This is a genomic window from Thermoactinospora rubra, assembly GCF_002093975.1.
Taxonomy (GTDB): domain Bacteria; phylum Actinomycetota; class Actinomycetes; order Streptosporangiales; family Streptosporangiaceae; genus Nonomuraea; species Nonomuraea rubra_A.
Genome location: NZ_MSZZ01000065.1, coordinates 1 through 46,892, shown reverse-complemented (window position 1 = coordinate 46,892; position 46,892 = coordinate 1). Strand labels below are relative to the sequence as shown.

At 73.1% G+C, this 46,892-nt stretch carries 52 protein-coding genes and 2 pseudogenes; 34 read left to right on the top strand and 20 right to left on the bottom strand.

The genetic code is table 11. From position 1 onward, the window contains the following. Positions 1-97 precede the first annotated feature (97 nt). The 4 genes and pseudogenes from BSB02_RS35290 to BSB02_RS35280 form a co-directional block, all read left to right on the top strand. Positions 98-637 (top strand): annotated as a pseudogene (locus tag BSB02_RS35290) (RNA-guided endonuclease InsQ/TnpB family protein); the annotation flags it as partial. 237 nt (positions 638-874) lie between these two features. Then, positions 875-1,618, top strand: a complete 744-nt coding sequence (locus tag BSB02_RS35285) for an IS110 family transposase (RefSeq protein WP_206185056.1) — start codon at positions 875-877, stop codon at positions 1,616-1,618. Further along, positions 1,594-1,977, top strand: a complete 384-nt coding sequence (locus tag BSB02_RS41720) for a transposase (protein ID WP_206185055.1) — start codon at positions 1,594-1,596, stop codon at positions 1,975-1,977. Before BSB02_RS35285 ends, BSB02_RS41720 begins: the two co-directional genes overlap by 25 nt. Before the next feature lie 133 nt (positions 1,978-2,110). Continuing rightward, entirely contained in the window at positions 2,111-2,401 is a 291-nt protein-coding gene (locus BSB02_RS35280) for a zinc ribbon domain-containing protein (RefSeq protein ID WP_420855907.1), read from the top strand. 42 nt (positions 2,402-2,443) lie between these two features. On the opposite strand, the gene vanY-N is transcribed toward BSB02_RS35280, so the two are convergent. After that, a complete protein-coding gene (gene vanY-N, locus BSB02_RS35275) occupies positions 2,444-3,016 on the bottom strand; it encodes a D,D-peptidase/D,D-carboxypeptidase VanY-N (protein ID WP_084965343.1) in 573 nt (190 codons plus the stop codon). A 191-nt stretch (positions 3,017-3,207) separates the two neighbouring features. Here vanY-N and BSB02_RS35270 point away from each other — a divergent pair, with 191 nt between their 5' ends. The 7 genes from BSB02_RS35270 (at position 3,208) to BSB02_RS35240 (ending at position 11,482) form a co-directional block, all read left to right on the top strand. Further along, positions 3,208-3,882, top strand: coding sequence for a response regulator transcription factor (locus tag BSB02_RS35270; protein ID WP_158088827.1), 675 nt, complete (start codon positions 3,208-3,210; stop codon positions 3,880-3,882). Positions 3,883-3,890: 8 nt separating this feature from the next. Then, complete coding sequence (locus BSB02_RS35265) at positions 3,891-5,381, top strand: sensor histidine kinase (RefSeq protein WP_206185054.1); 1,491 nt, start codon at positions 3,891-3,893, stop codon at positions 5,379-5,381. Continuing rightward, complete coding sequence (locus tag BSB02_RS35260; protein WP_084965340.1) at positions 5,378-5,878, top strand: GerMN domain-containing protein; 501 nt, start codon at positions 5,378-5,380, stop codon at positions 5,876-5,878. Before BSB02_RS35265 ends, BSB02_RS35260 begins: the two co-directional genes overlap by 4 nt. Positions 5,879-6,088: 210 nt before the next feature. Then, the gene (locus tag BSB02_RS35255) at positions 6,089-7,540 is read left to right on the top strand and encodes a DHA2 family efflux MFS transporter permease subunit (RefSeq protein WP_084965352.1); all 1,452 of its coding nucleotides are present in this window, start codon (positions 6,089-6,091) and stop codon (positions 7,538-7,540) included. 41 nt (positions 7,541-7,581) lie between these two features. After that, positions 7,582-8,004, top strand: coding sequence for a cupin domain-containing protein (locus tag BSB02_RS35250; RefSeq protein WP_084965339.1), 423 nt, complete (start codon positions 7,582-7,584; stop codon positions 8,002-8,004). After that, positions 8,001-9,779, top strand: a complete 1,779-nt coding sequence (locus tag BSB02_RS35245) for an ABC transporter ATP-binding protein (RefSeq protein WP_084965338.1) — start codon at positions 8,001-8,003, stop codon at positions 9,777-9,779. The genes BSB02_RS35250 and BSB02_RS35245 overlap by 4 nt, the downstream gene beginning before the upstream one ends. Beyond that, positions 9,776-11,482, top strand: a complete 1,707-nt coding sequence (locus BSB02_RS35240; RefSeq protein WP_084965337.1) for an ABC transporter ATP-binding protein — start codon at positions 9,776-9,778, stop codon at positions 11,480-11,482. Before BSB02_RS35245 ends, BSB02_RS35240 begins: the two co-directional genes overlap by 4 nt. Before the next feature lie 60 nt (positions 11,483-11,542). On the opposite strand, the gene BSB02_RS35235 is transcribed toward BSB02_RS35240, so the two are convergent. Beyond that, entirely contained in the window at positions 11,543-12,103 is a 561-nt protein-coding gene (locus BSB02_RS35235) for a TetR/AcrR family transcriptional regulator (protein WP_084965351.1), read from the bottom strand. A gap of 93 nt (positions 12,104-12,196) precedes the next feature. On the opposite strand from BSB02_RS35235, the gene BSB02_RS35230 reads away from it, so the two are divergent. After that, positions 12,197-12,628: a DUF6463 family protein gene (locus BSB02_RS35230; RefSeq protein ID WP_143591574.1), complete on the top strand. Its 432-nt coding sequence runs from the start codon at positions 12,197-12,199 to the stop codon at positions 12,626-12,628. Positions 12,629-12,636: 8 nt separating this feature from the next. Here BSB02_RS35230 and BSB02_RS35225 read toward each other — a convergent pair whose 3' ends face one another. Together BSB02_RS35225 and BSB02_RS35220 are read right to left on the bottom strand one after the other, a co-directional pair. Continuing rightward, a complete protein-coding gene (locus tag BSB02_RS35225; RefSeq protein ID WP_206185053.1) occupies positions 12,637-13,869 on the bottom strand; it encodes an amidohydrolase family protein in 1,233 nt (410 codons plus the stop codon). Between the two features lie 10 nt (positions 13,870-13,879). Then, the gene (locus tag BSB02_RS35220) at positions 13,880-15,316 is read right to left on the bottom strand and encodes an MFS transporter (RefSeq protein WP_084965334.1); all 1,437 of its coding nucleotides are present in this window, start codon (positions 15,314-15,316) and stop codon (positions 13,880-13,882) included. Positions 15,317-15,461: 145 nt separating this feature from the next. On the opposite strand from BSB02_RS35220, the gene BSB02_RS35215 reads away from it, so the two are divergent. From BSB02_RS35215 to BSB02_RS35200, 4 genes are all read left to right on the top strand, one after another. After that, positions 15,462-16,034: a helix-turn-helix transcriptional regulator gene (locus tag BSB02_RS35215; protein WP_084965333.1), complete on the top strand. Its 573-nt coding sequence runs from the start codon at positions 15,462-15,464 to the stop codon at positions 16,032-16,034. Between the two features lie 17 nt (positions 16,035-16,051). After that, positions 16,052-16,510, top strand: a complete 459-nt coding sequence (locus BSB02_RS35210; RefSeq protein ID WP_206185052.1) for a helix-turn-helix transcriptional regulator — start codon at positions 16,052-16,054, stop codon at positions 16,508-16,510. Positions 16,511-16,515: 5 nt separating this feature from the next. Then, positions 16,516-16,926: a VOC family protein gene (locus tag BSB02_RS35205; protein WP_084965350.1), complete on the top strand. Its 411-nt coding sequence runs from the start codon at positions 16,516-16,518 to the stop codon at positions 16,924-16,926. A gap of 84 nt (positions 16,927-17,010) precedes the next feature. Next, entirely contained in the window at positions 17,011-19,404 is a 2,394-nt protein-coding gene (locus BSB02_RS35200; protein ID WP_084965331.1) for an ATP-binding cassette domain-containing protein, read from the top strand. Here the strand turns inward: BSB02_RS35200 and BSB02_RS35195 are convergent. Then, complete coding sequence (locus tag BSB02_RS35195) at positions 19,389-20,063, bottom strand: TetR/AcrR family transcriptional regulator C-terminal domain-containing protein (RefSeq protein WP_084965330.1); 675 nt, start codon at positions 20,061-20,063, stop codon at positions 19,389-19,391. The two genes, BSB02_RS35200 and BSB02_RS35195, sit on opposite strands and share 16 nt — an antisense overlap. Before the next feature lie 71 nt (positions 20,064-20,134). Here BSB02_RS35195 and BSB02_RS35190 point away from each other — a divergent pair, with 71 nt between their 5' ends. Then, positions 20,135-20,983, top strand: a complete 849-nt coding sequence (locus BSB02_RS35190) for an alpha/beta fold hydrolase (protein WP_206185051.1) — start codon at positions 20,135-20,137, stop codon at positions 20,981-20,983. Positions 20,984-21,057: 74 nt separating this feature from the next. Here BSB02_RS35190 and BSB02_RS35185 read toward each other — a convergent pair whose 3' ends face one another. Next, positions 21,058-21,729 carry a TetR/AcrR family transcriptional regulator gene (locus tag BSB02_RS35185; RefSeq protein WP_084965329.1) on the bottom strand — a complete coding sequence of 224 codons (672 nt, stop codon included), beginning with the start codon at positions 21,727-21,729 and terminating at the stop codon, positions 21,058-21,060. A gap of 87 nt (positions 21,730-21,816) precedes the next feature. On the opposite strand from BSB02_RS35185, the gene BSB02_RS35180 reads away from it, so the two are divergent. After that, positions 21,817-22,767: a zinc-binding dehydrogenase gene (locus BSB02_RS35180; RefSeq protein ID WP_084965328.1), complete on the top strand. Its 951-nt coding sequence runs from the start codon at positions 21,817-21,819 to the stop codon at positions 22,765-22,767. A 68-nt stretch (positions 22,768-22,835) separates the two neighbouring features. On the opposite strand, the gene BSB02_RS35175 is transcribed toward BSB02_RS35180, so the two are convergent. Then, positions 22,836-23,612 carry an SGNH/GDSL hydrolase family protein gene (locus BSB02_RS35175; protein WP_084965327.1) on the bottom strand — a complete coding sequence of 259 codons (777 nt, stop codon included), beginning with the start codon at positions 23,610-23,612 and terminating at the stop codon, positions 22,836-22,838. Further along, positions 23,609-24,196 (bottom strand): PadR family transcriptional regulator, encoded by a 588-nt coding sequence (locus BSB02_RS35170; protein ID WP_084965326.1) that lies wholly within the window; start codon positions 24,194-24,196, stop codon positions 23,609-23,611. Before BSB02_RS35170 ends, BSB02_RS35175 begins: the two co-directional genes overlap by 4 nt. A 207-nt stretch (positions 24,197-24,403) precedes the next feature. Here BSB02_RS35170 and BSB02_RS42715 point away from each other — a divergent pair. Beyond that, positions 24,404-24,616, top strand: a pseudogene (locus tag BSB02_RS42715) (ATP-dependent Clp protease ATP-binding subunit ClpX); the annotation flags it as partial. A gap of 73 nt (positions 24,617-24,689) precedes the next feature. Here the strand turns inward: BSB02_RS42715 and BSB02_RS35160 are convergent. Further along, positions 24,690-25,193, bottom strand: coding sequence for a winged helix-turn-helix transcriptional regulator (locus tag BSB02_RS35160; RefSeq protein WP_084965325.1), 504 nt, complete (start codon positions 25,191-25,193; stop codon positions 24,690-24,692). A gap of 73 nt (positions 25,194-25,266) precedes the next feature. Between BSB02_RS35160 and BSB02_RS35155 the strand changes: the two genes are divergently transcribed. Both BSB02_RS35155 and BSB02_RS35150 read left to right on the top strand, forming a co-directional pair. Then, a complete protein-coding gene (locus tag BSB02_RS35155) occupies positions 25,267-25,863 on the top strand; it encodes a dihydrofolate reductase family protein (protein WP_084965348.1) in 597 nt (198 codons plus the stop codon). Continuing rightward, entirely contained in the window at positions 25,857-26,714 is an 858-nt protein-coding gene (locus tag BSB02_RS35150; RefSeq protein ID WP_084965324.1) for an MBL fold metallo-hydrolase, read from the top strand. Before BSB02_RS35155 ends, BSB02_RS35150 begins: the two co-directional genes overlap by 7 nt. Positions 26,715-26,924: 210 nt before the next feature. Here the strand turns inward: BSB02_RS35150 and BSB02_RS35145 are convergent, their stop codons facing one another. Genes BSB02_RS35145 through BSB02_RS35120 form a run of 7 tightly spaced genes read right to left on the bottom strand, consistent with a single transcriptional unit; the run spans position 26,925 to position 31,807 of the window. Beyond that, positions 26,925-28,121 carry an RNA polymerase sigma factor gene (locus tag BSB02_RS35145; protein ID WP_206185050.1) on the bottom strand — a complete coding sequence of 399 codons (1,197 nt, stop codon included), beginning with the start codon at positions 28,119-28,121 and terminating at the stop codon, positions 26,925-26,927. Between the two features lie 10 nt (positions 28,122-28,131). Beyond that, a complete protein-coding gene (locus tag BSB02_RS35140) occupies positions 28,132-28,500 on the bottom strand; it encodes a YciI family protein (protein ID WP_084965322.1) in 369 nt (122 codons plus the stop codon). Further along, positions 28,482-29,291, bottom strand: a complete 810-nt coding sequence (locus BSB02_RS35135; protein WP_084965321.1) for a putative protein N(5)-glutamine methyltransferase — start codon at positions 29,289-29,291, stop codon at positions 28,482-28,484. Before BSB02_RS35135 ends, BSB02_RS35140 begins: the two co-directional genes overlap by 19 nt. Next, positions 29,288-29,446, bottom strand: a complete 159-nt coding sequence (locus tag BSB02_RS40870) for a hypothetical protein (RefSeq protein WP_158088826.1) — start codon at positions 29,444-29,446, stop codon at positions 29,288-29,290. The genes BSB02_RS35135 and BSB02_RS40870 overlap by 4 nt, the downstream gene beginning before the upstream one ends. A gap of 56 nt (positions 29,447-29,502) precedes the next feature. Beyond that, positions 29,503-30,459: an adenosine deaminase gene (add, locus tag BSB02_RS35130; protein ID WP_084965320.1), complete on the bottom strand. Its 957-nt coding sequence runs from the start codon at positions 30,457-30,459 to the stop codon at positions 29,503-29,505. Continuing rightward, positions 30,456-30,776: a hypothetical protein gene (locus BSB02_RS35125; RefSeq protein ID WP_084965319.1), complete on the bottom strand. Its 321-nt coding sequence runs from the start codon at positions 30,774-30,776 to the stop codon at positions 30,456-30,458. The genes add and BSB02_RS35125 overlap by 4 nt, the downstream gene beginning before the upstream one ends. Then, positions 30,713-31,807 carry a winged helix DNA-binding domain-containing protein gene (locus BSB02_RS35120; RefSeq protein ID WP_240506941.1) on the bottom strand — a complete coding sequence of 365 codons (1,095 nt, stop codon included), beginning with the start codon at positions 31,805-31,807 and terminating at the stop codon, positions 30,713-30,715. Before BSB02_RS35120 ends, BSB02_RS35125 begins: the two co-directional genes overlap by 64 nt. Positions 31,808-31,905: 98 nt before the next feature. Between BSB02_RS35120 and BSB02_RS35115 the strand changes: the two genes are divergently transcribed. From BSB02_RS35115 to BSB02_RS35085, 8 genes are all read left to right on the top strand, one after another. Next, complete coding sequence (locus BSB02_RS35115; protein WP_084965317.1) at positions 31,906-32,844, top strand: tyrosine-type recombinase/integrase; 939 nt, start codon at positions 31,906-31,908, stop codon at positions 32,842-32,844. A 33-nt stretch (positions 32,845-32,877) separates the two neighbouring features. Further along, positions 32,878-33,645, top strand: coding sequence for a MerR family transcriptional regulator (locus tag BSB02_RS35110; protein WP_084965316.1), 768 nt, complete (start codon positions 32,878-32,880; stop codon positions 33,643-33,645). Continuing rightward, positions 33,642-34,514, top strand: coding sequence for a hypothetical protein (locus BSB02_RS35105; RefSeq protein WP_084965315.1), 873 nt, complete (start codon positions 33,642-33,644; stop codon positions 34,512-34,514). The genes BSB02_RS35110 and BSB02_RS35105 overlap by 4 nt, the downstream gene beginning before the upstream one ends. Further along, the gene (locus tag BSB02_RS35100) at positions 34,511-35,224 is read left to right on the top strand and encodes a YciI family protein (protein ID WP_084965314.1); all 714 of its coding nucleotides are present in this window, start codon (positions 34,511-34,513) and stop codon (positions 35,222-35,224) included. The genes BSB02_RS35105 and BSB02_RS35100 overlap by 4 nt, the downstream gene beginning before the upstream one ends. Next, on the top strand, positions 35,221-35,376 hold the full coding sequence (locus BSB02_RS40865; protein WP_158088825.1) for a hypothetical protein: 156 nt from the start codon (positions 35,221-35,223) through the stop codon (positions 35,374-35,376). Before BSB02_RS35100 ends, BSB02_RS40865 begins: the two co-directional genes overlap by 4 nt. Further along, positions 35,373-36,599: an RNA polymerase sigma factor gene (locus BSB02_RS35095; protein WP_084965313.1), complete on the top strand. Its 1,227-nt coding sequence runs from the start codon at positions 35,373-35,375 to the stop codon at positions 36,597-36,599. The genes BSB02_RS40865 and BSB02_RS35095 overlap by 4 nt, the downstream gene beginning before the upstream one ends. Before the next feature lie 319 nt (positions 36,600-36,918). Beyond that, positions 36,919-37,569 carry a lysophospholipid acyltransferase family protein gene (locus BSB02_RS35090; RefSeq protein WP_084965347.1) on the top strand — a complete coding sequence of 217 codons (651 nt, stop codon included), beginning with the start codon at positions 36,919-36,921 and terminating at the stop codon, positions 37,567-37,569. 44 nt (positions 37,570-37,613) lie between these two features. Then, a complete protein-coding gene (locus BSB02_RS35085; RefSeq protein ID WP_084965312.1) occupies positions 37,614-39,221 on the top strand; it encodes a penicillin-binding transpeptidase domain-containing protein in 1,608 nt (535 codons plus the stop codon). A gap of 24 nt (positions 39,222-39,245) precedes the next feature. On the opposite strand, the gene BSB02_RS35080 is transcribed toward BSB02_RS35085, so the two are convergent. Both BSB02_RS35080 and BSB02_RS35075 read right to left on the bottom strand, forming a co-directional pair. After that, entirely contained in the window at positions 39,246-39,560 is a 315-nt protein-coding gene (locus tag BSB02_RS35080) for a DUF3040 domain-containing protein (protein ID WP_084965311.1), read from the bottom strand. Between the two features lie 138 nt (positions 39,561-39,698). Beyond that, positions 39,699-40,874, bottom strand: coding sequence for an aminotransferase class V-fold PLP-dependent enzyme (locus BSB02_RS35075; protein WP_338064371.1), 1,176 nt, complete (start codon positions 40,872-40,874; stop codon positions 39,699-39,701). Between the two features lie 56 nt (positions 40,875-40,930). Between BSB02_RS35075 and BSB02_RS43210 the strand changes: the two genes are divergently transcribed. Both BSB02_RS43210 and BSB02_RS35070 read left to right on the top strand, forming a co-directional pair. Beyond that, positions 40,931-41,065, top strand: a complete 135-nt coding sequence (locus BSB02_RS43210; protein WP_276206384.1) for a hypothetical protein — start codon at positions 40,931-40,933, stop codon at positions 41,063-41,065. A gap of 223 nt (positions 41,066-41,288) precedes the next feature. Next, positions 41,289-42,593 (top strand): glycosyltransferase family 4 protein, encoded by a 1,305-nt coding sequence (locus BSB02_RS35070; RefSeq protein ID WP_169729469.1) that lies wholly within the window; start codon positions 41,289-41,291, stop codon positions 42,591-42,593. Here BSB02_RS35070 and BSB02_RS35065 read toward each other — a convergent pair. Next, positions 42,584-43,513, bottom strand: coding sequence for a S1C family serine protease (locus BSB02_RS35065; RefSeq protein ID WP_206185049.1), 930 nt, complete (start codon positions 43,511-43,513; stop codon positions 42,584-42,586). The genes BSB02_RS35070 and BSB02_RS35065 overlap by 10 nt on opposite strands. Positions 43,514-43,624: 111 nt before the next feature. Between BSB02_RS35065 and BSB02_RS35060 the strand changes: the two genes are divergently transcribed. The 3 genes from BSB02_RS35060 (at position 43,625) to BSB02_RS40210 (ending at position 46,135) form a co-directional block, all read left to right on the top strand. Then, on the top strand, positions 43,625-44,329 hold the full coding sequence (locus BSB02_RS35060; protein WP_206185048.1) for an HNH endonuclease family protein: 705 nt from the start codon (positions 43,625-43,627) through the stop codon (positions 44,327-44,329). A gap of 257 nt (positions 44,330-44,586) precedes the next feature. Next, a complete protein-coding gene (locus BSB02_RS35055; protein WP_158088824.1) occupies positions 44,587-45,810 on the top strand; it encodes a DUF4158 domain-containing protein in 1,224 nt (407 codons plus the stop codon). After that, positions 45,722-46,135: a hypothetical protein gene (locus BSB02_RS40210; protein WP_143591572.1), complete on the top strand. Its 414-nt coding sequence runs from the start codon at positions 45,722-45,724 to the stop codon at positions 46,133-46,135. The genes BSB02_RS35055 and BSB02_RS40210 overlap by 89 nt, the downstream gene beginning before the upstream one ends. A gap of 126 nt (positions 46,136-46,261) precedes the next feature. Here the strand turns inward: BSB02_RS40210 and BSB02_RS35050 are convergent, their stop codons facing one another. Then, on the bottom strand, positions 46,262-46,702 hold the full coding sequence (locus tag BSB02_RS35050; protein ID WP_084965308.1) for a hypothetical protein: 441 nt from the start codon (positions 46,700-46,702) through the stop codon (positions 46,262-46,264). Between the last annotated feature and the right edge of the window lie 190 nt (positions 46,703-46,892).

The window sequence follows — 46,892 nt, the reverse complement described above, 5'->3', positions numbered from 1 at the left end:
CCGTCCTGCAGAACTACGAGGTCGCGAGAGGATGAAAAAGGCTCAGGGACTCTGACCAGCCCTATTAGCCCTTTCTGGCTTACTTGGTCTGTCCCCCTTCTTCGCCTCGATCACCGGCACGCGCAAGGGGCCGAAGGTCGAATCGCCGAGGTTGCGGTCCCGCAAGGATCGGCGGCAGGCGCTCCGGTTCACCAAGAACGCCCGGTTCGCCATCACCGAGGGCGGGAAGCCACGCCCGCCCAAGATCGGCGACGTTGCGGTGCGCTGGTCGTGGGAGCTGCCGTCCGATCCATCGTCCGTGACGGTGATCAAGGACGCGGCCGGGCGGTACTTCGCGTCGTTCGTCGTCCACACCAGCCAGGACGAGACGTTGCCGCCGGTCGCATCCGAGGTCGGCATCGATGTGGGCCTGAGGCACTTCGCGGTGCTGTCGGACGGCCGGAAGATCGACAACCCTCGGTTCCTGCGCCGCGCCGAACGCCGGTTGAAGAAGGCCCAGCAGGCGCTGTCCCGCACGGCGAAGGGGTCGAACAACAGGAAGAAAGCCGTCGTGAAGGTCGCCCGCGCGCACGCTCGGGTGGCCGATGCGCGCCGGGACTTCACGCACAAGCTCTCCACCCGGATCCTCCGCGAGAACTGTGAGGATGAGGGTGTGCCGCTTCGAGCCTCGGCTTGACTCGCGCGAGAGCAGACCGTGGTGTCCTTGCTTGGATCTGTCGGCCGGGGTTTCGAAGCGGTGCTCGCTGTCACCGGGGCGTCGGAGCGTGTCCCGATAGGGGCCTTGCCGCAACCAAAGCACCGTCACAGTTTTGACCGCTCCTGCCGCCCCGGCGACGGCTGGCCAGCCCCACGTCGAGCAGGAGCCGGAACCTCGATGACCAGCATGCCCCACGCCAGCGCGCCTTTCCACCTCGCCCAGGGCTGGGAGGAGGTGGTCCTGGGCGTCGACACGCCCAAGGACGTCCATGTCGCCGCGGTCCTGACCGGGATGGGTGCCCTGGTGGACAGCCGCGCTTTTCCGACCGGTCCTGACGGCTCTCAACAGCTGCTGGCTTGGGCGCGATCCTTCGGCGTGTTGCGCCGGGCCGGAGTGGAGTGCACCGGCTCCTACGGGGCCGCGCTGGCCCGCGTCCTGGCCGCCGAGGGCGTCGAGGTCTTCGAGGTCTTCGAGGTCAGCCAGCCCGACAAGGCCGCCCGCCGCCGGCGGGGCAAGTCCGATGAGGTGGATGCCGAGGCCGCCGCCCGCGCCGTGCTGTCGGGCCGGGCCACCGCCATCCCCAAGTCCGGCGACGGGCCGGTCGAGATGGCCTGCCTGCTGCGACGCGCCAAGGAATCGGCGGTCAAGGCCAGAACCCAGGCGATCAACCAGCTGCGAGCGGCTCTGGTGGTCGCCGACCCCGCTCTGAGAGCCTCCTTCGACGGCTTGGGACCCAAACCCCTGATCCGCCGCTGCGCCGACCTGGCCGTCGGCCCGGTCGCGGACGTCGACAGCGCCACCCTCTACGTGCTGCGCCTGCTGGCCACCCGCGTCCAGTCGCTGTCGCAGGAGATCGACGCCCTGGAGCAGTTGCTGGAGGAGGTGATCCGCCTCACGTGCCCGCCCTGCTGGAGCGCGTAGGCGTCGGCCCGGACACCGCGGCTGCCCTGCTGGTCACGGCCGGAGACAATCCGCAACGGCCGGCGAAGCAGGGCTCCTTCGCCGCCCTGTGCGGGACCAGCCCGGTGGAGGCATCCTCCGGCAAGTCCCAACGCCGGCGGTTGAACCGAGGCGGCGACCGGCAGGCCAACGCCGCCTTGTACCGCATCGTTCTCACCCGGCTGCGCTGGGACGAGCGCACACGCGAGTACCTGCAACGGCGCACCACCGAGGGCAAGACCCGGCGAGAGGTCATCCGCTGCCTCAAACGCTACGTCGCCCGCGAGGTCCACGCCTTGATCAAAGCAGCGACAGCCGATCATGCCTCTGCCCCAGCATGACCACTTGACGAACATAGGGGCATCCAAGCGGGGGTCGTGGAGGACCTGTCGGTGAAGGGCCTGGCCCGCACGAAACCGGCGAAGTCCGTGCAGGACGCGGGCTGGTCAACGCTCGTGGGGATGGTTCGTGGGGATGCTGGCGTCCAAGGCGGCCCGGTACGGCCGCACCTTCGTGCAGGTGGACCGCTGGTTCCCCTCATCGAAGCTGTGTTCGGCGTGCGGGGCGCTCGCCGAGTCGATGCCGCTTTCCGTCCGGTCGTGGGAGTGCGGCTGCGGGGCGGGCCACGACCGGGACGTCAACGCAGCGATCAACATCCTGGCCGCCGGGCGGGCGGACAGGCTAACCGCCTGTGGAGCGCCGGTGAGACCGGGGCCTGCCCCGGCACGGCGCGAGGAAGCAGGAAGCCGCAGAGGTGCCGCATGACGCGGCACGGGCTGAATCCCCGGCCTCAGGCCGGGGAGCGCGTCAATTGTGGCCCCCGTTCTCGATGACGGAGCCCACGCCGGGGTGGGGCAGCCGCCGCGGTGGCGTGCCGCCGCATTCCGGGCGGTACTCGAAATGCCACCACTCGTTGTCGTAGATGCGGTAGAGGTCGTAGCGGGCGCCGTGTTCCTCCAGCCAGCGCGCGCCTTCGTGGGGGCGCACGTCCAGGGCGATGCCCTTGACGTGGGAGGATTCCGCCGGCGGCAACACGAGCATGCGTGCCGAGGCCGGGGAGCCGGAGCGGCGCACCTCCTCGTCGAACATCCGTTGCTGCAGGAGGGGGTCGCGGTATCCCGAGGTGAGGCCGATGAGCTGGCCGTGGCGCCACAGCGCCTCGGTGCGGGCCGCGGTGAACGCCGCCATGGCGCCGTCGGTGAGCCCGGTGAGGTCCTCGGCGGGGAACCGCATCCGCAACGCCCAGGCGCAGGCCAGTTCGCGGGCCCGGCCGGGATGGCGGAGAAACGCCACGGGCAGCAGGAGCACGGCGAGCACCAGCGTGACCACGGCGTACAGCCGGTCCCGGAGCCGAGGTGGGATGGTGCGTGGTTCGTTCATGACGAACTACGATTGGCGCCGAATATGCGCGCGTTGTCCGCCGCATGTCACCGTTTGTCGACGGCCGGCGCCGTCGGCGCGACCGTGACACAACCATGACATGGCGCGGACGAGGCGGGGATGTGGCCGGCCGACAGTGGACGGGGTGGACCGGCGGGCGAGCTACGGAGCGTGCTGTGACAGTCGGCGGCGTGTCGCGAGTGTTGTTGATCGAGGACGACCCGGCCGTGCGGGAGGGCCTTGAGCTGGCCCTGACCCTGCACGGGCACCGGGTGCGCGCGGTGGAGTCCGGCGAGCAGGGGCTGGAGCGGCTGCGCATGGACCTTCCCGACGTGGTCGTGCTCGATCTGATGTTGCCCGGCATGGACGGGTTCGAGGTCTGCCGCCGCATCAGGGCCGCCGGGGAGGTGCCGATCATCATGCTGACCGCTCGCGGCGACGACATGGACGTGGTGGCCGGGTTGGAGGCGGGCGCCGACGACTACGTGGTCAAGCCGGTGCAGCCCAGGGTGCTCGAGGCACGCATTCGCGCGGTGCTGCGGCGGATCGGCCGGGACCAGGCGGAGCTGGAGCGGCACGGGGACCTGACCATCGACCGGGCCGCCCTGGTGGTCGCCAAGCGCGGCGTGCCGGTCAGCCTCGCCCCGACCGAGCTGCGCCTGCTGCTTGAGCTGTCGGCCGCGCCGGGCCGGGTGCACAGCCGCCAGCAGCTGCTGGAGTCGGTGTGGGAGCACGGGTATTTCGGCGACTCGCGCCTGGTGGACGCATGCGTGCAGCGGTTGCGCGCGAAGATCGAGGACGACTCGGCGGCGCCCGTCTACGTGCAGACGGTGCGTGGGTTCGGGTACCGGTTCGGGCCGGTGTGAGCAGCCGCGTGACACCTCGGCCGAGCCTGGGGCTGCATGCCCGGCTGCTGTTCGCCTTCGCACTGCTGTGCGTGGTCACCGCGACGGCGGTGGCCGGCGGGATGTACGTCCAGGCCCGCAACGACATCCTGCAGCGGGCCCAGGATGCCACGGTGCAGGCGATGAGAAGCCGCCTGGAGGCGCTCTACCCGTTGCGGAGTGCGACGCCGGGCCCGGACGAGCTCGGCGACATCGCCGCCGCCGTGCCCGACCAGAACAACGTGGAGTTCGCGGTCGCCGTCTACCGCGAGACGCGCTCGCCGGTCGCCCCGCCGGGGCGCTGGAGGCCGGGCGGGAAGGTGCTGGCCTTGGATCTGGGGGTGGTTTCACCGGAGTTGCGGCGGGTGGTGGCCGACGGTGAGATCGCGTGGCAGCGCGTGGTGTGGCAGGGCAGGCCCTGGCTGATCGTCGGCGCGCCGTTGCTGGTCGCCGAGCGGGACCGGCCGGCGCGGATGTCCGGCATCGAGGTCTACGCCGCGCGCAGCCTGCTTGCCGAACAGCGCAGCATCGACGGGCTCGCCGCACGCGCCTGGCTCACCGGCGGGGCGGCCCTGGCGTTCGCGGTCGTGCTGGCGTCGCTGGCCACCCGTGGCGTGCTGCGCCCGGTGCGCGAGCTCGGCCGGGCGGCGCGCCTGCTGGGCGAGGGCGAGCTGCGGACCAGGATCGAGGTGCGCGGCTCCGACGAGCTGGCCGAGGTGGCGCGCACGTTCAACGACACCGCCGCGGAGCTGGAACGGCACGTCAAGCAGCTGCGCGAGATGGAGGCGGACGCCCGCCGGTTCGTGGCCGACGTGTCGCATGAGTTGCGCACCCCGCTGGCCGCGCTGGCCGCGGTCGCCGACGTCCTGGATGAGCAGGCGGCCCGGCTGCCCGAGCCCGCCGGCAGGGCCGCCAGGCTGGTCAGCCAGGAGACGCTCAACCTCACCGCTTTGGTGAACGACCTCATCGAGATCAGCAGGTTCGACTCCGGTGTTGCGGCCCTCGCGCTGAACGAGGTCGACGTGGCCGAGCTGGTGCGCGCCACCCTGCGTACCCGGGGCTGGTCGGAGCGGGTGCGCACCGAACTGCCGCCCGCGGTGACGGCACGGCTGGACCCGCGCCGCGTGGACGTCATCCTCGCGAACCTGGTCGGCAACGCCCTGCGGCACGGCGAGCCGCCGGTGTCGGTACGGCTGTCCGCCGACCCGCACTGGATCGCCCTGGAGGTCCGCGACCACGGACCGGGGCTGGACGCGGCGGTGCTGCCGCACGTGTTCGACCGGTTCTACAAGGCCAGCGCGGCCAGGGCCAGGTCCGAGGGCAGCGGCCTGGGCCTGGCCATCGCGCGGGAGAACGCGCGCCTGCACCGAGGCGACATCACCGTCACCAACGCCCCGGACGGCGGCGCCGTCTTCACGCTGCGCCTGCCACGCCGGGCGCACGATCAGGACGGGCAGATCACCACGGGAGGCCCCGCATGAGGACCGGGCTCGCCCGCCGCGTGCTCGCCGCGGGCCTCGTATCGCTGGTCGCCGTGGCCGGCTGCGGCGTGCGCCCCAGCGACGCCATCGGCGCCGGCGCCCCGCCGAGCGGAGGCGTCGCACCACTCGCGCCGACCACCCTCTACCTGGTGAAGAACGGCCGGCTCAGCGCGGTGACGCGGCCCGGCGGCCGGCTGTCCCCCGGTCGTCCGATGTTCCCCGCGGACACGCTCGCGCTGCTGGCGGCCGGGCCCACCGCGGAGGAACGGGCGCGCGGACTGACCACCGACGTCCCGCCCGACGCCGGCCCGTTCTCGGTGACCGCCAATCCGCCCGGCCACGTGGTGGTGACCCTGTCCACTCCGGCCGGCGAGCTGTCCACGCTGGCCGTCGAGCAGATCGTGTGCACGGCCGCCGCCCTGGCGCCGCAAGGCCCCGCCCAGGTCACCGTCGTCGGCGCCGGGCAGAGCGTCGGCCCCCGGACCTGCCGGGGGTAGCGGCGAGCAGCCAGCCTCTGCCTTGGACGGCTTCCTGGTCTCGTCATCTGCCTTTGCCTTGGGCGGCTTCCTGGTCCGGTCATCGCGGGCGCCCGGCGGCGGGACTACTCCCGGCGTCGTAGCCCGGCCGGTCGTTGATCCCGGCGCAGTAGCGCGGATGACTTCGCCCGCGTGACGCCCCAAAGCGGCGGGCGGACGACGATGGCGGTCATGACAAGCGTGGTCGTCAAGCCGTCCGCCCGGCCGGGGCTCACCCTCGCCGCGGTGGCCGTCGTGCAGTTCATGGTGTCGCTGGACCTGTCGGTCGTGAACGTCGGGCTCCCGCGGATCGCCGCCGGCCTCGGCTTCAGCGCGATGGGCCTGACCTGGGTGATCCACGCCTACGCGCTCACCTTCGGCGGGCTGCTCCTGCTGGGCGGCAAGGCCGCCGACCGGTACGGCCGCAGGCGGGTCCTGCTGCTCGGGCTCGGATTGTTCGGCCTGGCCTCGCTCGCCGGCGGCTTCGCCCTGGAACCCGGCCATCTGGTGGCCGCCCGCGCCGCGCAGGGCATCGGGGCCGCCGCGCTCGCTCCGGCCGCGCTGGCGCTGCTGACCACGACGTTCCCGGCGGGCAGGGCCCGCGTCCGGGCCTTCGGAATCTGGAGCGCGACGAACGCCGCCGGTGCCGCGCTCGGCGTCCTGATCGGCGGCCTGCTGACCGAGTACGCCGGGTGGCGCTGGGTGATGTTCGTGAACGTGCCGATGGCCGCGTGCGCGCTGGCCCTGGCCTGGCGGGGCGTCGCCGCCGGTCCTCCCCCGGCGCGCGGCGGCCGCCCGGACGTCCTGGGCGCCGTCCTGGCCACGGCGGGCATGACGCTGCTGGTGTTCGGCGTCGTGCGCACCGACCGGTATGCGTGGACCTCGCCGGTCACCGTGACGACCCTGGCGGTCGCCGCCGCGTTGCTGATCGCGTTCGTCCACGTCGAGCGGACCACGGCCCGCGAACCGCTGATCCGGCTCGGCCTGTTCGCCAACCGCGCGGTCGCCGGCGCGAACGCCTACAACCTGCTGGCCGGCGCGGCCCTGGCCTCGTCGTTCTATTTCCTGGCCCTCTACCTGCAACGAGTGCTCGGGATCGGGCCGGCGCCGGCCGGGGTCGCGTTCCTGCCGCTCGCGCTCGGCGTGATCGCCGGCTCCGTGCTCGCCGTCAAGCTCGGCTACCGGCTCGCGCCGCGGACCCTGCTGGTCATCGGCGGGCTGCTGACCGCGGCCGGGTTCGCCTGGTTCGGCCTGATCAGCCCGGACGGCGCCTTCGTCACCGACGTCCTGGGGCCCTCGGTCGTCGCCGGCGTCGGCTTCGGGCTCTGCCTGGGACCGCTCGTCTCCATCGCCACCGTCGGCGTCGCGCCGCACGAGACCGGCACCGCCTCTGGCCTGCTCAACAGCTCGCGCCAGATCGGCGCCTCGCTCGGGCTGGCCGCCCTCGGCACCGTCGCGCACAGCCGCACCGGCCAGGCCGCCACGCCCGAGGCTCTCACCGAGGGATACGCGCTGGGCCTGACCCTCGGCGCCGTGCTCCTGCTCGCCGCCGTCGTCATCGCCGTCGCCGTCCTGCGCCGGACCAGCCCGCCGTCACGGGCCGAGCAGGTCGCCGACCGCGACGTGATCCACGCCCGGGACTGACCGGGACTCCACCAGCTGAACCGCAGGAAGGTCGTTTCGGCATGACCCTCACCCCGATCGAGCTGTCCGCGTCCGTCATCCGCCTGCAGCAAGGCGGCACGATCCACGCCGGGAGGAGACCGACGGACTGCGGCCAGGACGGCTGGCAGCTGACGGCCTTCCACGCGAAGACCGACGCCGACGTCCACGCCGACCACTGGGAGGTCCACCCCGAGGCCGAGGAGCTCGTGTGCTGCCTCATCGGGAAGATACGCCTCTACCTCGGCCCGGAGCGGCCGGGCCAACAGGTGGAGGAGATCCGGCTGACGGCCGGAACCGCCGCCATCGTCCCGCGCGGGCGATGGCACCGCATCGAGCTGGACATCCCCAGCGACATCATGACCGTCACCCTGCCGCGTGGCAGCCAGCTGGAGAGGCGGGCCGACGGTGAGGCCACGGGCCTGGTCACGACGGGACGGCGATGACCGCCACCGACCTGGCCCAGAGGCGGCGGCCCGCGGCGGGACAGAGCATGTCACGGCTGCTGCGCCCGCATGCCTGGAGTTTCGCCGCCGTCGTCGTCCTGCAGGTGATCGGCGCCGTCGCGGGCCTGGCGCCGCTGCTGGCGGTCGTCGAGCTGGGCCGCGTCCTGCTGTCGCCCGGCCTGCTCGACCAGGGTCACGTCTGGTTCGTCGTGTTCGCGGGCGCGGCCGGCTTGCTGGTGCGGCTGCTGTTCACGGCCGCCTCGTCCGGGCTCGGGCACGTTCTCGACGGCCGGGTGCAGCTGACGTTGCGCAGGCAGCTGGCCGCACGGCTGGGGCGCGTGCCGATCGGCTGGCTGTCGCGGCGCCGTACCGGCGAGCTGGCCAAGGTCGTCGGGGAGGACGTGAGCGCCGTGCACCCGTTCATCGCCCACACCCCCGGCGAGCTGGTCTCCGCGTTCGTGGTGCCGCTGGTGTCGCTGGTCTACCTGTTCGCCGTCGACTGGCGGCTCACGTTGATCACGCTGATCCCGGTGGCGCTGGCCATGGCGCTGGTTCCCCTGCTGATGCTCCCCGCCAGGACGCGCGAGCAGCAGGAGTTCGACGCGGCCATGGGGCGGATCGCCGGTTCCGTCGTGGAGTTCGTGCAGGGCATCGCGGTGGTCAAGGTGTTCGGCGGGTCCGGGCGCGCCCACCGCGCCTTCCTGTCGGCCGTGGACGATTTCGTCGCCGTCTTCTCCCGGTGGGTGCGCGGCATGTCCGTGGTCGCCGCCGGGATGCAGCTGGCGCTGGCGCCGCCGTTCGTGCTGCTGGTCGTGCTGGCCGGCGGTGCGGCGCTGATCACGACCGGTTCGATGGCCGCGGCGGACCTGCTGCCGTTCCTGCTGCTCGGACTGGGGCTGACCGCTCCGGTGGCGGCCCTGGGCCACGGCTTCGACGACGTGCAGGCCGCCCGGCGCGCGATCGGCCGGATCCGGGAGGTGCTCGCGGTGCGGCCGCTGCCGGAACCCGCGCGGCCTGCCGTACCACGGGGGCATCGGGTGGAGCTGCGTGGGGTCCGCTTCGCCTACGAAGACGGCCACGAGGTGCTGCGCGGGATCGACCTGGTGCTGGAGCCGGGCACGGTCACCGCGATCGTCGGGCCGTCGGGAAGCGGGAAGTCCACGCTGGTCCGGTTGCTGCCGCGGTTCTTCGACCCGACCCACGGCTCGGTCGTCCTGGGCGGCGTCGATCTGCGCGAGATCGGCGGCCGGGAGCTGTACCGGATGGTCTCCTTCGTCTTCCAGGACGTCCACCTGCTGCGCGCGTCGGTCGCGGACAACATCGCGCTGGCCGTACCGCATGCCGGCCCCGACGACGTGGTGCGCGCCGCCCGGCTGGCCGGCATCCACGACCGGATCCTGGAGCTGCCGCGCGGCTACGACACGGTGATCGGCGAGGAGGCCGGGCTGTCGGGCGGCGAGGCCCAGCGGATCGCGCTCGCCCGCGCCCTGCTCGCCGACGCGCCCGTCCTGGTGCTGGATGAGGCGACCTCCTTCGCCGACCCGCAGACCGAGCAGGCGGTGCGCCGGGCCCTGGCGCGGCTGGCGGGCGAGCGGACGATCCTGCTCATCGCCCACCGGCTGGAGACGGTCACGGGCGCCGACACCGTCGTGATGCTGGAGAACGGGGAGATCGTCGAGCGCGGCGGGCCCGCCGCGCTGCTGGCACGAGGCGGACGGTTCGCCGCGTTCTGGCAATCCCACCGAACTGTCCTGCGAGGAGGCCGGCCCCGATGATCCCCATGCTGCTGCGCGTGCTGGGACACCGCTACGCCCGGGCCGTGCGCCGCACCGTGGCCCTGATGACGATCACCGCGGTGGCCGAGGGCCTGTCCTACGCCCTGCTGGTCCCGGTGCTGCGAGCCCTGCTCGGACCCACGCCCGCGGACGCCTGGCCGTACCTGGTCGCGTTCGCCGCCGCGGTCGCGGTCTACGCCGTGCTGCGCTACCTCAGCGACCTGTCCGGCATGCGGGTGGGGACGACGATGCTGCGCGGCATGTACCACCGGCTCGGCGAGCACCTGGCCCGCCTGCCCCTCGGCTGGTACGGCGCGGCCCGGGTCGGCGAGGTGTCGGTCATGGCCGGCCGCGGCCTGCTGCAAGCGATGAGCATCATGGCGCACCTGCTGGCGCCGTTCGTCTCCGCGCTGGTGACCCCGTTGACGATCGTCGCGGTGATGCTCGCCTTCACCTGGCAGCTGGGGCTGGCCGCGCTGGCCGCCGCGCCCGTCGTGGCGGCGATCCAGATCTGGACAGCACGCTGGACGGCCGCCGCCGACGCCGAGCGCCACGAACGCGACAAGGAGGCCACCGAGCGGGTCGTCGAGTTCCTCCAGGCCCAGCCGGTGCTGCGGGCCGGCGGCCGGACCGGCGAGCGTTTCACGCTGCTGGACGACTCGCTGCGGGACCTCCAGCGCGCCTCCCGCCGTACCGTGCTGGCGGCGCTGCCCGGCGCGGTGGGCCTGACGCTCACCGTGCAGGCGGTCTTCACGGCGTTGCTGGTCCTGGGCGCCTACCTCGCGCTCGGCGGGACGATCGGCGTGGCGGAAGTGTCGGCGATCCTGGTGCTGGCCGCCCGCTGTGCCGATCCGCTGCTGTCGCTGTCGGACATCGGCGGCAAGCTGCGCGGCGCGCGCTCCGAGCTGGCCAGGCTCGATGCGGTGCTGCGCACCGAGCCGCTGCCGGAGCCCCGCGAACCGCTCCAGCCGACCGGCCATGACCTTGAATTCGGCTCCGTCACCTTCCGGCGCGGCGACCGCACGGTGATCGACGAGGTGTCGCTGGCGGTACCGCAGGGCGGGCGGCTCGCCGTGGTCGGGCCGTCGGGCGCGGGCAAGAGCACCCTGCTGCAGCTGCTCGCGCGCTTCTACGACGTGGACGCGGGCGCCGTGCGCGTGGGCGGCGTGGACGTGCGCGCCATCGGCACGGAGACGCTGATGGCGAAGATCGCCGTCGTCTTCCAGGACGTCTATCTCTTCGACGGCACGATCGAGGAGAACGTACGGCTGGGCCGTCCCGACGCCGGCGAGGCCGAGGTGCGGGCGGCGGCGGCCGCGGCGCGGCTGGATGAGGTGATCGAGCGCCTGCCCGGCGGATGGGCGGCCAAGGTCGGCGAGGGCGGCGCGCTGCTGTCGGGCGGTGAGCGCCAGCGGGTCTCGATCGCGCGGGCGCTGCTGAAGGACGCGCCGATCGTGCTGCTGGACGAGGTGACCTCCGCGCTGGATCCGGTCAACGAGGCGGCCGTCCACGAGGGGATCGAGCGGCTGATGGCGGGCCGGACGGTGGTGATGGTGGCGCACCGGCTGCGGACCGTGCAGCGCGCCGACCGCATCGTCTTCCTGGACGGCGGCCGGATCGTGGAGGAGGGCTCCCACGAGGAGCTGCTGCGCCGCGGCGGCCGATACGCCGCTTACTGGGACATCGCCACGGCGAGTGGCTGAGCCGGCGTGTCGCTCGGCCCTTCGCCGCTGGTCCTTCGCCGCTGGTCCTGCGTCGCGGGGCTAAAGGGCGTCCGTCAGGGCGCGGATCGTGGCGCGGACGGCCTCGAGGTCCACCGCCTCGGGAGCGACCCGCCACTGCGCGTGGACGCCGATGACGGCCCCCACCAGCAGGACGGTGAACGCCTCCGGGCTGGTTCCCGCGGGCAGCGCCTTGGCCGGTATCCGGGCCTGGACGCTCTGCCGGAGCGCCGCGTGGAGCCGCGCGTAGTGCTCGCGGATCGGCGAGCCGGCCTCCACGGCCTCGGCGAGCAGGGTGATGAACAGGCGCGTGGCGGGCAGGCGGATGAAGTCCACGACCTGGTCCAGCAGGTCGCCGGGGGGCTCGTCGGCTGACCTGGCGAACCTGGTCAGCACGGCCTGCAGCTGGTCCTCGACCACCGCTTCCAGCAGGCCCAGCTTGTTGCCGAAGTGCCAGGGGATGGAGCCGCGGCTGATGCCGGCCTTGTCGGCGATGTCGACGAAGCTCGTCTGCCGGTATCCCTTCTCGGCGAAGAGCTCGGCGGCGGCCGCCACCAGCAGCCGGCGGCTCTCCTGGGTCCTCTCGATGCGTCGCGTGGCCATGCAGGCCATCTAACCAGGCATGCCCGATGACAGAACAAATGCTGATTGATATAGCCTATGTCAATCAACATAGAACTCTCAAAGGAAGCGACCATGAGCGCAACCGCAACACCCCGGACCGGGGCGAAGCCTGCGACCCTCACGACATGGGGCGGCTGGGGCTGCGTGGCGATCGGCCTCGGCCACAGCGCCCTCGGCACGGCCATGGGCCGGCAGCACTGGGCGGGCTGGCTGGCCGGGGACCTGCACGGAGGCCTGGGGTCGCCGGGGGCGCCGGAGTCCAAGCTGGCCTTCTGGGCCGTGCCCGGCGGCTTCGCGATCCCGCTGATCCTCCTCGGGCTGCTGGCCGTGGGGCGGGCCCGCGAAGGCCGCCCGCTCCCCCGCTACGTCGGCTGGACGCTGCTGGCATGGGCGGTCTTCGGCGCCTATGTGATGTTCCCGACCTTCGGCTTCTTCCTGGTCTTCGTCCCGGCGGCGCTCTTCCTCCTGGACGGGCGGTCCTCAGGCCGGACGCCGGCAGGGTGAGCCGGCGGTCACCGGCGAGGCGGGGAGAACTCCGTGCGCGTGCGGGTGCTCGCGATCTCCCGTCCGGCCACGACGACGTGGCGCGGCGGGGCGTGCAGGGTGAGGGCCTGCCGGACCGTCCGCCCCTCCAGCACCACCAGGTCGGCGGGCGCCCCGGGGACCAGGCGGGGCGCGGGCCGGCCGAGCACGCGGGCCGCCTGCACGGTCACCAGGTCATAGAGCCGGTCGAGCGCGGCGTCGGTGCGGGCGTCCAGCAGGTGGGCGGCCAGGAACGCCACCTCCAGCAGGTTGTGCCGGCCGAAGGGGTAGTAGGCGTCCTCGATGTCGTCCTGCCCGAGCGCCACCGCCAGCCCGGCGTCGGCGAGGGCGAAGACCGGCAGGTGCAGCGGCCCGGTGTGCGGGTCGCTGACGAATCCCAGGCCGGCCGCCCGGCACAGGCCGAGGAGCCGCCGCAGGTAGGGCTCGGGGTAGAGGGCCATGGCGCGGGCGTGCTGCGCGCTGCCGCGCACCCCGGTGGCCAGCAGCGCCGAGGCGAGCGTCTCGGTGGTGCGCAGGCCCGGATCGCCGGCGTCGTCCACCAGCATGGCCACCCGTTTGCCGGTACGGCGGGCAAGCTCCACCATGCGGCGCACGTGCTCGGCGGCGTCGGCGTCGGTGTACTCGATCCACGGGATGCCGCCCACGACGTCGGCGCCCAGCCGTACCGCCTCGACGATCAGCTCCTCGGTGCCCGGCCGGCGCAGCAGGCCGTCCTGGGGGAAGGCGACCACGCGCACCTCGACCCGGTCGCGGACCTCCTCGCGCAGCGCCAGCAGTGCCTCCACGCCGGTCAGCCCGGCGTCGGGGTCCACGTCGGCGAAGGCCTGCACGCGGCGCACGCCGTGCCGGACGGACTCGGTCAGCGCCCGCCTGGCCCGCTCGACGACGGCCGCGGTGGTCTGGTCGCGTTTGACGGCGGCGGCGTCCTCGATCGCCGCCATCGCGGCGCCCATGCTGCCCTGGGTGTAGGCCTGCAGCGCCCGCGGGCCCGCCAGGTCGAGGGTGTGGACCTTGTCCAGGTGCAGGTGCGCGTCGACGAACGGCTCGGTCACCAGGTTGCCCTCGGCGTCGATCACGGTGACGGCCTCGGTGACGGTGTCGCGGTCCTCCGCCGCCACCGCGATCAGCACGCCGTCGTCGGCGGCCAGCATCCAGCGGCCCGGGCGGCCGCGCAGCGTGGCGTTACGGATGAGCAGGTCCACGCAACCGACCCTACGACCCGCGGCCGCCCGCCACCTGCTGCCCGCCTGCCCGCGCCCGCACCGCCTGCCTGCCGTCATCCGGCGGCCCGCCCGCCGGCGCCGCCAGGGCCACGACGAGGACGAGCAGCCCGCAGCCGGCGACGAGGAGCCAGCCGGGACGTGATGCCGTGGCCAGGTGCGCGGCCGGGGCGTCGGCGACGATGCCGCCGGCGAGGGCGACGCCGAGGGCCGAGCCGAGCTGGCGGGCGGTGGAGGTGATCCCGCCGGCGACGCCGGCGCGGGCGGGCGGCAGGCCGCCGACCGCGGTGTTGGTGATCGGCGCGTTGGCGAATCCGAACCCGATGCCGATGAGCAGGTAGGCCGGCGACAGCAGGGCGATGGCGGTGTCGTCGCCGATCCCCACGAGGCCGAGGCCGCCGGCCGTGATGAACCCCCCGGCGAGCAGCAGCGGCGGGCGCGGGCCGTACCGGCCGACGAGCATCCCGGACAGCGGCGCGCACGCCGTCGCGGCGATGGCCATCGGCAGCGTGACGACCCCGACGGCCAGCGGGGTCATGCCTCTGGCACGCTGCAGGTACAGGGTGGTGAGCAGCAGGGTCGCGCTGAGGGCGACGAACACCACCACGGCGCCGGCGACGGCGGCGGCGAAGGGCGGCCGGCGAAAGAGCCCGGGATCCACCAGCGGCTCGGCCCGTCGCGACTCGACCCACCCGAAGGCGGCCAGGGCGACGGCGACGGCGAGGCAGCCGGTGATCGCCGCGGGCGAGTCCCAGCCGATGTGCGGTCCCTCGATCAGCACGGCGACCGCACCGCCGACCACGACGATCAGCAGCAGCTGCCCCGGGCCGTCGAGCCGCCGCGGCCGCTGCGCGCGTGACTCCGGCACGAAGAGCGCGGTCAGGACCAGCGCCACGGCGACGACCGGCAGGTTGATCCAGAACACCGACCGCCAGCCGAGCTCGGCGACCAGAACGCCGCCCACGAGGGGCCCGGCGGCCATGCTGACGCCGAAGACGGCCGCCCACACGCCGATCGCTCGCGCTCTTTGCTTCGGCTCGGTCATCACGTTGACGACGATCGCGAGCGCGACCGGGCTGAGCATCGACGCGCCGGCACCCTGCAGCGCGCGGGCGGCGACCAGCACGCCGATGCCCGGCGCGAGCGCGCACGCCACGGACGCGGCGCCGAACACCACCAGCCCGAGCCGGAAGACACGTCGCCGTCCGATGCGGTCGGCCAGCGCGCCGGCGGAGATCAGCAGGCCGGCCAGCACGAGCGTGTAGGCGTCGACCGTCCATTCCAGGCCGCGGGTTCCCACGTGCAGGCTCGCGCCCATCGACGGCAGGGCGACGTTCACGATCGTCGTGTCCAGCCCGACCAGGAACAGGCTGAGGGCGCAGATCGCCAGCACCGTCCAGCGTCTGGGCGTGCCGGGCCGGGTGTCCATGGGTGCTCCTTCGTGGCGTACGTGCTCGCGGATCTCATCGGGGCGGGACATCACGGGACATCACTGTCGGCCCGCCGGGGGCCGGGCGGGTAGGAATTTTGCGAAGGCTGCAAAGGACCGGCCCGGCCGGGCCACACTGGGAGGCGTGGACGCCGAACTGGAGCAGACGATCACCGCCATCGGGCCGCGGCTGCGCTCGCTGCGCCGTGACCGCGGCATGACGCTCCAGGCGCTGTCGGCGGCGACCGGCATCTCGGTCAGCGGCCTGTCGCGGCTGGAGTCCGGCAAACGGCGCCCGACCCTCGAACTGCTCATCCCGATCGCCCGGGCCCACCGCGTCGCGCTCGATCAGCTCATCGCCGCCCCGGCGACCGGCGACCCGCGGGTCCACCTGACCCCGCGGCGGCACCGCAACGGAAGCGTCCTGGTGCCTTTGACGCAGTACCCGGGCCGCCTGCAGGTCTTCAAGCAGGTGATCGCGCCCACCCCGCGCAGGCTCGTCACTCACGCCGGCTATGAGTGGCTGTTCGTGCTGGCGGGAGAGCTGCTGCTCGTGCTCGGGGAGCGCGAGATCACGCTGCGTCCCGGCGAGGTGGCCGAGTTCGACACGGCCGAGCCGCACTGGTTCGGCCCGAGCGGCGAGCGCCCGGTCGAGATCCTCCACATCTTCGGCCCCCACGGTGACAAGGCCCGGGTGCGGGCGCGCCCGCCCCACTGACAGGGCAGCGACATACGATGTCTGCTGTGACCGGCAGACCCGTCTCGGAGCAGCGCCTGAAGGACCTCGCGCGGCTGCGCCGCGTCCGCGACCGGATCGACCGGGAGTACGCGCAGCCGCTGGACGTGGAGGCGCTGGCCCGCGGCGTGCACATGTCGGCCGGGCATCTGAGCCGGCAGTTCCGGGCCGCCTACGGCGAGTCGCCGTACTCCTATCTGATGACCCGGCGCATCGAGCGCGCGATGGCGCTGCTGCGCCGGGGCGACCTGAGCGTCACCGAGGTGTGTTTCGCGGTCGGCTGCTCCTCGCTGGGCACCTTCAGCACGCGCTTCACCGAGCTGGTGGGCGTGCCGCCGAGCGTGTACCGGCGTGAGGCGGCGCGGGCGACCGCGGGGATGCCGCCGTGCGTGGCCAAGCAGGTGACCCGACCGGTCAGGAATCGAGAAGCCGGGATGGCCGGGCCGCCTCTAGCGTGACGGCCATGGAACTCACCATTCACGCGACCTTCCTCCCGCACGACGACCCGGACGTGGCGCTGGCCTTCTACCGCGACGTCCTCGGCTTCGAGATCCGCAACGACGTCGGCTACGGCGGCATGCGCTGGATCACCGTCGGCCCCAAGAGCCAGCCCGGCGTCTCCGTCGTGCTGTACCCGCCGGAGGGCGACCCCGGCGTCACCGAGGAGGAGCGCCGCACCATCGCCGAGATGATGGCCAAGGGCACCTACGCCAGCCTCGTCCTGGCCACCCCCGACCTCGACGCCGCCTTCGAGCGGATCCGGGAGGCCGGCGGCGAGGTCGTCCAGGAGCCGACCGACCAGCCGTACGGCGTGCGCGACTGCGCCTTCCGCGACCCCGCGGGCAACCAGATCCGCATCCAGGAGCGGCGCTGAGCCGTACGGCCGGCGAAGAAGAACCAGACGTGTCGGTCGAAGCTGGTTAGATCGAGCCAGGCTCGCCTACTGGATGGAGACAGGATGACCATGGCCACGAGGACGGGCGCGCAGTCGCCTGCGCCGCCCGCCTCCGACAGCCACGACGTGATCCGCGTGCACGGCGCGCGCGAGAACAACCTCAAGAACGTCGACGTCGAGATCCCCAAGCGCCAGCTGACGGTGTTCACCGGCGTGTCCGGGTCGGGCAAGAGCTCACTGGTGTTCGACACGATCGCCGCGGAGTCGCAGCGGCTGATCAACGAGACCTACAGCGCCTTCGTGCAGGGTTTCATGCCGACGCTGGCGCGGCCCGACGTCGACGTCCTGGAGGGATTGACCGCCGCGATCATCGTGGACCAGCAGCGCATGGGTGCCGACCCCCGCTCCACGGTCGGCACCGCCACCGACGCCAACGCGCTGCTGCGCATCCTGTTCAGCCGGCTCGGGCAGCCACACATCGGCCCGCCCATCGCCTTCTCCTTCAACGTCCCGACGCGGACGGCGAGCGGGGCGCTGAACGTCGACAAGGGCAAGGGTGAGCGGGTCGTGGTGCGCAACGCCGTCTACCACGGCGGCATGTGCGCGCACTGCGAAGGCCGTGGCACGGTCTCCGACATCGACTTGACCCAGCTTTACGACAACTCCAAGTCGCTGGCCGAGGGCGCGTTCACCATCCCCGGCTGGAAGTCGGAAAGCTTCTGGACCGTGCAGGTCTACGCCGAGTCCGGCTTCCTGGACCCGCACAAGCCGATCCGCGACTTCACCGAGCAGGAGATGCGGGACTTCCTCTACCGGGAGCCCACCAAGGTGAAGGTCAACGGCGTCAACCTCACCTACGAGGGGCTGATCCCCAAGATCCACAAGTCGTTCCTGTCCAAGGACAGGGAGGCGATGCAGCCCCACATCAGGGAGTTCGTCGACCGGGCCGTCACCTTCACCACCTGCCCCGAGTGCGACGGCACCCGGCTCAACGAGGCGGCCAGGTCCTCGAAGATCAAGGGGATCAGCATCGCCGACGCCTGCGCGATGCAGATCAGCGACCTGGCCGAGTGGGTGCGCGGGCTGGAGGAGCCGTCGGTGGCGCCGCTGCTGGCCAAGCTGCAGCATCTGCTCGACTCCTTCGTGGAGATCGGGCTCGGCTACCTGGCGCTGGAGCGGCCCTCGGGCACGCTGTCGGGCGGCGAGGCGCAGCGCACCAAGATGATCCGCCACCTCGGCTCCCCGCTCACCGACGTCACCTACGTCTTCGACGAGCCCACCGCGGGCCTGCACCCGCACGACGTCCAGCGGATGAACGACCTGCTGCTGCGGCTGCGCGACAAGGGCAACACGGTGCTGGTCGTGGAGCACGAGCCGGAGACGATCGCGGTCGCCGACCACATCGTCGATCTCGGCCCGGGTGCCGGTACGGCGGGCGGGACGATCTGCTTCGAGGGCACCGTCGAGGGCCTACGGGCCAGCGGCACCCTCACCGGCCGCCACCTGGACGACCGGGCCACGCTCAAGCAGACCGTGCGCACGCCCACCGGCAAGCTGGAGATCCGCGGCGCCACCACGCACAACCTGCGGTCGGTCGACGTCGACATCCCGCTCGGCGTGCTGGTCGTCGTCACCGGCGTCGCCGGGTCGGGCAAGAGCTCGCTGGTGCACGGGTCGATCCCGAAGGACGCCGGCGTGGTGTCGATCGACCAGACCCCGATCCGCGGCTCGCGGCGCAGCAACCCGGCCACCTACACCGGGCTGCTGGACCCGATCCGCAAGGCGTTCGCCAAGGCCAACGGCGTCAAGCCGGCGCTGTTCAGCGCCAACTCCGAGGGCGCCTGCCCCACCTGCAACGGCGCCGGCGTCGTCTACACCGACCTGGGGATGATGGCGGGGGTCTCCACCACCTGCGAGGACTGCGAGGGCAAGCGGTTTGAGGCGTCGGTGCTGGAGCACAAGCTCGCCGGCCGCAACATCGCCGAGGTGCTGGCGATGCCGGTGACCGAGGCGGTGGAGTTCTTCGGCTCGGGCGAGGCGCGCACGCCGGCCGCGCACGCGATCCTGGAGCGGCTGGTCGACGTCGGGCTCGGCTACCTCACCATCGGCCAGCCGCTGACGACGCTGTCCGGCGGCGAGCGGCAGCGGCTCAAGCTGGCCACCCACATGGCCGAGAAGGGCGGCGTCTACGTGCTGGACGAGCCGACCACCGGCCTGCACCTGGCCGACGTCGAGCAGCTGCTCGGGCTGCTGGACCGGCTCGTCGACTCCGGCAAGTCGGTCATCGTGGTCGAGCACAACCAGGCGGTCATGGCGCACGCCGACTGGATCATCGACCTCGGTCCCGGCGCCGGCCACGACGGCGGCCGGATCGTCTTCGAGGGCACGCCCGCCGACCTCGTCGCCGCCCGCTCCACCCTCACCGGCCGGCACCTCGCGGCCTACGTCGGCGCCTGATCGGAGGGCCCGCGGGCGAGGGCGGCGGCGGTGCCGTCGAGCAGGGTGCGCAGGCCGTGGTCGAAGGCGGCTTCGGCAAGGGGGCTGCCGCCCTCGCGGATGGCCAGGAGCAGGGGTGCGGAGGCGCCGCCCTCGAGCAGGGCGGCCAGCGCCGCCAGCCGGTCCTGCGGCGCTTCGGCCTGTTCGCCGGGCACGCTCTGCTCTTGCAGCACGAACCCGGTCACGTAGTGGCTGACGGCCGTGATGGTGCGCAGCGCCAGCACCGGGGTGAACCCGCAGCCGACCATCGCGGCCAGCTCGTCGTTGAACATCCGGGTCGCCTCCGGGCTCAGCTGCCGGGCGCTGACGACGACGCGGGCGCCGTCGCGGTGGGCGAGCAGGGCGGCCCGGTAGGCGCGGGCGCGGCGGGCCAGCCAGTCCTGCCAGCTCTCGCCGTCGCGGGGCGGCCCCATCCCGGCGGACCGGATGATCGCGTCGGCCATCCCGTCGAGCAGTTCCTGCTTGGTGCGGACGTGCCAGTACAGCGCGGGCGACCGGACGCCCAGCTCGGCGGCGAGCCGCCGGACCGTCAGCCCTTCCAGCCCCACCTCGTCCAGGAGCCTCAGCCCCGTTTCGATCAGCATCGGTCTGGTCAGCCGGGGCCGCTTGTGCGTGTGCATCGTTGACACCTTAGCAGCGCTAAGCAAAACTTAGCACTGCTAAGGGCGCTGCACCCGCCAGGAGGAGCACGATGCTCACCACGATGCTCACCACGATGCTCACGACGATGTCGGCCGACGGCACCGACGTCCGCGCCTACGACGAGGGCCGGGGCCCCACGATCGTGATGGTCGGGCCGGGCCTGGACGACGGGCGGCGGTGCGGGAGGATCGCCGGGCTCCTGTCCGGCCGGTTTCGCGTGCTTCGGCTGCACCGCCGGCAGTACCGGCTGGATCTCAAGACCGACCCGGTGAAGGGCTCGCCGTGCTCGGTCGCCCAAGAGGTCCAGGACGTCCTCGCGGTCGTGCGGGCCGCCGGGGAGCCCGCCGTCGTCTACGGCCACTCCTCCGGCGGGGTGGTCGCGCTGGAGGCCCTGGCGGCGGCGCCGTCCTGCTTCGCCGGCGGCGTGGTCTTCGAGCCGGCCGCCGTGATCGGGCCGCCCCTGGCGGGCGAGGGGGGCGAGGTGCTCAGGCGGGCGCGTGCGGCGCTGGCCGCGGGCAGGCCCGGCCGGGCGCTGACGGTGTTCCTGCGCGACACCGTCGGGCTGCCGCCCGGGCAGGCGCGGCTGGCCGGGGCGTTCACCGCTCTGATTCCCCGCTACCGCGGGCTCGTCCCGTGCCAGCTCGACGACCTCGAAGCGCTGGACCGCCTCGGCGTGCGCCTGGACGCCTACGCCACGATCGAGGTCCCGGTCTTCCTGCTCGGCGGCGACCGCAGCCCGGCGCACCTCGCCAAGCGGCTTGACGCCGTCGAGCGTGCGCTGCCGAACACCGTGCGGATGGTCATGCGCAAGCGGGACCACGGCGCGGACCTGAAGCACCCGCGCCAGGTCGCCGACCTCATCGCGGCGTTCGCCGGCAAGGTCCTGCCCCGGCCCTAGAGGGGCGGCGTCGGCGGCGCACCGGGGATCCCGGCCGGTGCGAGGAGCGCGTCATGAAGGCCCGGCCTGGCGGCTCACTCGCCGGCGGGTCGCCTCCACCGCTCGGTGAAGAGCCTGTCACTGGGCGGGTCGCCCGGCAGCGGGCGGGCGTGGCAGGGGCGCAGGCCGTCCACGGCGATGGCGATCAGGCGCCTGCGGGCGGCCGTGGCCGCCTCGACGAGGTCCTCGCGTCCCCGGGCGCGGAGCTGGTCGAGCACGGGCGACCTGCCGAGCTGCTCGATCAGCAGCGAGATGTCCACCGGCGTGACGTCCGGCCTGAGCACTCCCGCCCGATGGGCACGCTCGACGAGCGCCGCCAGCAGCCGGTCCGAGCGCTCGTTCTTGATCCGCATCTCCTCGGTGATCTCGATCGTCCCGGCGACCGGGGCGAGCGACCCGTGCCCGGACTCGGCGCAGGCGGCGATGAACCCGGCCAGCCCCTCCCAGGGGTCCTCCTCGGCCAGGGCCCGTTCGGCGGCTTCGTTCCAGATGTCCAGCGACAGTTCGGCCAGTTTCTGGAAGAGCTCCTCCTTGGTGCGGTACCGGCGGTAGAGGCTGCCGATGCCCACGCCCGCGCGGGTGGCGATGGCGGCCACCGAGGCGTGCGCGCCGTCGGCCGCCAGCACTTCCCTGGCGGCCCGCAGCAGGGCGCGGTCGTTGCGTTCCGCTTCGGCCTGGCGGGGGGCGCGGCGCCTGGGCTGGCTCATGATCCGATCCTACCTCCTTGCGGAGCGAATCGCTCCGTTATAGGTTCCTCAAACGGAGCGATTCGCTCCCAATGCTGAGGAGGACGTGTGCGCGCTGTGGTGATGGACCGCTTCGGCGGGCCGGACGTGCTGCGAGTCCAGGAGGTCCCCGACCCCGTGCCGGGGCCCGGCCAGGTGCTCGTGGCGGTGGAGTATGCCGGGATCACCTTCGTGGAGACCCAGGTGCGGGCGGGCCGCGGCCCGGCGGCCGGGCAACGGCCGGCGTTGCCCCGGATTCCCGGCAACGGCGTGGGCGGGCGCATCGTGGCCGTCGGCCCGCAGGCCGACCCCGCGCTCGTCGGAATCACCGTGGTGACCACGACCGGCGGGGAAGGCGGCTATGCGGAACTGGCCGTGGCCCGCGCGCAGGACGTCATCCCGGTCCCGGCGGGCGTGGCGCTGCGCGAGGCGGTGGCCCTGCTGGCCGACGGCCGCACGGCGGTGCTGCTGCACCGGCGGGCGGAGGTCAGGGCGGGTGAGTGGGTGCTGGTGGAGGCGGCCGGCGGCGGGGTCGGGAGCCTGCTGGTGCAGCTGGCCGCCGGCTCGGGGGCGAAGGTGATTGGAGCGGCCCGCGGCGCGGGCAAGCGCGACCTGATCGCCTCGCTGGGCGCCGTCGCCTTCGCCGACTACTCGCTGCCCGGGTGGGAGCGCGAGGTCGCCGAGCTGGCCGGAGGCGGCGTCGACCTGGTCTTCGACGGGGTCGGCGGCCAGGTCGGTGCGCAGGGCATGCTCGCCGTACGGCCCGGCGGCAGGGCCAGCGTGTACGGCATGGCCTCCGGCTCCTGGACGGACCCGCCCGGGCACGTGCGGGTGATTCCCAGCGGCGGGGTGCCCGGCCCCGCCGAGATCCGGGCGGCGGCCGAGGAGGCGCTCGCCCTCGCGGCGGCCGGCCGGCTGCGGCCGATCATCGGGCAGACCTATCCGCTGGCCGAGGCCGCGCGGGCGCATCGGGCGATCGAGGAACGCACGACGACCGGCAAGACCCTGCTGATCCCGTGACCACGCGCGGCCGAGCCGGTGGCGATCACCGCGGGCATCGCCGGTGACGGCCGCCGATCCGGGGTTCGCTAGGGATTTCCGATGGTCACCGGGGTGAGCAGCGGGCGCTTGGCCGTACGGCCGTCGCCTGAGGAACGGCCGCGCAGGCGGCGGCCGATCCAGGGCCCGGCGAAGCCGGCCAGCCACCGCAGCTCTGCCGCCGCCGCCCGCCAGGCGGAGGAGGCCGGCAGCGGCGGGAGCGGCCTCATCCAGGTGTCGTCGCTGCCGGGCAGGTCCAGCGCGTGGGCGACCGCGGCGGCGAAGCGGGCGTGCCCCAGGGGGCTGGCGTGCAGGCGGTCGCTACTCCACATCCTGGCGTCGGCGAGGAGGGTGAGCGGGAAGGTGTCGATCAGCGTGACACCGTGGCGCGCGGCGGCGTCCGTGATGCGGGCGTTGAGGTCGAGCACCCGGGGCACGAGCGGGCGGGCCAGCGGGGTGATCGCGCCGAGGTCGGGGAAGGTCACGCTGACCACGCGCGTCCCCGCGGCGGTCAGGGCCGCGAACATGTCCTCCAGCGCGGCGGCCACCCGGGCGGCGTCGAAGCCGGGGCGGATCAGGTCGTTCATGCCCGCCATCACCGTGGCCAGGTCGGGACGCAGCTCCAGGGCGAGCGGCAGCTGCTCGTCGCGGACCTGGGCGGCCAGGCGGCCGCGGACGGCGAGGTTGGCGTACAGCAGGCCGGGGTTGGCGCGGGCCAGGTGCTCGGCGAGGCGGTCGGCCCAGCCGCGGTGGCCGGCGACGTCGTCTCCGTCGCCGAGGCCCTCGGTCTGGCTGTCGCCGAGCGCGACGTAGCGGGCGTAGCTCATGGGCTGGTCCTTCCGGTGGGGGCTCCGGTGGGGGCGGTGCGCCGGCCGAGGGTTCGGGCGGTCTGCAGGCACCACTCGCGCATCTGCCGTTCCAGGCGGCATCCGGCCAGGCAGGACAGGTACGGCCCGATGCGCTCCCCCTCGCGCAGGAACGTCTCCTCATCCAGGTCGCCGCGCAGGCGCAGCAGGATCTTCTCGAACAGCGCCAGCTTGGCCGCGGCCTGCTCGGCCCGCTCCAGCAGCTGGGCGATCACCGGCTCGGGGTCGAGCACGTCGACGGCGTGGACCTTGACGGCCAGGTCCTCGCGGATGAGCAGGGGCTTGGCGGGCGTCGCGGCGAAGGCGGCCAGCTCGGCGATCCCGGCCTCGGTGACCGTGAAGACGCGCTTGTTGGGCCGGCCGTGCTGGACGACCTCGCGTCCGGCGACCAGGCCGTCGGCCTCCAGCTTGGCCAGCTCGGCGTACAGCTGCTGGGGGGCGGCGTACCAGAAGTTGGCCACGCCCACGTCGAAGATCTTGGTGAGCTGGTAGCCGCTGTACTCGCCGTCGAGGAGCGCGGCGAGTACAGCGTGTCGCAGGGCCATCGCTAGTCAAGCCCATGAGTAGTCATGGACATGACTATAGGCGGCCGGGTCTTCCCTCGCCAGAGCGCAGCCCTTCCTGCTCAGCGGTGAGTATTGGGGCTTTTACTAACCCATGAGTAGATCTGTGCTGGAGCGTCAGCAGCCACGCCGGGCTGGCCGCGCCGCTCCCACCCCCGTCGGCAGGCTCCGACCTGTCCCCATATCGGCTTCGGGCTGATCCCCGAGCTGGTCGGCCGCCTGCCCGTGGTCGCCGCCCTCGACCCGCTGGAGCGCGCCGACCTGGTGCGGGTGCTGACCGAGCCGCGCAACGCGCTCATCCGGCAGTACCAGCGGCTGCTGGAGCTGGACGGCGTGGCGCTGGAGTTCACCGGCGAGGCGGTCGAGGCGGCCGCCGAGCAGGCGCTGCTGCGCCGTACCGGCTGGTGCACACCGGGCGGCGTTAAGTTGAGCGACACTGCCGGAGCCCGAGAAGGCCAGGGCGGGAGCCGTTCCGTCACCGTTGATCGGCGTGTTCCTGCTCGGCGGCCGCGGCGTAGGCGGCGTCGAGGCGCTCGAACGGGCCTGGACCGTCGTGCGGCTTCGGCGGGGCGCCGAGGTGGCGGACGCGAAGCTCGTCCATGAGCTCCTCGATGAACGCCGGACCCTCATCGCGCATGAGCTGCTGCCGGGCCCGGAGCTCGGCGCTGCCCGGGCGCCAGTCGAGGCCCCAGTTGCCGAGGGCGTAGATGATCGGAAGAGTCTGGATACCGGCTTCGGTGAGGCTGTAGCGAGCGCGCTGCCCCCGTGTGGCGGCGCCGCGGGTGAGGAGTCCTGCGTCGACGAGCCGCACGAGGCGGTCGGCGAGGATGTTCGACGCGATGCCCTCGATCGACCCGGTGAGCAGCGCCCGAAAGTAGCGGCGGTCGCCGAAGATGACGTCGCGCAGCACGAGCAACGACCACCGATCTCCGAGCACCTCGACGGCGGCGTTGATCGGACACCCGGACCGTGGTTCCACGATTCCTCCTTGACAGGTACTTCGCACCGCCTATAGTAGTTGCAAAATACAATCACTCTGGGAAGAGGCGATGATGGGCCGCTTCGTCTATTCGATGCAGGTGTCCCTCGACCTGCGGATCGAGCAAGTTCCGGGGGACAACGGCGCCGGCGAGTGGCTCCGCATCGACGAGGAACTGCACCGCGAGTGCAACGCGCTGACGCAGGCGCTCGCGCTCATGGTCCAGGGCCGGGTCTACTACGAGGTCATGGAGGAGTTCTGTCCACGGGCGCGCGAGGACGCCTCGCTGCCGGACTTCGTGCGTGAATACGGCGAGATCTGGACAGCCAAGCCCAAGGTGCTCGTCTCCCGCACCCGCCGCAGCGCCGATCACAATACCCGGATCATCGGCGGGGACGACGCGATCGAGCAACTCGCCGCCCTGCGGGCCGGGACCGGCGGCAGCATCAGCGTGGGCGGCGCTGCGCTCGCGACGCAGCTGCTGCGGGCGGGGCTTCTCGACGAGCTGCTGCTGTTCACCCATCCCTCGATCCTCGGCTTCGGCAGGCCGCTGTTCGACGACTACGACGTGCCGATCGACCTCGACCTGCTCGAGCAGCGATCGTTCGAGCATGGCGTCACGATGCATCGTTACGCCATCCAGGACGCGAAGCAGGCGAGCTCGTGCTGAGGCAGGTCGCAGAGGGTGTGCTGGTCCACCAGAGCGAGTTCGTGCAGACCAACGCCGTTGCCGTGCAGGGCCGGGCCGGTGTGTTGCTCATCGACCCCGGGGTGACCGGCTCCGAGATGGACTGCCTCGCGAACGACCTGCGCGAGCTGGGCCGGCCCGTTGTGGCGGGGGTTTCCACGCATCCGGATTGGGATCACCTGCTCTGGCACCCCGGTCTCGGCGAGGCGCCCCGGTACGGCACGGCCCGCTGCGCGGCCACCGTCCGGGATCAGCTGTCCGACCCGGGCACGAAGGACCGCATCGCCGCCGACCTGCTGGAGACGGAAATCGCCGGGCAGGTACCGCTCGACCTCCTCGGCCTCATCACCGGCCTGCCCGCCGAGACGACGCAGTTCCATTGGGATGGCCCCACGGTCCGGATCATCGAGCATCAAGCGCATGCCCCGGGCCATGCGGCGCTGTTGATCGAAGAACGCGGGGTTCTCGTCGCCGGCGACATGCTTTCCGATGTGCTGGTTCCGATGCTCGACGACGGAGACCCCGCCATCGCGATCGAGGAGTACCTCACCGCGCTGCGGTTGTTCGAGGGCGTGGCGAGCGACGTCGACGTCGTCGTCCCTGGCCACGGGTCCGCCGGCGGATCCGGCCAGGTACGGGCACGGATCGAGCTGGATCGGGCGTACGTGCGCGCCTTGCGTGACGGCCGGGATCCCGGCGATCCGCGGATCGGCCCATCGGCCAAGCCCGGCTGGGAATGGGTGAGCGACATCCACGAAGGGCAACTCCGGCGCCTCGCCCAAAGAAGCGACCCCGGCGGCGAGCTCCCGCCGGGGCGCTCGCCGGACGCCTGACCCCGGCCGCCGGGCTGCTGCACGCCGGCGGGGACGGCACGTGCGTGCTGGAGGAGCGGCGCGCAGTCCCCGCACGGCCTGGCCGCCTTCCTGGGCGCGCTGGAGGCCGGCTTCACCGTGCTGGACCCGCCACACCTGTACCGCCTGGCCGACCGCTACGCCCGCGCGGCGCGGTGACCGGCCCGTAAGTGACCGTCAACGCGGGGGCCGTCACGCCTGGGCGGCGGCGCGCCGCAGGAAGTCCTGCTCGGCGGCGTTGCCGGTGCGTTCCAGCGCCGCCTGGTAGGCGCAGGTCGCCTCCGCCGTACGGCCCAGCCGGCGCAGCAGGTCGGCGCGGACGGCGTGGAACAGGTGGTAGCCGTCCAGGTCCAGCTCCTCGACCGCCTCCAGGCCCGCCTGGGGGCCGTGGACCTCGGCGAGGGCCACGGCCCGGTGCAGCGCCACCACCGGGGTGGGGGTGAGGGCCAGCAGCTGGTCATACAGCTGCAGGATCTGGCCCCAGTCGGTGTCGGCGGCCCGGGCGGCGTCGCTGTGGACGGCGGCGATGGCCGCCTGGATCTGGTAGGGGCCCGGCCGGCCCAGCCGCAGGCAGCGCCGTACCAGCTGCTGCCCTTCGGCGATCATCTCGCGGTCCCAGCGGCCGCGGTCCTGTTCGGCCAGGCGGACCAGCCGGCCGTGGTGGTCGGTGCGGGCGGCGCGGCGGGAGTGCTGCAGCAGCATCAGCGCCAGCAGCCCGGTCACCTCCGGCTCGCCGGGCATCAGCTCGGCCAGCAGCCGTCCCAGCCGGATCGCCTCGGCGCACAGTTCCTCGCGCACCAGCCGCTCTCCCGCGGAGGCCGCGTATCCCTCGTTGAAGATCAGGTAGACGACGGCCAGGACGGCCCGCAGCCGTTCGGGCAGATCGGCCTGGCCCGGCACCCGGTAGGGGATGCGGGCCTGGCGGATCTTGGCCTTGGCGCGCACGAGCCGTTGGGCCATCGTGGCTTCGGGCACCAGGAAGGCGCGGGCGATCTCGGCGGTGCTCAGCCCGCCCAGCAACCGCAACGTCAGCGCCACCCGGGCCGGCATCGCCAGCGCCGGATGGCAGCAGGTGAACATCAGCCGCAGCCGGTCGTCGGGGATCGGGCCCTGCTCGCCGGGGTCGTCCTGGGCGTGCAGGAGGGCGGCCTGGGCGTGGCGATCGTCGCGGGAGGCCTCGCGCCGCAGCCGGTCGATGGCGCGGCGGCGGGCGGTGGTGATGATCCATCCGGCGGGGCTGGGCGGCATGCCGTCGGCCGGCCAGCGCCGCACCGCGGCGGCGAAGGCCTCCTGCACGGCCTCCTCGGCCAGGTCCAGGTCGCCGAAGACGCGGGTCAGGACCGCCACGGCCCTGCCGTACTCCTCCCGGAAGACCTGCTCGATGTCCATCACTCGTCCGTCAGGTGTGGATCTGGCGCACCTCGATCGGCAGGGTGACGGCGCGGGCGAGGTCGGCCGCCCACGCCAGCGCGGCCTGCCGGTCGGGCGCCTGGATGACGGTGAAGCCGCCGATGTGCTCCTTGCCCTCGGCGTAGGGGCCGTCGGTGGCCAGGACCTCCTCTCTGATGATCTTGCCCTTGGCCTGGCCGGTGGCCGGGCGCAGGACGGTGGCCTGCTCGGCGGGGTGCAGCCCGGCGGCGAACACCCACACGCCGGCGCTCTTGGCCTGCCGCTCCCACGCGCCGACGCGGTCCATCACCTCCCGCAGCTGCTCGTCGGGCGGCGGGTCGCCGTCGGGCTGGATGATGCTCAGCAGGTAGCGGTCCATGGGGTCCTCCTCTCCGCGGTCTTCGTCGCCACCACGGCGGCGGCCAGGTCGTCCTCGACGTGGGCCCGTGCGGCCAGGTGGTGCCCGGCGGCGATCCTGGCCGCTTGGTGGGCCTGGTGGGGGCCGGTCTCGGCCAGCAGCACGCCGCCGGGAGCCAGCCAGGAGTGCGCCCCGGCCAGGACGCGGCGCACCACCTGCAGCCCGTCGGCGCCGCCGTCCAGGGCCAGGTGCGGCTCGTGCAGCCGTGCTTCGGCGGGCAGCAGCGCGATGGCGCCGGTGGGGACGTAGGGGGCGCTGACCACCAGCACGTCGATGCGGCCGCGCAAGCCGGCGGGCAGCGCGCCGTACAGGTCGCCCCGGTGGACCTGCCCGCCGCAGGCGGCCAGGTTGCGGCGGGCGCAGCGTACGGCGGCCTCGTCCAGGTCGGCGGCGTGCAGTTCGATGCCGGGGACGGCGGCGGCCAGCGCGGCGCCGATCGCGCCGGAGCCGCAGCACAGGTCCACCACCACGGCCCCCGGCGCGGTGCGGGCGACGGCGTGGCGCAGCAGGAACTCGCTGCGGCGGCGCGGCACGAACACGCCCGGCTCGACCGCCAGGCGCAGCCCGCCGAACTCGGCCCAGCCCAGCACGTGTTCCAGCGGCTCGCCGGCGGCGCGGCGCTCGATCATGGTCTCCAGCTCGCCGCGGCCGGGGGCGGCCTCCAGCAGCAGGGCGGCCTCTTCTTCGGCGAAGACGCATCCGGCCTGCCGCAGCCGGGCGGCGACCTGGTCGCCCAGGCGGGGCGTGGTCACAGGCGGCCCGCCCGCATCCCCGCGTGGCGCCGCGCGGCACTGCGGCAGGCCTGCCGGTCGCCGGCCGTCTCCAGCGGATGAGCGCGTACGGCGGCGTCGATCGGCGCCTCCCGCGCGGCGTTCCCGCAGGCGTCGATCGTCGGCATGTGCTTCATCCTGTCCATCGTAGGGGCGGGGTGATCGCAGGAGGGCTGGGCGACCGGCCCGCTGTTCACGCGGGCGGCTGCTCCAGCCACCGGTCGATCTCGCCGAGGAGCCGCTCCTTGAGCTCGGCGGAGGCGAAGCTCGCCGCCACCCCGGCCCTGGCCAGCGCCGCCAGCTCGGCGTCGCCGTACCCGAAGACGTCTCTGACCCGCTCGTACTCCCCCGTCAGCGTGGTCTCGCCGTCGGTGTTGAGCGTGACCGCCAGCCCGGCCTCCACCAGGCGCGGCAGCGGATGCTCGGCGTAGGAGGGCACCATGCCCAGCAGCACGTTGGAATACGGGCACACCTCCAGCGGGATGCCCCGCTCGCGCAGCCCGGCCACCAGCTCGGGGTCTTCCAGCACCCGGAAGCCGTGGCCGATGCGCTCGGCGTGGCCCAGCTCCAGCGCCTCCCGCACGCTGGCCGGGCCCGCACCCTCGCCGGCGTGGTGGACCAGGTGCACCCCGGCCTCGCGGGCGGCGTCGAGCACCTCGGCGAAGGGCGCCAGCGGGTAGCGCTCGTCGCCCGCCAGCCCGATCCCGGCCACCTCCGGATAGCGCACGGCCAGCTTGAGCGTCTGCCACAGCCGCTCCACGCTTTGGCGGCGGGAGTGGTCCAGCAGCACCCGGGTGTGAATCCCGTGGCGGGCCGAGCCCTCGGCCAGGCCCTCCAGCACCGCCTCCAGCGGCATCTCCATCTGGCCCAGCCGTTCGCCGTGGGAGGCGGCGGTGAAGGTGACCTCCACATACCGCACGCCCTGGGCGGCCTCGTCGGCGCAGAACTCCTCGGCGATGCGCCGGAAGTGCTCGGGCGTGCGCAGCAGCCGCCGCACCGCGCCGCGCTCCTCACCGAACTCGCGGAAGTCGGCGAAGGGCCGATCGCGCACCACCGGCCGGCCGCCCAGCGCGCGGATCGTCTCGGGGCGGACGGTGGCCTCCAGGTGGGTGTGCAGGTGGGCCTTGGGCAGCAGCCGCAGGTCCCTCATGAGGCCAGCTGCCGGACGTAGGCGGCGGCCTCGGTCATCGCCCTGCGCCACAGCGTCTCGTCCGGCTGCGGCAGCTCCACCCACTCGCGCATCGTGCGGGCGCCCATGACGACCTGGCGGGCGGCGCCCTGCGAGGTCAGCTCGGCCACCCGCTCGGCGGGCAGCTTGACCACCAGGCCCTCGCCCTTGGACAGGAAGGCATATACCTTGCCCTCCACTGTCAGCCCGTCGCCGCGCAGCATCGTGCCCAGGCTCACCTCGGGCCTGGCCAGTTGCTCGGCGGCCAGCTCGTCGAACAGTTCGCGTGCTCGTGCCATGTGATGGACGCTCCTTGCATGCCGGTGAAGGCGAGCAGGCGCGCGCCTTCCTCCTCCAGCTCTCCCATCGTCTCATCGGGCAGCGGGTCGAACGGCAGCAGGTGCAGCGCGCCGTCGTGAATATTCCAGATGCCGCCGACAGTTCCGTCCACCAGGAAGGTCGGGTAGACGATCGCGCCGACGCACACCCGGGACCGCGCCTGGTCGCTCATCACCCTGGTGCGGTCGGCGTAGGCGACCATGAGGTTGTCGAACCACGGCAGGAACCGCACCGGGGCCGGGGTGTCGGGGTCGGCCGGCGGCGCGTCGGGCAGGTCATACAGCTTGCCGTGGCGGCGCAGCGGCATGGCCTCCATCACCTCGCGCAGCCGCGTCAGGCCCGACCAGGCCTGCACGTCCATGACGGTGGCCGGGCCGAAGGCGGCCAGGTAGCGGGTGACGAGCCGCTCGACGGGCGGCGCGGCCTCCAGCGGCCGGCCCAGCCACTCCTCGGCCAGCGTGAAGGGGGTGGCGCCGTAGCGGTTCCAGGTGCCGTTGGGCGGCACGTGCACCAGCGGCAGCACCGACTGGGCCGACCAGCCCAGCGCCAGGCGCTCGATGTGCGGCCAGCGCTCGGCCAGCAGCGTGGCCAGCTGGGGCCGGGTGAGGGTCTGGCCGGTCAGGTGCTTGCGGGCCACGCGGGCCAGCTCCTCCAGGTCCAGCCCGCGCGTGACCCGGCCGAAGGCCGCCTGCCGCGAGCGCCGCATGGGGGCGTCCATCAGCGGCCGCAGCCACAGGTAGTCCTCGGCGGCCGTCAGGTGCTGGGTGGCGCGCAGCAGCGAGGAGCGCACCACCTGCCTGCCGTACAGCAGGCCGGTCAGCTCCTCGTGGGTGAAGGACTCCAGCCGCGACCACAGGCCGATGTACGGGGGGTTGGGTTCTTGTCCCTGCAGCGCCACCAGGTGGCGCACCGCCTCCAGCGGCGTCATGGCCGAGCGGCGCAGCAGCAGCTGGCGCTGCAGGGTGGTGCGGTTGAGCGTCCTGAGATCCATGACGCCCACGCTAGAGGCCATCGCGGCAGGGTTCGTTCCGCGATTCGGCGGCGGGTTCACCGCAGCCTGTCGCCGCCCGGTCTGGCATGATCGGCGGCGTGAGCCTGCCAGCGCTGCCCGCCCAACCGGTCCGCGACCCCTACCACGTCTACCTCGACTCGCTCACCAGCCCCGAGTCCCGCCGTACCATGCGCGGCTGCCTGGACCGCATCGCCCGCATCCTCACCGGCGACCCCGCCGCGAGCGGCGCCGGCCTGCCCTGGCACCGGCTGCGCTATGAGCACACCGTCCGCATCCGCACGATCCTCACCGAGCAGGGCTGGTCGGCCGCCTACGTCAACAAGCACCTGGTGGCGCTGCGGCGCGTGCTGAAGGAGGCCTGGCGGCTGGGGCTGCTGGCGGCCGAGGACTACGCCCGCGCCACCGACCTGGCCCCGGTACGGCAGGCGCGGCTGCCGGCCGGCCACCACATCCCCCCGGAGGTGGTCGGGGCGGCGCTGGCGGCGTGCGAGGAGTCCCCGGCGGGGGTGCGCGACGCGGCGCTCATCGCGGTGCTGTACTCCACCGGCTGCCGCCGCTCGGAGATCGCCGGGCTGCGGCTGGCCGACTACGACCCGGCGGCGCGCAGCCTGCGGGTGCGGGGCAAGCGGGACAAGGAGCGGCTGGTGTACCTGACGGCCGAGGCCGTCGGGCTGGTGGAGCGCTGGCTGGCGGTGCGGGGCGAGCACCCCGGGCCGCTGTTCGGCCCCTTCACCAAGGCCGGCACGCTGCGCCCGCGCCCCTTGAGCGGCCAGGGCATCGCCGACATCCTCACCCGGCGGCTCGGCCAGGCCGGGGCGCCCCGCCGTACCGCCCACGACTTCCGCCGCACCTTCATCGGCGAGCTGCTGGACGCCGGGGTGGACCTGGCCACCGCGCAGGCGCTGGTGGGGCACTCCTCCCCGGCCACCACGGCCCGCTATGACCGGCGCCCGGAAAAACGCCGCCGCGAGGCCGTGGACCGCCTGCGCCTGCCCGCCCCCCGCCCGCTGGCTTGACCTTGACGCGGCGTCAACGTCTTTGATGGCCTCATGCGGATCGGAGAACTCGCCGCGCTGGCCGGGGTGTCCACGCGCGCCGTACGCCACTACCACCACCTGGGGCTGCTGCCCGAGCCCGGACGCCTGGCCAACGGCTACCGCTCCTACGGCCTGCGCCACGCGGTGGAGCTGGCCAGGATCCGGCGGCTGAGCGAGCTGGGCCTGTCGCTGGAGGAGGTGCGCGACGTGCTGGCCGACGACCGGGGCAGGGACCTGCGCGAGGTGCTGGCGGAGCTGGAGGCCGACCTGGCCCGCCAGGAGGAACAGATCCGGGCGCGGCGGGCCCGCATCGCCCAGCTGCTGGCCCGCGAGGAGCTGCATCCGGACGACCCGGTCTCCCCCGACATGGCCGAGCTGTTCGGCCGCCTGCCCCGCCCGGCCGGCGGGCTGCTGGCCCGCGAGCGGGAGTGGCTGGCGCTGCTGGATGTCGCCGCCTCCCCCGACGACCGGCGCGAGCTGGCCCGCCTGCTGGGCGAGCTGGCCGACGACCCGGCCTACGTGGAGCGGGTGCACCGGGTGTACGGCATGCTGGACCAGGTCTGCCAGGCCGGCGACCCGCGCATCCCCGGCCTGGCCGAGGAACTGCTGGCCCTGGTCCCGCCCGGCGCGGACGTGCCCGGCGGGCAGGTGCTGGAGCACTCCTTCGCCCGGGCGTTCCTGGCCGATCTGACCCCCGGGCAGGCGGAGGTCCTGCGCCGCGTCTTCGACCTGGCCGCCCGGCGGGCCGCCGGCCCTTCCGCGGGCCGGGAGGACGGATGACCGCCGGTGACCAGGGCGTCGTGAAGGCCGCCCGCATCGTGGCGGCCGCCGCGATCCCCGCCGAGCTGGCCGTGCTGGCGCTGCCGGCCGCCGGCGTGCGGCTGCCCGCCCCGGCGCCGGCCATAGCCGAGCTGGCGATCCTTCTCGTGGCGGCCTTCGAATGCTGGGTGCTGGCCCGGCTGGTGCGGACCGCCCGCCGCGGCGGGCTGTCGCGCCGCGAGGCCCTGGCGGCGGCGCTGCGGCAGGCGGTGCCCGTCGCGGTGCGGCGGCTGCTCGCCCACGAGGCCAGACTGCTGGCGAGCCTGGGCTACTGGCTGGCCCGCCGCCGCCACGGCGTGCGGCCGGGCGAGCAGGCCTTCGCCTACACCGGCGGCCAGGGCGCGACCATGCTGCTGTTCCTTTTCGCCACCCTCGTGGAGGGCGGAGTGCTGCACGTCCTGGTCCCCTGGCCGGCCGTGAGAGGGGTGCTGCTGGTCCTGCACGTCTACAGCGCCGTCCTGATCGCCGGCATGATCGCCGCCTGCCGGGTGCGGCCCCACGTGGTCGGCCCCGGCGAGGTGCGCATCCGCTACGGCGCCGCCTTTGACCTGCGCATTCCCCGCCACCTCATCGCCGCCGCCCGCGGCGGCCACACCATCCACGACGGCGGGCTGGTGCGCCTGGCCGGCGGGCGGCTCGACCTGGTCGTCTCCGCCCAGACCAACCTCATCCTGGAGCTGGCCGAGCCCGTCACCGTCACCCGGCCGCTGGGCCGTACCGGACAGGCGAGCATCATCCGGATCTGGGCCGACCGGCCGCGAGATTTTCTCCGCGCCCTGTCGATTCCCTCGCCCGGCGCCCGTCATGGTGGTGAAAGGAGGCACACATGAAATATCTGTTGCTGTGCGTCGGGGACGAGGCGCCCTGGGCGCAGGCCGGGCCGCAGGAGCGCAAGGCGATCTACGAGCAGTGGGGCGCCTACACCGCGATGCTGCGCGCGCGGGGGGCCGAGCGGGGCGGCAACGAGCTGGCCCACTCCTCCACCGCCACCACCATCCGCAAGAGCGGCGGCCAGGTGCTCATCACCGACGGCCCCTACGCCGAGACCGTCGAGCAGATCTCCGGCTACGTGCTGATCGAGGCCAGGGACCTGCAGGAGGCCCTGGAGCTGGCCAAGGCCCAGCCGGGCGATGTGGAGATCCGGCCCGTCATGGACACCGGGCCGGACATCCCGCCCGGCGACAACCCCGGCGGCGTGCGCTACGCCCTGCTCATCTACGGCGATGAGAGCGCCTGGGAGCAGGCCGGGCCCGAGGACGCCGAGCGGGCCATGAAGGCGCACGGCGACTACACCGCCCTGCTGCGCGAGCGCAACGCCTACCTGGGCGGGGAGGCGCTGCAGCCGTCGGCCACGGCGTTGACGGTGCGCAAGAAGGACCGGGAGGTGATGGTCACCGACGGGCCGTTCGCCGAGACCGTCGAGCACCTGGGCGGCTACTACGAGATCGCCGCCCGCGACCTGGATGAGGCGATCGAGCTGGCCAAGGCGCTGCCGGAGGACATCGTCGAGGTCCGCCCGGTGGTGGAGTACCAGGGATGAGCGGCGGGGACCGGGGCGGCGGGCCGGGGATGAGCGGCGGGGACCGGGGCGGCGGGCCGGGGATGAGCGGCGGGGACCGGGGCGGCGGGCCGGGGATGAGCGGCGGGGACCGGGGCGGCGGGCCGGGGATGAGCGGCGGGGATCGGGGATGAGCCAGGTCGAGCAGGCCTACCGGGAGCACTGGGCGCGCCTGCTCGCCCTGCTCACCGCCGAGCTGCGCGACCTGGACCTGGCCGAGGAGTCGCTGCAGGACGCCTTCGCCGCGGCGGTGCGCGCCTGGCCGCCGGTCCCGGCCAACCCGCCCGCCTGGCTGCTGACCGCGGCCAGGCGGCGGGCGGTGGACCGGCTGCGGCGCGAGGCCGTGGCGCGGCGCCGCCTGCCGCTGCTGATCATCGGCGAGGAAGCCGGCGACGAACCCGACGGCGAGGAGCCCGGTGGTGAGCTGCCCGACGAGCGGCTGCGGCTGATCTTCACCTGCTGTCACCCGGCTCTGGCGATGGAGGCCCGGGTGGCGCTGACGCTGCGCTGCGTGGGCGGCCTGACCACCCGCCAGATCGCCCGCATGTTCCTGGTCAGCGAGCCGACCATGGCCGCCAGGATCACCCGCGCCAAGAAGAAGATCAGCCAGGCCGGCATCCCCTACCGGGTGCCGTCCGGGCCGGAGCTGGCCGAGCGGCGCGACGGCGTGCTGGCCGTGCTGTACCTGATCTTCACCGAGGGGTACGCGGCCACCGAGGGCGAGCAGCTGATCCGCCGCGAGCTGGCCGCCGAGGCGATCGCCCTGGCCGGCCTGCTGGTGGAGCTGATGCCCGCCGACAGCGAGGTGCGGGCGCTGGCGGCGCTGATGATGCTGCACCACGCCCGCCGCGACGCCCGTACCGACGGCCGCGGCCGGCTGGTGCGGCTGGCCGAGCAGGACCGCTCCCGCTGGCACCGGCCGGAGATCGAGCGCGCCCTGGCCCTGCTGCGGCCCGGCCCGCCCGGCCCCTACCTGCTGCAGGCCGCCATCGCCGCCGAGCACGCCACCGCGGCCGGTGCCGCCGACACCGACTGGCGGCAGATCGCCGCCCTGTACGGCATGCTGGAGGAGCTGACCGGCTCGGCGGTGGTGCGGCTCAACCGGGCGGTGGCGGTGGCCGAAGCCGAGGGCCCGCAGGCCGGGCTGGACCTGCTGGCGGGCCTGGAGCTGCCCGGCTACCGGCTGCTGCCGGCCACCCGCGCCGAGCTGCTGCGCCGCCTGGGCCGCGCCGAGGAGGCCATGGCCGAGTACGGCAGGGCCCTGGAACTGGCCGGGACCGTGCAGGAGCGGGAGTTCCTGCTACTGCGCCGCGACTCGCTGGGCCGGGACTCGTTGGGACGGCAAACCCCCAGCTAGAGGCGGGTCTGCTCGGCCAGGATCCCGACAATGGCCCGGCCAAGGACGGGCAATCGCCGGCCCCGGGTGGAATAGCATCCCCCGGATGTCCGTTAGAGTGCAGTGGCCGCTGTGGTCTGTGTCCCCCGGGCCGCAAATCACCGCCTTCACGGAATACCGTTCGGCTGGAGCCGTGTTGTGCCTTTCGCCGAGGAGGCGACCGCCACAGCGGCCTTGATCGTCGCAGGGCCCCACCATGCCGGTGGGGCCCTGCCGTATCGCGTGCCTTAAGGTGGTGGCGCCGTCCACGACACCGGGAGAAGTCGCGTTGCTGTATCAGATGGTCAAGTTCGTCGCCGCGCCGCTGGCCCACCTGATGTGGCGGCCGCACCTGTCGGGCGCGGCCCACGTGCCCGCCAAGGGTCCGGCGATCCTGGCCGCCAACCACCTGTCGGTCATCGACTCCTTCCTGCTGCCGACGCTGCTGCCGCGGCATGTGACCTTCACCGCCAAAAACGAGTACTTCAGCGGCAACCCGCTCTCCCAGTGGTTCATGCGCCTGGGCGGCAGCCTGCCGATCGACCGCGACAGCGCCCTGTCGGCGCAGGAGATGCTGGAGGGCGCCGCCGAGCTGCTGGAGCGCGGCGAGCTGTTCGGCATCCACCCCGAAGGCACCCGCTCGCCCGACGGGCGGCTGTACCGCGGCAAGGTCGGCGTGGCCTGGCTGGCCCTCAAGACCGGCGCGCCGGTGCTGCCGGTGGCGCTGTCGGGCACCGACAAGGCGCTGCCGGCCGGCGCCAGCCTGCCCCGCCCGGCCACCATCGGCATCAAGATCGGCGCGCCGATGCGGTTCGAGGGCCGCCACACCGACGCCCGCGACCGCCGCCGCGTCACCGACGAGATCATGGCGGCCATCCAGAAGCTGTCCGGCCAGGAGTACGTGCCCCGCTACGCCGCAAGCGTCAAAGCCCGGACAAACGGTGCTTCCTAGCCGCTAGGCTCGGGGACGCTGCCGACACCTCAGGGGGAAGACCAGTGGCGCGTGGCCGGACCGTCGCGATCGTGGCCGGGGCGAGCGTGCTGGCGGTGGCGGCCGCCGGCGGGGGCGCCTACTACCTGCTGCACACCCGCGGCACGCCCCAGGAGACCGCCCGCCGTTTCGCCGCCGCCTGGGAACGCGGCCAGACCGCCGCCATGGCCGCCGAGCTGGCCGCCCCGCAGTCCCTGCTGGCCTACGACCAGCAGCGCAAGGCCCTCGGCGTCCAGTCCGTCAAGATCGTCCTCGGTGCGGCCGCCGAGGGCGACGGCCGCGCCAGCGTCCCCTACACCGCCACCTACACCCTGGCCGACGTGGGCGCCTGGACCTACCGCGGCAGCATCGACCTGAAGGTGCACGAGCGGCACTGGAAGGTCGACTGGAAGCCGGCCACGCTGCACCCGGCCATGACCTCCGCGGCGCAGGCCTTCTCCCTCAAGACCCGCTGGCCGCAGCGGGCGCCCATCACCGATACCACCGGCGCCCGCATCGACACCGCCGACCCCGGCAGCTCCCTGGGCCAGCTGGTGGGCTTCCTGGACAAGGCCACCGCCAAGGACGTGGCCCGCCTCGGCTCCTCCTACCGGGCCGGCGACCCGGTCGGCCGCGCCGGCCTGCAGGCCACCTTCCAGCGCCGCCTGGCCGGCACCCCCACCACCGAGATCCGGCTGGGCGAGAAGGTGCTGGCGACCATCGAGGGCCGGCGGGGCGAGCCGCTGCGCACCACCATCGACCCGCGCGTCCACGCCGCCGCCGTGCAGGCCATCCGCGTGGTGGGCAAGCCCGCCTCGCTGGTGGCGCTCAAGCCCTCCACCGGCGGCGTGCTGGCGGTGGTCAACAACCGCGGCGACATGAACCGCGCCCTGGACGGCCAGTACGCCCCCGGCTCCACCTTCAAGGCCGTCACCGCCCTGGGGCTGCTGCAGGCCGGCATGCGGCCCGGCGACCGGGTCGGCTGCCCGAAGTACGTCACCGTCGGCGGGCTGAAGATCCGCAACTCCGAGCACGCCGAGTACGGCTCGCTGACCTTGTCGGACGCCTTCGCCCACTCCTGCAACACCACCTTCGCCCCGCTGGCCCGCGACCGGCTCGGCGCCGAACGGCTGCGCCAGGCCGCCGAGCTGGTGGGCTTCAACCAGCCGCTGGCCATCGGCGTGCCGGCCCGCCAGCCCAGCTTCCCGCCGGCCGCCTCCGACGCCGAGCTGGCCGCGGCCTCCTTCGGCCAGGCCCGCCTGATCGCCACGCCGCTGAGCATGGCCGCGGTGGCCGCCGCCGTGGCCGAGGGCACCTGGCGCCCGCCCACGCTGGTGGAGGGCCGCCCGCAAAAGGCCCAGCCGCGCCGCCTGCCGCAGGAAGCGGTGCAGGCGCTGCGGCCGATGATGGCCGCCGTGGTCACCAAGGGCACCGCCAAGGACGCCGGGCTGCCGGCCGGCACCCGCGGCAAGACCGGCACCGCCGAATACGGCAACCCCGTCCAGGGCAGCCACGCCTGGTTCATGGGCTTCCGGGGCGACCTGGCCTTCGCGGTGATCGTGGAGGGCGGCGGCGGAGGCGGCAAGGTCGCCGCGCCCGTGGCCGCCGACTTCCTGCGCGCCCTGGACGCCTGACCCGCACCCCCGGGCCCCGGGTCGTCAGGTGGTGAGCGTCAGGCTGTGGTCATCCAGCGGCGCGGGCGCCGCCGGCAGGGCGGCCAGGGCCGCCGCCTCGTGCCGCAGCACCATCACCAGCAGGGTCGCCACCAGCGTCGCGATCAGCAGCCAGCTCACCAGGATGATCACCGTGGAGCGGCGGGGCCTGCCCCGGGGCCGCCCGCCGCGGGCCCGTTCCTCGCTGCGCCCGGCTCGCCTGTTGAAGGACTCCAGCCGCGCCACCAGCCGTGGATCCTCCTCGACGAGGTGCTGCTCGATCTGCGCGAGCAGCCGCTCCTCGTCCTGCGACCAGGCCATGCTGCACCTCCGGAACGCAAGCTCTGTGCCGACGTTCTGCCCAACACTGAAGATCATTAGCCTCCCTGTGGGCCGGTATTTGCGCCGCCTTGACCTCACCCCACACCGAACTGGTCTTCGATCTCTTGGTGCCGGTTCCTAGCCGGCCCGGCCCGCCGTCCCCGCCAGCGCCTCCGCCAAAACCTCCAGCTCCCGCTCGGTGGTGTAGTAGTGGACCGAGGCCCGCACGGCCGAGGGCACCGCGTGCGGATCCAGCCGCTGGTGGGCGCTGTCGGTGGCGCTGACGTTGATGCCGCGCGCCCGCAGCGCGGCCTTCACCTCACCCGCCTGCCGCCCCGCCACGGTGAAGGTCACGATGCCGCACCGCACCGCGCCCCGGTCCAGCACCCGTACCCCCGGCACCTGCTCCAGCAGCCCGCGCAGCCGCTCCCCCAGCCCCGCTACGCGCTGCCAGATTCGCTCCATCCCCAGCGCGGCGGCGTAGTCGGCGGCCACGCCCAGCGCGATCTGCCCGGCGACATAGCGCTCCCAGTTCTCAAAACGGCGCGCGTCCGGCCGCACCTCATAACGGTCGGGCCCTACCCAGGTGGCGGCGTGCAGGTCCAGCAGCGGCGGCTCCAGCTCCCCCAGCACCTCCCGCCGGACATACAGAAAACCCGTGCCGCGCGGCCCGCGCAGGAACTTGCGGCCGGTGGCCGAGAGCATGTCGCAGCCGATCGCACGCACGTCCACCGGCAGCTGCCCCACCGACTGGCAGGCATCCAGCAAGAACAGCACGCCGGCCTCCCGGCACAGCCGCCCCACCTGCTCGGCCGGGTTGACCAGCCCGTTGTGGGTGGGCACGTGGTTGATCGCCACCAGGCGCACCCCGCCGCGCGCCAGCGAGTCCTGCAGCGCCTCCAGCGACAGCTGGCCGGAGGCGTCGTCGGGCAGCACCTCCACCTCCACGCCGCGCTGCAGGAAGGCGATCGCGTTGCTGGCGTACTCGCTGGTGGTGGTCACCACCCGCTCGCCGGGGGCGAAGCGGATGCCGTAGAAGGCCATGTCCCAGGCGCGGGTGGCGTTCTCGGCGTAGGCGATCTCCTCCCGATTTGCGCCGATCAAGGCGGCGACCGCGTCGTAGAAACGCTCGACCGCCTGCTCGGCCCGGTCGTAGGCCTCATAGCCGCCGATGCGCGCCTCCAGCGCCAGATGACCGGTCAGCGCGTCGATGACCGGCTGGGGCATCAGGGCGGCCCCGGCGCTGTTGAGGTGCACGACCTCCCGGCACCCCGGGGTCTCCTGACGCACTTTGTCGACATCAATGCCCATCATGGGTATTTCCTCCACGGTGTCCCTCTCGGACGCCATCATCACCAACGGGGGGAATCATGCCAGAACACACAAAGAAGCCGACCAAATCCGGTAAGCCCGCCACGTCGGGCAAGGCGAAGAAGGCCGCCATCAAATCATCCAGAGCCACCAAAGCCGCCAAGAAACAGCAGGCCAACCCCGCCGACCAGTAACCCCGGACCCCAAGCCGGATAATCCGCCATCCACGCCGTACGCCCGCATGCAACCAAAGTCGATCATTCGGCGTCTAAAAGGGCGACAGCGGGGCAACAGCCACGGGGAACGACGGCTCACCCCGCCAACCACGGCACGGCCGGTGGCGAGCACCGCTCGCCACCGGCCACACGCTGTTCGACGAGGGACACGACACAAGGGGGGCCTCCAGCGGTGCGCGCAATGGCACGCAAGGGCAAGGCAGCAGTCCGGCGCCTGTACAACGGGATCAACCGCAGACGGGCCCGCAAAGCCCCGCCGCCCTCCATCCAGCAGGTCCGCTACCTGATCCTGCACGCCTACGGCATGGGAGGCACCATCCGCACCATCTTCAACCAGGCCGGCTACCTGGCCTCCCGCGGCTACGACGTCGAGATCGTCTCGGTGGTCAAGGAAGCCGAACAGCCCTTCTTCCCCATCGACTCGCGCGTGCGCTTCCGCTTCCTGGACGACCGCACCACCCCCGCCACCGGCCTGCGCGCCCGCCTGTCCCGGCTGCCCAGCCGGCTCATCCCCGAAGAGGAGAGCGCCCACCACCGCTTCACCCTGTGGACCGACCTCCGGCTGGCCCGCTACCTGCGCTCGCTGGACACCGGCGTGCTCATAGCCACCCGGCCCGGCCTCAACCTGGTCATGGCCCAGCTCACCCCGCCCGGCGTCATCACCATCGGCCAGGAACACGTCGCCTACCGCACCCAGCCGGAAAGCGTCCAGGCGCTCATCCGCTGGCGCTACCGCCGCTTCGACGCCCTGGTCACCCTCACCAAGGCCGACCTGCGCGACTACCGCGACGCCCTGACCAAGAAACCCAAAAAACTCATCCGCATCCCCAACGCCATCCCGCCCATGACCGGCGGCCTGGCCAAACTCGACGCCAAAGTCGCCGTCGCCGTGGGCCGCCTGACCCGCATCAAGGGCTTCCACCGCCTCATCAACGCCTGGCAGCAGGTCGCCGCCCGCCACCCGGACTGGCAACTGCGCATCTACGGCGCCGGCCCCCAAGAGGACAACCTGCGCGCCCAGATCGCCGAACTCGGCCTGGACGGCAAGGTCGCCCTCATGGGCCCCACCGACGACGTCGGCGCCGAACTGGAGAAGGCCTCCATCTACGTCATGAGCTCCCGCCACGAGGGCTTCCCCATGACGATCCTGGAAGCCATGGCCAAGGGCCTGGCCGTGGTCAGCTTCGCCAGCCCCCACGGCCCCAAAGAGATGATCACCCACGAGTTCGACGGGCTGCTGGTCAAACCCCGCACCGAAGACAACCTCGCCGCCGCCATCAACCAGGTCATCGAAGATGAGGACCTGCGCCGCGACCTGGCCGCCGGCGCGCTGGAGACCGCCAAGTCCTACGACCTGGCCGCCGTGGGCGCCCAATGGGAGGCCCTGCTGCAGGAACTGCTGGCCCGCCGTACCGGCACCTACATCAAACCGGACAAACCCACCGACCCCGCCGCCGAGTCTCCCGCCGAGCCCGCTCAGGACTGAACCGACAGCTCCACCGGCTCGGCGATCACATCCACCAGCGCGCCGTTGCGATACACCGTGATCGGCAACGGCCGCCCGATCGCCTCGGCGAACATCAGCCGCTGCAGGCTCTGAGCGTCCCCCACCGGCCTGCGGCCCGCGCTGAGCACCACATCGCCGGCCCGCAACCCGGCCCGCTCAGCCGGCGAGCCCGGCACCACCTCCACCACCCGCAGCGCCTCGGCCTGGCCGGTGCGCCGCCGCAGCTGCTCCGGCAGCGGCGCCGGCGAGGTCACCAACCCCAAAAACGCCCGCCGCACCCGCCCGTCACGGATCAACGCCGCGATGATCGCGCGGGTGGTGGAGTTCACCGGCACCGCCAGCCCCACCCCGATCCCGGCCACCGCGGTGTTGATCCCCACCACCCGCGCCCGGGCATCAGCCAGCGCCCCGCCGGAATTGCCGGGATTGAGCGCCGCATCGGTCTGGATCACATCCTCGATCAGCCGCACGGCCGACCCGCTGCGCGCCGGCAGCGACCGCCCCAGGCCCGAGACCACCCCCGCCGTCACCGACCCCGTCAACCCCAAAGGATTGCCCACCGCCACCACCAGCTGGCCCACCACCAGCTCGTCGCTGTCCCCCAGCCGGGCCGGCTCCGGCGTGGGCACCTGCGCCCGGATCACCGCCAGATCCGACAGCGGGTCACGCCCCACCACGGTGAACTCCCCCGAACTGCCGTCGGCGAAAGCCACCGTCCCCGCCCGCGAACCGCCCACCACATGCGCATTGGTCAGCAAAAACCCGTCCGCGGTGAACACCACCGCCGACCCGCTGCCCCGCCCGGCCCGCACCAGCGCCACCTTGCCCAGCAGCTCCGCGGCCACCGAGGAGACGATCTGAGAGTAGGCGTCGAGAGGATCCGCCATGACCACCTCCACCTGCTTACACCATTACACGCTAACTCCCCTCGGGTCCATCCGCGGGTACGGCCCGCCCCCTGGACGGCACAGCCCCGCCTCACCGACACTCAAGCCTGAAGGGAGGCGCCCTTGAGCACCCGCGACGCGATCGCCCTCCTCGCCGGCACCGTCATGATCGTCTCGCTCCTCGGCCACACCGAAGCCACCCCCCCCACCCCCCCCCCCACCCCCGCCAGCCCCCTGGCCAACACCGACGGCACCCGCCCCGGCCTGGCCCCCCTCACCACCAGCGCCGACCGCCGCCACGCCCGCACCCTCATCCACCGGCTCCCCACCCGCCGCATGGGCCCCAAAACCGGCTACACCCGCCGCCACTACGGCAAGAACTGGACCGACGCCGCACCCGGCGTCCCCTACGCCCGCAACGGCTGCCGCACCCGCGACGACCTCCTCACCCGCGACGGCACCGACCTGCGCAAAAACGGCTGCCACGTCACCGCCCTGCACTTAGACGACCCCTACACCGGCCGCCGCCTCACCCGCCCCTCCGACATCCAGGTCGACCACGTCATCCCCCTGTCCTACGCCTGGCGCATGGGCGCCCGCCACTGGCCCAAACCCAAACGCCTCGCCTTCGCCCAAGACCCCCTCAACCTGCTGCCCGTCCACGGCGAAGCCAACGAGGCCAAAGACGGCTCAGGCCCCGCCGCCTGGCTCCCCCCGCAACGCCGCATCCGCTGCTCCTACGCCGTGCGATGGGCCCAGGTCGCGCTCAAGTACGACCTCCCCGTCACCCCGGCCGACAAGGCCACCATGCTCGCCCAATGCCGCTAGGCCGCCGTCCCACCCTGACGCGGGTCAAGGTCATGGATGACATTCCGAGGGTTCAGCGGGCGCGTGCGGGCGCACAGAGAAAACGGCAGCGCGTCAAGACCCCAGAACTCCACGGGCGTACGGCTAACGCGCGGCCGGCCAGTCGAAACGGGGGTATGACGAGCATCCGAACGAAAAGTCCCGTTAGTAGAAGCCGCAGCTCACTATTTGATCTTCCGCTCGTCCTGCTTGCCTGGCCTGCCCTACCTTCGGCGGCTATGCCGGTTGAGTTCTTGAGTGATGGTGAGGCGGCCGCCTACGGCCGGTTCTCGGGTGCTCCGTCGCAGGCGGAGCTGGAGCGGTTCTTCTACCTGGACGACGTGGATCGGGCGCTGATCGCCGAACGGCGCGGGACACACGCCCGCCTCGGCCTCGCCCTCCAGCTGACGACAGCGCGTTACGTCGGGCGCTTTCTGACCGACCCGCTGGACGTGCCCGAGGAGGTGCTGGTGTACCTCGGCGAGCAGCTCGGGATCGAGGATGTCTCGCAGATCAGCCAGTACAGCCAGCGGCGCAGCACCCCGTTCGAGCACCAGGAGGCGATCCGCAAGGGATACGCGCTGAAGGAGTTCTCCCAGGCGGAGGCGGATTTCATCGTGTGGGCGAGCGCGCGGGCCTGGAACACCGGCGACGGCAAGAAGACGATCTTCTATGACGGGGTGACGTGGCTGCGCACCACCAAGGTGCTGCTCCCGGGTGTGATCACACTGGCCCGGCTGGCCCGGCTGGTCGCCCGGGTGCGGGATGAGGCCACCGACCGTCTCTATGACACGCTGCGCGGGGTGCTGTCGCCGCGGCAGCGGGTGATCCTGGAGATGCTGCTGGAGGCGCCCGAGGGCAGGCGGGCCTCGGGCCTGGAGCGCTGGCGCAAGGGCCCGGCGGTGCCCTCGGGCAGGAATCTGGACAAGGCGCTGGAGTGCGCTGCGGAGATCCTCGGAGTGGGGCTGCGGGTGATGCCGCTGCCGCCGGAGGTGCCGCACCGGCGGATGGTCGATTTGGCGCGGTACGGCATGCAGGCCACGGCGACCGTTTTGCGCCGCCATGGGCCCTCCCGCCAGCTTGCCACGTTGCTGGCCACGGTGATCTATCTGGAGGGCAAGGCGGTCGACGATTGCCTGGAGACGCCGGATCTGCTGGTCACCACCGAGCTGGTCGGTAAGGCCGAGACCGCGACCGACAAGGAGCGGGTAGGCCAGCGTCCGAAGCTGGCCAAGCACTCGGCCACGCTCGCCGCGGCGGACCTACCGGCAGCGCGGCGCGTTCATCGGCTACGTGGAGCAGGCCCGGCAGATGGCCGAAGCCAAGAAAGACTTCCCGTGGCTCGCCGAAGCGCCGTCGCACACGCTCCAGCAGATGAAGGCCGACTTCGATCGGCAGCGCAGCCGGATCTTCGCGGGGACCGGTGTGCGGCAGAGCCGCAAGGAATCCAAGGTCAGCCCTGATGAGAAGGCGGTGCTCGCGGAGCTGCGCGAGATCGCCGCCCAGCGTGCCCAGGTCTTGGACGAGATCGCCGCCGAGCTGGAGAAGCTGAAGCCCAAGCAGGTGCCGTTCGATCAGGCCCGCGCGGCCGCCAAGGCGGCGGGCCGGCGGAAGAAACTGCCGGTCAGCGCGGCCGAGCAGAAGCTCCGGAACCGGATCGCGGCGTTGCAGCGCGATCGGGCCTACGTGGATGGCACGGTATGGCGCGATCGGGAGGAGGGCCGCAATGCCGAAGCGGTCTGGGCCACCTGCCACGACCCGGAGACGTTCGACTCCAACGACTGGTGAGCCTCACCGCGGAAGCGGCGGCTTGAACAGCCGGACCGTGGCGGAACGCGCCTTGGCCATCCGCTCGCGCAGATGGCGCACCGACTGGCTGGTAGTCCCCGATCCGCCCGTCTGCAGCAGATCCGGTCAGGACCGGAGCTGTGGCGCGGCAGCGGAGTCCGCGGCCGTGGGGGGCGTGAGGGCCAGGTTGGCGTCGACCCACTGGATGAACTTCAGCGGGGAGCCGTCGAAGTGGGCGCGGACGCGGGCCTGCATGGCGCGGACGTCGTGGCCGGGCAGGAAGTCGCGGTCGGTGTTCTGCGCGCAGCCGCAGTGGCACGGCCGCATCAGGTAGGCGGCTTCTTCGGGCAGGTCGCAGTAGCCGACCGGGTTCTGCGAGCCGTTGGTGACGGGGTCGAGTGCGCCGAGGTAGGCGTCGCGGACGGGGTGTCCGGCCGCCAGCGGCTCACCCTCCAGGGCGATCCGGTCGTCGTGGACGCTGAACCCGGTCACCTGCGCGACGGCGCGGACGACGCCTTCGCCGACGATGAGCGCGAAGCGTTGCCGGGCGGCCTTGTCGGCGCTCATCCGCCACACTCCCCGGCCTGCCTGCCACGCCTCCGACTCGGTCATCCGGGGGAAGTACCCGACATGCGTCCATCCGGCCCTCGGTGGAGTGCAGCCGGATGTAGATCACCGGCTCGACGCGGTTCCGGGCCACCTCGGCGATCGTCTGAGAGCCTGCTGACGAAGGGTTTGGTCGGTACGGCCGAGTTGG

What these genes read in the sequence shown, in the direction of transcription:
- BSB02_RS35210 (WP_206185052.1), top strand. Translation starts at nt 16,052, where the DNA reads ATGTCTGCTGTGACCGGCAGACCCGTCTCGGAGCAGCGCCTGAAGGAC.
- BSB02_RS35280 (WP_420855907.1), top strand. Translation starts at nt 2,111, where the DNA reads ATGCTGGCGTCCAAGGCGGCCCGGTACGGCCGCACCTTCGTGCAGGTG.
- BSB02_RS35245 (WP_084965338.1), top strand. Translation starts at nt 8,001, where the DNA reads ATGACCGCCACCGACCTGGCCCAGAGGCGGCGGCCCGCGGCGGGACAG.
- BSB02_RS35200 (WP_084965331.1), top strand. Translation starts at nt 17,011, where the DNA reads ATGACCATGGCCACGAGGACGGGCGCGCAGTCGCCTGCGCCGCCCGCC.
- BSB02_RS35145 (WP_206185050.1), bottom strand. Translation starts at nt 28,121, where the DNA reads ATGGACATCGAGCAGGTCTTCCGGGAGGAGTACGGCAGGGCCGTGGCG.
- BSB02_RS35250 (WP_084965339.1), top strand. Translation starts at nt 7,582, where the DNA reads ATGACCCTCACCCCGATCGAGCTGTCCGCGTCCGTCATCCGCCTGCAG.
- BSB02_RS40870 (WP_158088826.1), bottom strand. Translation starts at nt 29,446, where the DNA reads ATGAAGCACATGCCGACGATCGACGCCTGCGGGAACGCCGCGCGGGAG.
- vanY-N (WP_084965343.1), bottom strand. Translation starts at nt 3,016, where the DNA reads ATGAACGAACCACGCACCATCCCACCTCGGCTCCGGGACCGGCTGTAC.
- BSB02_RS35205 (WP_084965350.1), top strand. Translation starts at nt 16,516, where the DNA reads ATGGAACTCACCATTCACGCGACCTTCCTCCCGCACGACGACCCGGAC.
- BSB02_RS35170 (WP_084965326.1), bottom strand. Translation starts at nt 24,196, where the DNA reads ATGGCCCTGCGACACGCTGTACTCGCCGCGCTCCTCGACGGCGAGTAC.
- BSB02_RS35285 (WP_206185056.1), top strand. Translation starts at nt 875, where the DNA reads ATGACCAGCATGCCCCACGCCAGCGCGCCTTTCCACCTCGCCCAGGGC.
- BSB02_RS40865 (WP_158088825.1), top strand. Translation starts at nt 35,221, where the DNA reads ATGAGCGGCGGGGACCGGGGCGGCGGGCCGGGGATGAGCGGCGGGGAC.
- BSB02_RS35230 (WP_143591574.1), top strand. Translation starts at nt 12,197, where the DNA reads ATGAGCGCAACCGCAACACCCCGGACCGGGGCGAAGCCTGCGACCCTC.
- BSB02_RS35070 (WP_169729469.1), top strand. Translation starts at nt 41,289, where the DNA reads ATGGCACGCAAGGGCAAGGCAGCAGTCCGGCGCCTGTACAACGGGATC.
- BSB02_RS43210 (WP_276206384.1), top strand. Translation starts at nt 40,931, where the DNA reads ATGCCAGAACACACAAAGAAGCCGACCAAATCCGGTAAGCCCGCCACG.
- BSB02_RS35105 (WP_084965315.1), top strand. Translation starts at nt 33,642, where the DNA reads ATGACCGCCGGTGACCAGGGCGTCGTGAAGGCCGCCCGCATCGTGGCG.
- BSB02_RS35050 (WP_084965308.1), bottom strand. Translation starts at nt 46,702, where the DNA reads ATGAGCGCCGACAAGGCCGCCCGGCAACGCTTCGCGCTCATCGTCGGC.
- BSB02_RS35120 (WP_240506941.1), bottom strand. Translation starts at nt 31,807, where the DNA reads ATGGATCTCAGGACGCTCAACCGCACCACCCTGCAGCGCCAGCTGCTG.
- BSB02_RS35235 (WP_084965351.1), bottom strand. Translation starts at nt 12,103, where the DNA reads ATGGCCACGCGACGCATCGAGAGGACCCAGGAGAGCCGCCGGCTGCTG.
- BSB02_RS35260 (WP_084965340.1), top strand. Translation starts at nt 5,378, where the DNA reads ATGAGGACCGGGCTCGCCCGCCGCGTGCTCGCCGCGGGCCTCGTATCG.
- BSB02_RS35155 (WP_084965348.1), top strand. Translation starts at nt 25,267, where the DNA reads ATGGGCCGCTTCGTCTATTCGATGCAGGTGTCCCTCGACCTGCGGATC.
- BSB02_RS35095 (WP_084965313.1), top strand. Translation starts at nt 35,373, where the DNA reads ATGAGCCAGGTCGAGCAGGCCTACCGGGAGCACTGGGCGCGCCTGCTC.
- BSB02_RS35090 (WP_084965347.1), top strand. Translation starts at nt 36,919, where the DNA reads ATGGTCAAGTTCGTCGCCGCGCCGCTGGCCCACCTGATGTGGCGGCCG.
- BSB02_RS35055 (WP_158088824.1), top strand. Translation starts at nt 44,587, where the DNA reads ATGCCGGTTGAGTTCTTGAGTGATGGTGAGGCGGCCGCCTACGGCCGG.
- BSB02_RS35100 (WP_084965314.1), top strand. Translation starts at nt 34,511, where the DNA reads ATGAAATATCTGTTGCTGTGCGTCGGGGACGAGGCGCCCTGGGCGCAG.
- BSB02_RS35140 (WP_084965322.1), bottom strand. Translation starts at nt 28,500, where the DNA reads ATGGACCGCTACCTGCTGAGCATCATCCAGCCCGACGGCGACCCGCCG.
- BSB02_RS35080 (WP_084965311.1), bottom strand. Translation starts at nt 39,560, where the DNA reads ATGGCCTGGTCGCAGGACGAGGAGCGGCTGCTCGCGCAGATCGAGCAG.
- BSB02_RS35175 (WP_084965327.1), bottom strand. Translation starts at nt 23,612, where the DNA reads ATGAGCTACGCCCGCTACGTCGCGCTCGGCGACAGCCAGACCGAGGGC.
- BSB02_RS35240 (WP_084965337.1), top strand. Translation starts at nt 9,776, where the DNA reads ATGATCCCCATGCTGCTGCGCGTGCTGGGACACCGCTACGCCCGGGCC.
- BSB02_RS35195 (WP_084965330.1), bottom strand. Translation starts at nt 20,063, where the DNA reads ATGCACACGCACAAGCGGCCCCGGCTGACCAGACCGATGCTGATCGAA.
- add (WP_084965320.1), bottom strand. Translation starts at nt 30,459, where the DNA reads ATGAGGGACCTGCGGCTGCTGCCCAAGGCCCACCTGCACACCCACCTG.
- BSB02_RS35190 (WP_206185051.1), top strand. Translation starts at nt 20,135, where the DNA reads ATGCTCACCACGATGCTCACCACGATGCTCACGACGATGTCGGCCGAC.
- BSB02_RS40210 (WP_143591572.1), top strand. Translation starts at nt 45,722, where the DNA reads ATGAAGGCCGACTTCGATCGGCAGCGCAGCCGGATCTTCGCGGGGACC.
- BSB02_RS35110 (WP_084965316.1), top strand. Translation starts at nt 32,878, where the DNA reads ATGCGGATCGGAGAACTCGCCGCGCTGGCCGGGGTGTCCACGCGCGCC.
- BSB02_RS35255 (WP_084965352.1), top strand. Translation starts at nt 6,089, where the DNA reads ATGACAAGCGTGGTCGTCAAGCCGTCCGCCCGGCCGGGGCTCACCCTC.
- BSB02_RS35220 (WP_084965334.1), bottom strand. Translation starts at nt 15,316, where the DNA reads ATGGACACCCGGCCCGGCACGCCCAGACGCTGGACGGTGCTGGCGATC.
- BSB02_RS35125 (WP_084965319.1), bottom strand. Translation starts at nt 30,776, where the DNA reads ATGGCACGAGCACGCGAACTGTTCGACGAGCTGGCCGCCGAGCAACTG.
- BSB02_RS35075 (WP_338064371.1), bottom strand. Translation starts at nt 40,874, where the DNA reads ATGATGGGCATTGATGTCGACAAAGTGCGTCAGGAGACCCCGGGGTGC.
- BSB02_RS35185 (WP_084965329.1), bottom strand. Translation starts at nt 21,729, where the DNA reads ATGAGCCAGCCCAGGCGCCGCGCCCCCCGCCAGGCCGAAGCGGAACGC.